The sequence below is a fragment of the Saccharothrix deserti genome (assembly GCF_009769385.1).
In the GTDB taxonomy this organism is placed as follows: Bacteria; Actinomycetota; Actinomycetes; order Mycobacteriales; family Pseudonocardiaceae; genus Actinosynnema; species Actinosynnema deserti.
Genome location: NZ_ML775960.1, coordinates 227,461 through 282,067, shown reverse-complemented (window position 1 = coordinate 282,067; position 54,607 = coordinate 227,461). Strand labels below are relative to the sequence as shown.

General features: G+C 65.9%; 63 protein-coding genes (1 of these 63 cut by a window edge). 22 read left to right on the top strand and 41 right to left on the bottom strand.

Features of this window, described 5'->3' with window-relative positions:
* Positions 1-236 precede the first annotated feature (236 nt).
* From FM051_RS03570 to FM051_RS03520, 11 genes are all read right to left on the bottom strand, one after another.
* Complete coding sequence (locus FM051_RS03570; protein WP_238412100.1) at positions 237-551, bottom strand: hypothetical protein; 315 nt, start codon at positions 549-551, stop codon at positions 237-239.
* Between the two features lie 109 nt (positions 552-660).
* Positions 661-1,599: an antirestriction protein ArdA gene (locus FM051_RS03565; RefSeq protein ID WP_158840580.1), complete on the bottom strand. Its 939-nt coding sequence runs from the start codon at positions 1,597-1,599 to the stop codon at positions 661-663.
* Positions 1,557-2,603 carry a DNA-methyltransferase gene (locus FM051_RS03560; RefSeq protein WP_158840578.1) on the bottom strand — a complete coding sequence of 349 codons (1,047 nt, stop codon included), beginning with the start codon at positions 2,601-2,603 and terminating at the stop codon, positions 1,557-1,559. Before FM051_RS03560 ends, FM051_RS03565 begins: the two co-directional genes overlap by 43 nt.
* Complete coding sequence (locus tag FM051_RS03555) at positions 2,600-3,415, bottom strand: replication-relaxation family protein (RefSeq protein ID WP_158840576.1); 816 nt, start codon at positions 3,413-3,415, stop codon at positions 2,600-2,602. Before FM051_RS03555 ends, FM051_RS03560 begins: the two co-directional genes overlap by 4 nt.
* Positions 3,416-3,527: 112 nt before the next feature.
* On the bottom strand, positions 3,528-5,699 hold the full coding sequence (locus FM051_RS03550; RefSeq protein WP_202918660.1) for a type IV secretory system conjugative DNA transfer family protein: 2,172 nt from the start codon (positions 5,697-5,699) through the stop codon (positions 3,528-3,530).
* A gap of 564 nt (positions 5,700-6,263) precedes the next feature.
* A complete protein-coding gene (locus FM051_RS03545) occupies positions 6,264-6,470 on the bottom strand; it encodes a hypothetical protein (RefSeq protein WP_158840575.1) in 207 nt (68 codons plus the stop codon).
* Positions 6,467-7,063 carry a hypothetical protein gene (locus FM051_RS03540; protein WP_158840573.1) on the bottom strand — a complete coding sequence of 199 codons (597 nt, stop codon included), beginning with the start codon at positions 7,061-7,063 and terminating at the stop codon, positions 6,467-6,469. The genes FM051_RS03545 and FM051_RS03540 overlap by 4 nt, the downstream gene beginning before the upstream one ends.
* Before the next feature lie 131 nt (positions 7,064-7,194).
* A complete protein-coding gene (locus tag FM051_RS03535) occupies positions 7,195-7,458 on the bottom strand; it encodes a hypothetical protein (protein WP_158840571.1) in 264 nt (87 codons plus the stop codon).
* A 17-nt stretch (positions 7,459-7,475) separates the two neighbouring features.
* Positions 7,476-8,267, bottom strand: coding sequence for a hypothetical protein (locus FM051_RS03530; protein WP_158840569.1), 792 nt, complete (start codon positions 8,265-8,267; stop codon positions 7,476-7,478).
* Between the two features lie 4 nt (positions 8,268-8,271).
* A complete protein-coding gene (locus FM051_RS03525) occupies positions 8,272-9,090 on the bottom strand; it encodes a hypothetical protein (RefSeq protein ID WP_158840567.1) in 819 nt (272 codons plus the stop codon).
* Positions 9,091-9,190: 100 nt separating this feature from the next.
* Complete coding sequence (locus tag FM051_RS03520; RefSeq protein ID WP_158840565.1) at positions 9,191-9,415, bottom strand: hypothetical protein; 225 nt, start codon at positions 9,413-9,415, stop codon at positions 9,191-9,193.
* A 340-nt stretch (positions 9,416-9,755) separates the two neighbouring features.
* Between FM051_RS03520 and FM051_RS03515 the strand changes: the two genes are divergently transcribed.
* On the top strand, positions 9,756-11,678 hold the full coding sequence (locus FM051_RS03515; protein WP_158840563.1) for a hypothetical protein: 1,923 nt from the start codon (positions 9,756-9,758) through the stop codon (positions 11,676-11,678).
* 153 nt (positions 11,679-11,831) lie between these two features.
* A complete protein-coding gene (locus FM051_RS03510) occupies positions 11,832-12,227 on the top strand; it encodes a hypothetical protein (protein ID WP_158840561.1) in 396 nt (131 codons plus the stop codon).
* A gap of 282 nt (positions 12,228-12,509) precedes the next feature.
* Here FM051_RS03510 and FM051_RS03505 read toward each other — a convergent pair whose 3' ends face one another.
* Positions 12,510-13,133: an IS5 family transposase gene (locus tag FM051_RS03505; protein ID WP_202918659.1), complete on the bottom strand. Its 624-nt coding sequence runs from the start codon at positions 13,131-13,133 to the stop codon at positions 12,510-12,512.
* 461 nt (positions 13,134-13,594) lie between these two features.
* Complete coding sequence (locus FM051_RS03500) at positions 13,595-13,861, bottom strand: hypothetical protein (RefSeq protein ID WP_158840559.1); 267 nt, start codon at positions 13,859-13,861, stop codon at positions 13,595-13,597.
* A gap of 173 nt (positions 13,862-14,034) precedes the next feature.
* Between FM051_RS03500 and FM051_RS03495 the strand changes: the two genes are divergently transcribed.
* The gene (locus tag FM051_RS03495; RefSeq protein WP_158840557.1) at positions 14,035-14,862 is read left to right on the top strand and encodes a hypothetical protein; all 828 of its coding nucleotides are present in this window, start codon (positions 14,035-14,037) and stop codon (positions 14,860-14,862) included.
* Here FM051_RS03495 and FM051_RS03490 read toward each other — a convergent pair.
* From FM051_RS03490 to FM051_RS03475, 5 genes are all read right to left on the bottom strand, one after another.
* Positions 14,843-16,054: a JmjC domain-containing protein gene (locus FM051_RS03490; protein WP_158840555.1), complete on the bottom strand. Its 1,212-nt coding sequence runs from the start codon at positions 16,052-16,054 to the stop codon at positions 14,843-14,845. The two genes, FM051_RS03495 and FM051_RS03490, sit on opposite strands and share 20 nt — an antisense overlap.
* Positions 16,055-16,161: 107 nt before the next feature.
* Positions 16,162-16,284, bottom strand: a complete 123-nt coding sequence (locus FM051_RS53015) for a hypothetical protein (protein ID WP_274383445.1) — start codon at positions 16,282-16,284, stop codon at positions 16,162-16,164.
* A gap of 58 nt (positions 16,285-16,342) precedes the next feature.
* Positions 16,343-16,684, bottom strand: coding sequence for a hypothetical protein (locus FM051_RS03485; protein WP_158840553.1), 342 nt, complete (start codon positions 16,682-16,684; stop codon positions 16,343-16,345).
* Positions 16,685-16,689: 5 nt separating this feature from the next.
* The gene (locus tag FM051_RS03480) at positions 16,690-17,076 is read right to left on the bottom strand and encodes a recombinase family protein (protein WP_158840551.1); all 387 of its coding nucleotides are present in this window, start codon (positions 17,074-17,076) and stop codon (positions 16,690-16,692) included.
* Between the two features lie 2 nt (positions 17,077-17,078).
* Positions 17,079-17,300: a hypothetical protein gene (locus FM051_RS03475; protein WP_158840549.1), complete on the bottom strand. Its 222-nt coding sequence runs from the start codon at positions 17,298-17,300 to the stop codon at positions 17,079-17,081.
* Positions 17,301-17,583: 283 nt separating this feature from the next.
* Between FM051_RS03475 and FM051_RS03470 the strand changes: the two genes are divergently transcribed.
* Positions 17,584-18,855, top strand: coding sequence for a helix-turn-helix domain-containing protein (locus FM051_RS03470; protein ID WP_158840547.1), 1,272 nt, complete (start codon positions 17,584-17,586; stop codon positions 18,853-18,855).
* Complete coding sequence (locus FM051_RS03465; RefSeq protein ID WP_158840545.1) at positions 18,855-19,769, top strand: phosphotransferase; 915 nt, start codon at positions 18,855-18,857, stop codon at positions 19,767-19,769. The genes FM051_RS03470 and FM051_RS03465 overlap by 1 nt, the downstream gene beginning before the upstream one ends.
* Positions 19,770-19,834: 65 nt before the next feature.
* On the opposite strand, the gene FM051_RS03460 is transcribed toward FM051_RS03465, so the two are convergent.
* Positions 19,835-20,839, bottom strand: coding sequence for a hypothetical protein (locus FM051_RS03460; RefSeq protein WP_158840543.1), 1,005 nt, complete (start codon positions 20,837-20,839; stop codon positions 19,835-19,837).
* Between the two features lie 343 nt (positions 20,840-21,182).
* On the opposite strand from FM051_RS03460, the gene FM051_RS03455 reads away from it, so the two are divergent.
* Entirely contained in the window at positions 21,183-21,809 is a 627-nt protein-coding gene (locus FM051_RS03455; RefSeq protein WP_158840541.1) for a NucA/NucB deoxyribonuclease domain-containing protein, read from the top strand.
* Positions 21,797-22,390, top strand: a complete 594-nt coding sequence (locus FM051_RS03450) for a DUF6461 domain-containing protein (protein WP_158840539.1) — start codon at positions 21,797-21,799, stop codon at positions 22,388-22,390. Before FM051_RS03455 ends, FM051_RS03450 begins: the two co-directional genes overlap by 13 nt.
* Positions 22,391-22,412: 22 nt before the next feature.
* Here FM051_RS03450 and FM051_RS03445 read toward each other — a convergent pair whose 3' ends face one another.
* Positions 22,413-22,661, bottom strand: coding sequence for a helix-turn-helix domain-containing protein (locus FM051_RS03445; RefSeq protein WP_158840537.1), 249 nt, complete (start codon positions 22,659-22,661; stop codon positions 22,413-22,415).
* Positions 22,662-22,901: 240 nt separating this feature from the next.
* Here FM051_RS03445 and FM051_RS03440 point away from each other — a divergent pair, with 240 nt between their 5' ends.
* The 4 genes from FM051_RS03440 to FM051_RS03425 all read left to right on the top strand — a co-directional run bounded on the left by FM051_RS03440 (position 22,902) and on the right by FM051_RS03425 (position 27,048).
* Positions 22,902-24,020, top strand: coding sequence for a hypothetical protein (locus FM051_RS03440; protein WP_158840535.1), 1,119 nt, complete (start codon positions 22,902-22,904; stop codon positions 24,018-24,020).
* Positions 24,021-24,077: 57 nt separating this feature from the next.
* Positions 24,078-24,962 carry an S-4TM family putative pore-forming effector gene (locus tag FM051_RS03435; RefSeq protein ID WP_158840533.1) on the top strand — a complete coding sequence of 295 codons (885 nt, stop codon included), beginning with the start codon at positions 24,078-24,080 and terminating at the stop codon, positions 24,960-24,962.
* 29 nt (positions 24,963-24,991) lie between these two features.
* Positions 24,992-25,870, top strand: coding sequence for an SMODS domain-containing nucleotidyltransferase (locus tag FM051_RS03430; protein WP_158840531.1), 879 nt, complete (start codon positions 24,992-24,994; stop codon positions 25,868-25,870).
* A gap of 215 nt (positions 25,871-26,085) precedes the next feature.
* Positions 26,086-27,048: a DNA-methyltransferase gene (locus FM051_RS03425; RefSeq protein WP_202918658.1), complete on the top strand. Its 963-nt coding sequence runs from the start codon at positions 26,086-26,088 to the stop codon at positions 27,046-27,048.
* On the opposite strand, the gene FM051_RS03420 is transcribed toward FM051_RS03425, so the two are convergent.
* Positions 27,045-27,971, bottom strand: a complete 927-nt coding sequence (locus FM051_RS03420) for a NotI family restriction endonuclease (RefSeq protein WP_158840527.1) — start codon at positions 27,969-27,971, stop codon at positions 27,045-27,047. The genes FM051_RS03425 and FM051_RS03420 overlap by 4 nt on opposite strands.
* A gap of 114 nt (positions 27,972-28,085) precedes the next feature.
* The gene (locus FM051_RS03415) at positions 28,086-28,523 is read right to left on the bottom strand and encodes a helix-turn-helix domain-containing protein (RefSeq protein ID WP_158840525.1); all 438 of its coding nucleotides are present in this window, start codon (positions 28,521-28,523) and stop codon (positions 28,086-28,088) included.
* 532 nt (positions 28,524-29,055) lie between these two features.
* Here FM051_RS03415 and FM051_RS03410 point away from each other — a divergent pair.
* Positions 29,056-29,457 (top strand): hypothetical protein, encoded by a 402-nt coding sequence (locus tag FM051_RS03410; protein WP_158840523.1) that lies wholly within the window; start codon positions 29,056-29,058, stop codon positions 29,455-29,457.
* A gap of 54 nt (positions 29,458-29,511) precedes the next feature.
* Here the strand turns inward: FM051_RS03410 and FM051_RS03405 are convergent, their stop codons facing one another.
* Positions 29,512-29,769: a helix-turn-helix domain-containing protein gene (locus FM051_RS03405; protein WP_158840521.1), complete on the bottom strand. Its 258-nt coding sequence runs from the start codon at positions 29,767-29,769 to the stop codon at positions 29,512-29,514.
* Positions 29,770-30,331: 562 nt separating this feature from the next.
* On the opposite strand from FM051_RS03405, the gene FM051_RS03400 reads away from it, so the two are divergent.
* Positions 30,332-30,601, top strand: a complete 270-nt coding sequence (locus tag FM051_RS03400; protein ID WP_158840519.1) for a hypothetical protein — start codon at positions 30,332-30,334, stop codon at positions 30,599-30,601.
* Positions 30,602-30,756: 155 nt separating this feature from the next.
* Here FM051_RS03400 and FM051_RS03395 read toward each other — a convergent pair whose 3' ends face one another.
* Together FM051_RS03395 and FM051_RS53635 are read right to left on the bottom strand one after the other, a co-directional pair.
* Positions 30,757-31,101, bottom strand: a complete 345-nt coding sequence (locus FM051_RS03395) for a hypothetical protein (protein WP_158840517.1) — start codon at positions 31,099-31,101, stop codon at positions 30,757-30,759.
* Between the two features lie 87 nt (positions 31,102-31,188).
* Positions 31,189-32,187: a TIGR04141 family sporadically distributed protein gene (locus tag FM051_RS53635; RefSeq protein ID WP_338019444.1), complete on the bottom strand. Its 999-nt coding sequence runs from the start codon at positions 32,185-32,187 to the stop codon at positions 31,189-31,191.
* 74 nt (positions 32,188-32,261) lie between these two features.
* On the opposite strand from FM051_RS53635, the gene FM051_RS03385 reads away from it, so the two are divergent.
* Both FM051_RS03385 and FM051_RS03380 read left to right on the top strand, forming a co-directional pair.
* Positions 32,262-32,552, top strand: a complete 291-nt coding sequence (locus FM051_RS03385; RefSeq protein ID WP_158840513.1) for a hypothetical protein — start codon at positions 32,262-32,264, stop codon at positions 32,550-32,552.
* 24 nt (positions 32,553-32,576) lie between these two features.
* On the top strand, positions 32,577-33,614 hold the full coding sequence (locus tag FM051_RS03380; RefSeq protein ID WP_158840511.1) for a saccharopine dehydrogenase family protein: 1,038 nt from the start codon (positions 32,577-32,579) through the stop codon (positions 33,612-33,614).
* A gap of 61 nt (positions 33,615-33,675) precedes the next feature.
* On the opposite strand, the gene lipA is transcribed toward FM051_RS03380, so the two are convergent.
* Genes lipA through FM051_RS03365 form a run of 3 tightly spaced genes read right to left on the bottom strand, consistent with a single transcriptional unit; the run spans position 33,676 to position 36,118 of the window.
* On the bottom strand, positions 33,676-34,680 hold the full coding sequence (lipA, locus tag FM051_RS03375) for a lipoyl synthase (protein ID WP_158840509.1): 1,005 nt from the start codon (positions 34,678-34,680) through the stop codon (positions 33,676-33,678).
* 15 nt (positions 34,681-34,695) lie between these two features.
* Positions 34,696-35,637 (bottom strand): oxidoreductase, encoded by a 942-nt coding sequence (locus FM051_RS03370; protein WP_158840507.1) that lies wholly within the window; start codon positions 35,635-35,637, stop codon positions 34,696-34,698.
* 19 nt (positions 35,638-35,656) lie between these two features.
* On the bottom strand, positions 35,657-36,118 hold the full coding sequence (locus FM051_RS03365; RefSeq protein WP_158840505.1) for a hypothetical protein: 462 nt from the start codon (positions 36,116-36,118) through the stop codon (positions 35,657-35,659).
* 129 nt (positions 36,119-36,247) lie between these two features.
* On the opposite strand from FM051_RS03365, the gene FM051_RS03360 reads away from it, so the two are divergent.
* Together FM051_RS03360 and FM051_RS03355 are read left to right on the top strand one after the other, a co-directional pair.
* Positions 36,248-36,892: a TetR/AcrR family transcriptional regulator gene (locus FM051_RS03360; RefSeq protein ID WP_158840503.1), complete on the top strand. Its 645-nt coding sequence runs from the start codon at positions 36,248-36,250 to the stop codon at positions 36,890-36,892.
* A gap of 57 nt (positions 36,893-36,949) precedes the next feature.
* On the top strand, positions 36,950-37,882 hold the full coding sequence (locus FM051_RS03355; protein WP_158840501.1) for an LLM class F420-dependent oxidoreductase: 933 nt from the start codon (positions 36,950-36,952) through the stop codon (positions 37,880-37,882).
* Here the strand turns inward: FM051_RS03355 and FM051_RS03350 are convergent.
* From FM051_RS03350 to lpdA, 7 genes are all read right to left on the bottom strand, one after another.
* Positions 37,867-38,355, bottom strand: a complete 489-nt coding sequence (locus FM051_RS03350; RefSeq protein WP_158840499.1) for an ArsR/SmtB family transcription factor — start codon at positions 38,353-38,355, stop codon at positions 37,867-37,869. The genes FM051_RS03355 and FM051_RS03350 overlap by 16 nt on opposite strands.
* Before the next feature lies 1 nt (position 38,356).
* Complete coding sequence (locus FM051_RS03345) at positions 38,357-39,364, bottom strand: serine hydrolase (RefSeq protein ID WP_158840497.1); 1,008 nt, start codon at positions 39,362-39,364, stop codon at positions 38,357-38,359.
* Positions 39,365-39,464: 100 nt separating this feature from the next.
* The gene (gene lipB, locus FM051_RS03340) at positions 39,465-40,208 is read right to left on the bottom strand and encodes a lipoyl(octanoyl) transferase LipB (protein WP_158840495.1); all 744 of its coding nucleotides are present in this window, start codon (positions 40,206-40,208) and stop codon (positions 39,465-39,467) included.
* Positions 40,195-40,791, bottom strand: coding sequence for a phosphatase PAP2 family protein (locus FM051_RS03335; protein WP_158840493.1), 597 nt, complete (start codon positions 40,789-40,791; stop codon positions 40,195-40,197). Before FM051_RS03335 ends, lipB begins: the two co-directional genes overlap by 14 nt.
* Entirely contained in the window at positions 40,791-41,675 is an 885-nt protein-coding gene (locus FM051_RS03330; protein ID WP_158840491.1) for a TIGR01777 family oxidoreductase, read from the bottom strand. The genes FM051_RS03335 and FM051_RS03330 overlap by 1 nt, the downstream gene beginning before the upstream one ends.
* A 204-nt stretch (positions 41,676-41,879) precedes the next feature.
* Positions 41,880-43,610, bottom strand: a complete 1,731-nt coding sequence (sucB, locus tag FM051_RS03325; protein ID WP_158840489.1) for a 2-oxoglutarate dehydrogenase, E2 component, dihydrolipoamide succinyltransferase — start codon at positions 43,608-43,610, stop codon at positions 41,880-41,882.
* A gap of 54 nt (positions 43,611-43,664) precedes the next feature.
* Complete coding sequence (gene lpdA / locus FM051_RS03320; RefSeq protein ID WP_158840487.1) at positions 43,665-45,038, bottom strand: dihydrolipoyl dehydrogenase; 1,374 nt, start codon at positions 45,036-45,038, stop codon at positions 43,665-43,667.
* A gap of 173 nt (positions 45,039-45,211) precedes the next feature.
* Between lpdA and FM051_RS03315 the strand changes: the two genes are divergently transcribed.
* Positions 45,212-45,529: an oxidoreductase gene (locus FM051_RS03315; RefSeq protein ID WP_158840485.1), complete on the top strand. Its 318-nt coding sequence runs from the start codon at positions 45,212-45,214 to the stop codon at positions 45,527-45,529.
* Here the strand turns inward: FM051_RS03315 and FM051_RS03310 are convergent.
* Together FM051_RS03310 and FM051_RS03305 are read right to left on the bottom strand one after the other, a co-directional pair.
* The gene (locus FM051_RS03310) at positions 45,526-46,089 is read right to left on the bottom strand and encodes a TetR/AcrR family transcriptional regulator (protein ID WP_158840483.1); all 564 of its coding nucleotides are present in this window, start codon (positions 46,087-46,089) and stop codon (positions 45,526-45,528) included. The two genes, FM051_RS03315 and FM051_RS03310, sit on opposite strands and share 4 nt — an antisense overlap.
* Positions 46,090-46,146: 57 nt before the next feature.
* Complete coding sequence (locus tag FM051_RS03305) at positions 46,147-47,643, bottom strand: leucyl aminopeptidase (RefSeq protein ID WP_158840481.1); 1,497 nt, start codon at positions 47,641-47,643, stop codon at positions 46,147-46,149.
* 195 nt (positions 47,644-47,838) lie between these two features.
* Here FM051_RS03305 and FM051_RS03300 point away from each other — a divergent pair, with 195 nt between their 5' ends.
* Together FM051_RS03300 and FM051_RS03295 are read left to right on the top strand one after the other, a co-directional pair.
* A complete protein-coding gene (locus tag FM051_RS03300; protein ID WP_158840479.1) occupies positions 47,839-49,044 on the top strand; it encodes an APC family permease in 1,206 nt (401 codons plus the stop codon).
* Positions 49,045-49,119: 75 nt separating this feature from the next.
* A complete protein-coding gene (locus FM051_RS03295; RefSeq protein ID WP_158840477.1) occupies positions 49,120-50,220 on the top strand; it encodes a branched-chain amino acid aminotransferase in 1,101 nt (366 codons plus the stop codon).
* 255 nt (positions 50,221-50,475) lie between these two features.
* On the opposite strand, the gene FM051_RS03290 is transcribed toward FM051_RS03295, so the two are convergent.
* From FM051_RS03290 to cobU, 3 genes are read right to left on the bottom strand one after another with little or no spacing between them, the layout of a single operon-like run.
* Entirely contained in the window at positions 50,476-51,213 is a 738-nt protein-coding gene (locus tag FM051_RS03290; RefSeq protein WP_158840475.1) for an adenosylcobinamide-GDP ribazoletransferase, read from the bottom strand.
* Complete coding sequence (gene cobT / locus FM051_RS03285) at positions 51,213-52,250, bottom strand: nicotinate-nucleotide--dimethylbenzimidazole phosphoribosyltransferase (RefSeq protein WP_158840473.1); 1,038 nt, start codon at positions 52,248-52,250, stop codon at positions 51,213-51,215. The genes FM051_RS03290 and cobT overlap by 1 nt, the downstream gene beginning before the upstream one ends.
* Positions 52,247-52,804, bottom strand: a complete 558-nt coding sequence (gene cobU / locus FM051_RS03280) for a bifunctional adenosylcobinamide kinase/adenosylcobinamide-phosphate guanylyltransferase (protein WP_158840471.1) — start codon at positions 52,802-52,804, stop codon at positions 52,247-52,249. The genes cobT and cobU overlap by 4 nt, the downstream gene beginning before the upstream one ends.
* 77 nt (positions 52,805-52,881) lie before the next feature.
* On the opposite strand from cobU, the gene FM051_RS03275 reads away from it, so the two are divergent.
* A complete protein-coding gene (locus FM051_RS03275) occupies positions 52,882-53,082 on the top strand; it encodes a hypothetical protein (protein ID WP_158840469.1) in 201 nt (66 codons plus the stop codon).
* 19 nt (positions 53,083-53,101) lie between these two features.
* On the opposite strand, the gene FM051_RS03270 is transcribed toward FM051_RS03275, so the two are convergent.
* Positions 53,102-54,091 (bottom strand): aldo/keto reductase family protein, encoded by a 990-nt coding sequence (locus FM051_RS03270; RefSeq protein WP_158840467.1) that lies wholly within the window; start codon positions 54,089-54,091, stop codon positions 53,102-53,104.
* Between the two features lie 147 nt (positions 54,092-54,238).
* Between FM051_RS03270 and FM051_RS03265 the strand changes: the two genes are divergently transcribed.
* A protein-coding gene (locus FM051_RS03265; protein WP_158840465.1) for a DUF4352 domain-containing protein crosses the window boundary here: on the top strand, positions 54,239-54,607 show its beginning. 402 nt of this gene lie beyond the right edge of the window; the window shows 369 of its 771 coding nt (coding positions 1-369); its start codon is at positions 54,239-54,241; its stop codon lies beyond the right edge, outside the window.

Sequence of the window (54,607 nt, the reverse complement as noted above, 5' to 3'; positions counted from 1 at the left end):
TGGTTATCAAAATTTTCGTTGTCGTCTGTAAAGTGCTGTCTATTGTCCATGTGGCTATTCCTCCAAATTCCTCCAATTGGATTTTCTCAATTTCGGTTGGAAGTGCCAAGAGAGGTAATCCTGTCCTCTCTTTGAAGTGCTGTTGTTTCTACAGTCGGTGATCTAGTTGTAGGGCGACAGGCAGCAGTTATGACTGCTGCCTGTCGCCGGTTTGAGGTGGAGCGGCAGAGCGATGCTCAGCCCTCCGTGCCGCCCTTGCGGCCTCGGGCGCTGCTGGGCTTAACTTCTGGTTGGGTGTCACCGAACAAGCCCTGGATTGCCGATCGCCGAGAAGCAGCCTCGCGCTCGATCTCCTCAAGCGCTGAGGCCGCCCTGGCGGCGAAGTCCGGCTCCGACCGCTTGAACGCGACGTACTGCTCGACGGCCCGCACCACGGCGTCACCCAGGTTCAGGTCATCGAGCTGGGCCACCAGTGCGAACTGGGCGTGCAGTTCGCCTGGGAGTCGGACGCCCAGCGTCTTGACGCCGCCCTTGCCGTTGGGATCGGTCATGACGATCTCCTTCCTCGATGTGGTGTGGCCGCCCACTGCTCGTGCGGGTGCTGAGCGTTGAGTGAGCGGCCACAGGCCACCGAGGAGTGGCCGATGGTCGCGGGACCGGTCATCGCAGGAAGACGTGGATGCGGCCGTCGTCTCCACGCAGCACATCCCAGCGCCTGACGGCTTCACCGAGGAACTTCTGGTAATCGATCGACACGTACGGCCGGATTTCAGGAGCCACTACCTCATCGAGATGCTCCCGCCAGCGAAGGTCGTCGGTGACCTCCTGCGCCCAGTCGACGAGGGTGTTGTAGCTGCCGACGTGAAAGTCGGAGAACTTGTCGAGCTGGGAACGGTCATCGATGCCCGCAAGCGACGCCCAGGCGGAGTAGGCAGCGCCATGCTGGCGCATCCCACGGCCGAGCTGGGAGACCAGGGCTGGATCGGTGACACCGACAACGTCGATCCCGGCGAAGCCTTGCGCTGCGCCGACCGCCCACCTCTCCGCACCAGGTGTTGGTGAGCTGTCGAGCATGGCGGCAATATCAGCTTTGAGGTCGGCCGGTGGTCGGTCAGCATCGATCCACAGGCCGTGATGGATGCGCCGCGCAAGACTCGCGAGATCGCTGATGAAGACGCGAGGAACGTAACTGCGAAGACGTTCGGCCACCTCTGGGCGCTCCGCAGCCTCTTCTTGCTGGCGCTGTCGTTCGAGCCAGTAGCCGCCAAGCCAGTCGATCCAACGTGTGTGCTGCTCGTTAGTAGTCGGATCGAGGCGCATGAGCCCCATCTCACGGAAGGCAGCTGGAAGCAGTTCGCCGTGTGATGCGAAGTGCTCCAGTGCCGGTCGATCCTCGTTCGCTAGCGCAGCCCCGATAACCCGCGCAGTGTGCTGGTCGATGACCAGATCGCCCCGTAGTGCAGCGGTGATACCAATCTCGATCCGTTCGTCGATCGTGAACTCGTGTCTGTCGGGGTGGTGTTCACCTCCCTCGTAGTGTGGTCTTGGTCGTTCCATCAGGAATCCTCCTTTCGCTTGGTTGGTTGCTTTGCCCTCCATTCGGTTAGGCGCTGCTCGGTGAGCGCGGCGTACGTTGGATTGAGCTCGATGCCGAGCCAGTCGCGATCGTGTGCTTCAGCCGCCAGGGCGACCGATCCCGCGCCCATGAACGGGTCAAGCACGCGGCCTGGGCGCCACCGGCTGTGGCCGCAAGTGGCCCGCAGCGGACCAAGCGCCAACCGTCGTCCGTTGATCACCTGGTCTGCCCGGAGCCAGGACTGTCCACAGTCCTGACACACCCGCTCGGGACAGGTGCTCAGCAGCGGTCGGCGCACCAACTCGACCGGGAAGGTGGCGAAGTGCGCGCCACGGAAGCTCGCCGTGCCCAGGTGCCAGACGTCACCACAATTCTTACCTAGTGGATGGCTTTCTTGTCCGCGTGCCTTCATCCCGGCGAGGCCCTGGTTGAGGTCGATACGCGGTGAGATGCCGCCGCCGAGCGAAGGCACCGCCTCCCGAGGTGGATACAGCGCACGGCCACGACGACCGGCATGAGGTGGTGTGACGGCTGGTACGCGGATGGCGTCCAGGTCGAAGTAGTAGTTCGGCTGGCGGGTGAAGAAGTAGAGGAACTCATGTGTGGTCGTCAGCCGGTCGCGCACGCTCGATGGCATCGGGTTCTTCTTCGCCCACACCACCTGGTTCCGAAGCAGCCAGCCAGCGCGGGTCAGCCGAAGTGCCACCCGCTGCGGTGCGAGTAGCAGGCTCTTCTTGGCTGAGCCATCCTGGGGATGCCTGGCGTAAGAGTCGCCAAGGTTGAGCCACAGCGCTCCTGTGGGCGTCAGCACCCGCGCCAGCTGCTCACCGATCGCGGCGATCTCGTCGGCCCAGCTGTCGACGTTGGGCTCACTGCCGATCTGCTGATCGTTGCCGTAGTCACGGAGTGCCCAGTAGGGCGGGCTGGTGATGATGCAGTCCACTGCGCCGTCAGGTAGTTCCGCCAACCGCTGACGGGCGTCGCCGACCAGGACGGTGTTGAGGGGTGGGAGTGCTGAAGTGGTCATGCGGCACCTCCTTCGGTAGCGGGAACTTGCGTGAGGGATGCGACCGCATCCGCGGTCAGACAGATGGCAAACAGCGCGCGGGCGTCGTGTGGCAGTTGCCTGATGGCTCTGGTGATGGCTTCTAGCCGGCCGTGAGTCGGCACCAGCCACCAGACCTTGGGGAACACCTCGTGGGCCCGTTGCTCGTCGCCGCTTTGCCAGTAGGCGGCGTAGACGTCGAGCTTCCGCCCGATTGTCGGCAGGCTCTCGGTGGCCATGTCCTGCTCGATGAAGGCTGCCAGCTCGTAGTCCTCGACGCCGAGCCTCAGGAAGGCATCCGGCTTGAGGGTGATCGCTTGACCGCCGAAGCCGGTGAAGCGACGCCAGGCGTCCGGCTCACCGACGAACTCCAGTAGCTCGTCCTCGCTCTGGCGGACGTGCTCAACGAGCCGGACGTACAGCTCGCTGATAGCCAGCAGGTGCGCCTGAAAGGCTGGCTTGGTCTCCACCACCCGCCGGTGTCGGCGGCCTCTGTCCTCGTCGAGGTCGAGCACGGCGTACCCCCAGCCGCTCAAGCCGATGACGAAGCCTTCGCTGCCCGCCCGCACGCCACCGACCCGACGTTCGAGGCGCACGATGATGTCCAGCTCGGCCAGGCGGCGCAGTGTTGCCCGCGTCTTCCTGGCTTGCGTAGTTGGATCGCCTGCCGCGAAGTGGAGGCGTCGCAGTTGTTGGCCGCTCAGCAGGCGCAGTCGGTCGAGGTCACGCAGGATGGCGAGATCGCGCTCGGAGAGTCGCTCACGCAGCCGAGCGGCGCGGCCCCGCGCACTCACCAGCCGCCTCCCAAGGGGGCGAAGTGTCGGCAACGCGAGAGTGATGTTTGTGGTGGCCAGGAGGTTGAGGAGTCGACACGATCGGTAGGGCGATAGGTAGGCAGTGGTCTGTTCATGATGACCTCCTTCTCTTCGTTCCAATGGCACCGGCAGCGCCGGATGCCCCGTTGTCTTGCCAGCGCTTGAGCAGCTGGGCGTCGATGTCTTCGGGCAGTACGCCGAAGCGCTCGGTGATCTCGTGCTGCGCTTCAGCGGGGTCATGGGTTGGCTCCGGTAGCGGCGGCGTCGACACGACGAACGGTTCACTGGTTGCGCCGTCGACGAGTACTTGAGCCGCCGCGTGGTAGGCAGGAAGCCGGAGCAACGTCTCAGCCGCGACGCTGTCGCCCAGTACGCCCGCCAGCTCCTTGGCATCAGCCTTTGCCGGTCGGTACACCAGGCGGGAGCGGGTATTGGCGAGGACGGCGGCTCTGAGGGTGGTACTGAGCTGAGCGAGGTGCTGATGCGCCAAGGTGAAGCCGGTGTTCATGCCGCGGGCAGTAGCCAGCATGTCGGCGAAGTCCATCCCGGCTGTGAAGGTCTGCCACTCATCGACCACTACGGACACCGGTCGTCGGTCGCCTGCAGGAACAGCAGCTTGCCGCTGCACCGTCTCGCGGAGTTGGCCGAGTAGCAGGCTGCCGAGTAGCCGCGAGGTTTCTGGTCCAACGATGCCCGCGTTCAGGTTGACCAGGACGATCAGCGGTTGCTGGTAGAGCTCGTCCAGCCGCAGCGTCGGAACGGCTTGGCCAAGCAACTGCCGCAGCGGGCCGCGTGCAGTCCAGGCACGCGTCTTGTTGAGGATCGGCATCACGACTCGTGAGCGCTCGATGTCGCTCAGCCCGTCGAACCAGGCCGCCCACGGCGCGATGGTCAGCGGGTCGCTCACCTGGCTGAGGACTCGGCGGCGAAAGCCGTTGTTGGTCAGGATGGCCGGAACATCGGTCAGCGTGCCGTCATCGAGCCGCGAGGCCATGATCAGGCTGTGGAGCAGCACGTCGGTGCTCCGTGGCCCGAGTGCACTGCCGAAGATGTCGCGGAAGAGACCAAGCAGTGAGTCCGCGCGGCGCTCGGCATCCGAAAGCGGCCCGGCAAGCGGGTTGAAGCCGATCGCTGGCCCTGACGTGCCGGGGTCGACGACACGGACCGACGAACGCTGGTCCGCTGGAAGCCGCGCCAGCACATCGGCAACAAGGTCCCCTTTCGGCTCGATCAGGAACACCGAGCGCCCCGCTTCGATGTCGCTGAGCAGCCAGCGGGCCAACGTCGTCGACTTCCCGGCACCGGTTGGCGCGATGACGTGTACGTGACTGGCCAGGCTGGTTTCTGGCACGCGGACCAGCGCATCGCGGCTCTGGGGATGGACGCTCGTACCGACGACCCGCTCTGTGGTGGCTGTAGCCGGTGACAGTCGCAGTGACCGCGGTGGCGGACGCATGGCGAAGTCATGACCCGGAACGGCGACGCCGTTGACCGGCCAGCCAAGGAGCGCCGCTAGCTCGGCGGCGTTGAGACTGCCGCTCCAACTGCGCCGCTTGCCAACGACGAGCAGCAGCAGCTTGGCGACCTGACGCGATTGCCAGGTGCCCTCAATCCGGGCATTGGGCCCGGAAGCCAGCGCCAGCGCACTGACGGCCGCACCGATCAGTTGGCCAGCTCGCTTCTGGTCGGCGGCCACCGCTCCGAGTCGGCCGCGGATGCCGAACAGCGGCTCGGTGATCTTGTCGCGCCAGGCCGCTTGCTCACCGGAGCGTGGGTTCGGGGTCGCCACTAGGCCCAGCGCTTCAAGTGGGGTGAACGCGGCTGGCGGTCTTGATCGGGCGTAGCTGGGACCAACGACCCATTGCAGGACAAGCACTTCGTCGCGGCCGAGGCGTCGTCGAAGGCCGAGGATCCCCGCGGCAACGTTGCCTGCCGTATCGAGGCGGAAGGGATAGGCGAAGCTTGAAGGCTGCAGGTCACGAGCTGTCGTTGGGAGCTGCCTGGGGGAGGAGTGGACTGACGTCAGCGAGAGATTCGGTAGCTGAACGGCCAGGTCTCCGAAGAAGTGTCGACCGAGTCGTTCGTCGCAGCCAATGAGCCACCGAGCGCCCTGCTTGTCGAGCCAGACTTCAAAAGTGACGACCGGTTGGGCTTGGCTGAGGCCCAAGCGCGGACGGCCAGCAAGCGTCCGCACTAGTCCCGTGAGATCCGCCAGGTCCATCCCTCTAGGCGGTACCGCCTCCCGCCAGATGAGCTCAGCCATCGTGGCGCTCCTGCGTGGGTGGTGCGGGCTGATGTGGTGCGCCGGGGGATGGTTCGGCGGTGCTCGCGGTCAGACTGCTTGCTTGCTGCAGCATGGCGAGTGAGATGCAGGCCCGCGCTAGCTTCCGGACAGCCGGATGCTGGTGCGCCTGCGCACTGATAATGACGTTAGGTTCTGGGGGCGATTCGGGCATAGGTTCCTCCTTTCGGTCCGCCCGAAACAAGGAAAATGCACGCACGAAACACACTTACTCTTGACCAATATCCTGGGTCTGTGAGTAAATAAGATATGTGCATCCTCGATTCCGGGGGTGCTGCTATTTAGGGCGAAGGGCGTGCTGCGCGGCAAGCTCGTGGAAGCGTCGGCCAGACTGTCTTTCCACGGGTTACCGCTGGTAGCGCGCCCCCGTCCAACTTTCATTATCTGATAATTAGCTGATTCAACAAGCCTTTTTTGTATATTCGACAACACCGACAGGCAGGTCACGACCGGTGACACGTGCCATTCGAACGTGCGGAGCACGGCATCAACGCGCTCGTGCCTGCCTGCCGATGGTCTTTTGACCTAGCGCCGCCGTCCGCCTCGGCTCACCAGGAGATACACGCCAACGATGCCGAGGAGCGGGACGGCGACATGTACCAGCTCCACCACAACCTGCAGTGCCAGCTTCACCGCGACGGTCAGGCAGACGATGCCAAGCCCGAGCCCGACGAGTCGTCCGGCAAGTGGCGGTCGGTCGGCACCCTCACTGCGCCGAAACAGCGGGCTCACGTCGCATGCTCCTCTTGAAGCCCAGTCAGCGGCACGACGCTGCTACCTGGACGGTGCTGCACCAGGCTGGCGAAGACTGCTCTCCCGACGGCGCCGGGCGGATCGTCCCGCATGACCGAGGACGTGACGATGCGCTCGTCCAGCGAGCCAATCATCAGGCCGCCGAGCACGATGGCGTGGACGTCACCTGGAAACCGAGCCAGCTCGTCGAGTGCCTGCTGCGTATCGGCGTCCAGCAGCATGAAGTCCGACAACACGGCCAGGGTGGCTTCGTGTCCAGGGTGAGCTTGCGCTAGGGCAATCGCCTGACCGAGGCCCGGCAGCAACTCGCTGGTTCCTGCCACCCCTCGGGGAAGCCGAAGCCCTCGATGCAGACGCCGAAGCCCGAAGCGCGTGAGCGGTGTCGGCCAGACGTCTGCACCAGTGGGCGTATCAAAGTGCAGGACGGCCCCCAACTCACGCCGCGAGCCACGCCGAGCCACCGCCTTGAAGGCGGCGCGCATCTCTCGGTAGCGCTGTGACAGCGGATCGGTCCCTGATGCGCCGGTGATCGAGCCGGAGTCGTCGCTGAGCGCTATCAGGAGCGTTGGCATTGGACTCGGCTCACCGACGTCGCCGAAGAAGAAGCGGTCCCCGGCTCGGAACCGCTGCTCCCGACCACCGACAACGTCGCCCTGCAGTCGAGCTGACAGGGCTCGGCTCGACAGCAACGCTGACGGCCGAATCACGATGTTCCTCCGCGGCGCACCCGCCAACCGATCGCTTCACCGTTCTCCCCAGGCGCGTAGCCGTGGCCGACCACGTGCGGGTTATTCCGCAGTACCCGCCAGCACAGCGACTCGATCTGCCTGGCTGCTGCAGCGCCGCGGTACGCCGCCTCGCGGCGAAGTGAGCTGGCGGTTTCTTCACTGGCTGCCTTGATCTTGAACGCCTGGGAGGCCGCCAGCTTCGTGTACCGCTTCTCTGCCGAACGCACGCGCTTCCGCATGGTGGCGAGCAGGTCTGCTACCTCGTCGGCTGCCGAGTAACAGAGCAGGCCCGATGCCACAGCAGTTCCAGCCGCCAACAAGCCGAAGGTGGTGCCGGTGATGCTGCCATCGACGCTGGCACGGAGTGTGAAGATGCCGATAGCGACGAGGCCGACAGCAGGCCGACCAGCTTGATCACGCGCGTGCCGGCCGTCGGCGCGGTGAACAACCGCCGGTAGAGCCGTTCGTCCTCCGTCAGCGTCTCCGGCTCACGTTGCCGTGTTAACGCCAGCCGCATGTCCTTGAGTTCCGTGCCGACGAGGCCAGCGCAGGCGGCGGCAAAACCGGCAGCGAGGGCTTGGCCGAAAGCGATGTACGGTACGTCCCCGTTCATGACGGCTGCTGCCCACACACCGGCTGTATCACCGCAAATTAGTACCAACCATCCCAGCCAGTAGCGGAGCTTGGTGCCAGGCTCCCGCCGTACATAGGACATCAGCAGACGAGCGGCGTGTTCGTATGCGGTCCGTGCAGCCTGCACCTCCCTACCGGCTTCAGCCAGCAAGAACTGGAGGGACGTCGTCTTGAGGCGCAGGCTGTGTGCCCGAGCATCGTGCGCTCGGGCTCGTTCCTCACCCCATGCAGCCCAAGCCTCTCGCTGTTCGTCCATCAAGGCCGCGTACTCGTGCTCGACGTACGTGCTGCCGATGGTCGAGGGACGTGGATGGGCGCCAGCATCGACGAGCCGCGGCAAGGTGATCGCATCAGCCTCGCGTGTCCGAGCGTCTACGGCAGTACCAAAGTGGGCACGCCGAACGTTGCTGATCACCGTCTCACCGCCCCTGCGGGGCGTAGTCCGAGACCGAGGTGCAGGCTGCGGCCTCGGTGCGCTGACAAAGCCGGTCGTAGTAGGCAACCAGGCCCTCGACGAGCGCCGAGGGCGGCGCCCCTTCAGCAACTCGACCGAGCCCGGCGACGACGACGGACGCGCCCGGGAGCTTCGGCACCATGACCTGATCCGCCAGCGCGGTGGCCTGCTCCTTCGTGAGCACCGTTGCGCCGAGGTCGACGCCGACGTTCTGCAGCCCGTCGGTGAACATCATCAGGTCGAGCCGGTAGCGGTCGCCGAGCTGCTGTTGCCACTCAGCGGCCAGTCGGTACTGCGCCGTGATATCTGAGCCGCCCTGGGGCAGCGCCTGTATTGCGGAGCTGTAACCGGTGCGCAGCTCGTTCACGGTCTGCGCGACGGCGTCCGGCACCTTCTTCAGCCGGGCGTTGTCGGTAGCTCCGTCTTGCTTGAGTGAGCCATCGAACAAGACCTTCGTCGCGGCGCTCGATGCCGAGAAGACCAGCACCCGGAGGTAGCCCGAGCAGACCGCTGTACGCCGAACAACGTCTTCGACTGCGATCATCCGCTCAGCCGCGATGGCGTCCGAAGTGCTGGAGCCGGTGCCATCAAATGCAATGAGCGATGCCGGGGGTGTGCCTGGGTCGCACGCGGCGAGGACCTGCTGATGCTTGCCGAGTTCACCGTGGCCGGAAGAACCTGCACCGCAGGCTGGCAGCACGAAAGCCGCCAGTGCGAGTGCCGCTAGCTTCGTGAGGCGGTCGTGGCGTCGGTCAGAAACCTTGTTCTTGATTGTGTGCGTCATGACGATCTCCTTGTCTCTGAGGTATGAACCCTCAGCCCTTGACTGAGGGCTTGGAAAACCGGGGAGCCGACATCGTCGGCTCCCCGGTTCTTACTGCCTACTAGGAGGACTGCTCGTTGCCGGATCGGAAGCGCGTCGGCTTATGCTTCTCGTTATGGGCGCGACGGATACCGCGCTGCAGCTTGTCCTCGTTCATCACCGGAAGGATCGGACCGTCTTCTCCGCGGTGGATCGAAGCTTCGAGCTTCTTCAAATCCTTTGCGCGACGCTCGATCTCCTTGCGCGCCTTGGCGTTAGCTTCGTGCGTGTACTTGTTACGTGACATGAGGTAGCTCCTTGTCTGTGAGTTGATCGGGTTTCGCATCCCATATGGGCATGCTGCTGACAAGGAGAACCGTATGTAAGCGAGAGGTGAACTCCTACGGGGTGTCGGTCAGTCATACGGTCAACTTTGACCGTATGACTGACCGACATGTTGACTGACATGCTCTTGCCGCGAAGAGTGTTTGCAGCTAATGCGCGCTTTCCCTTGGTCGTCTTAGCTGCGGTGTCCTTGTCATGCGTCCTTTAGTCACGACCTATGTGGCACTTGGCAGGGGCCGTATGCACATGGCCTACAAGGACAACTCGTTGTCGTTCACCGGTCCAGGCGACATACTTGCTCGGTGTCACAGGACAGATCACTGATCGACAGGATCACCGATGAACTACGCCGTTTGGCTGAACGTGGAATAGGCCAGACGTTTGAAGAGCGCGGGAAGAAGTGCTTGATCGACATTCCGAAGCTCTGTGAGTTGACCGAGAGGCACTTCTCGGATGAGTGGGAGCGGGACCAAGCTTTAGCACTTGAACTATTGGTACGGCAGGGCATCTCACAGCTGGGCGGACGATTTGGCGCGATCTCCTGCCAGGAGGCGGCACTGCGACTGTACAATCTCCAAAGTCTCTCAAGCGATTCGCATAGGGTGCTGCCGATCTATCCAGAAGAGGAGAAGCGCTACCCTGCTATTCGGGGAAAACTTGAGGAAGAGGCGCGCGTCTTCCATGGAGGCTCGACACTGCAACGGCGAATTAAAGCACTTCGGCGCAGTTTGGCCACCATTCTCGCTCATCCGGATTTCGCCTTCAATCGACCGTCGAGTGCTAGTGTCGCCAGCGCCGAGGCATCGCAACCTTCTTATTTGAGTGAGCGGGTCGAATTCAGCCTTAAACAGTGGCCGATCTGTGACCGTGAAGTTCCGTACGTGCGACGGGCCGAGTATCACGACGCGTTCGACGCAGCTTTGAATAACGGTGCAAAGATCGTTACATTCGTTGGACCACCTGGTTCAGGTAAGACTCGCTTGGTAAGTGAGATTGTTGCAGAAAAGATCCAGGCGGGCGAAGGCTTCCATTTTCTAGAGTCAAACGATGAGCATCTTCTTGCACTGAATGCTGCAAGGATACTTGCGGGTATCGGAATTGAAGTTGCTCGGATGAACGATGAGCAAGTCGTCCGGGCGTTTCTGAGCACGTTACATTCGCAGGCGGCAGCACCCTTCACGATCTTCCACGGGTTGCATGACGAGAGCATTCTGTATCGGTTGAACGTGGCAAAGCTGGAAACCGTAGTTATAGTTATTCGAAGCGTTTACTTGCCTGAAGGCATGCAAGCTACATGCGTGCCGGTTCAGCCTTTCGGTACACAAGAAGCGCTCAAACTAAGCGAGCATATATTTCCTGATGAAGACGAGGCGCAGCGTAAGCGGCTCATATTTACGGTCGGTTCGTCGCCTGACATTCTTATACGTACCAAGTCTTTCATCTCGCGTATTCAGGGACACACGTCTATTGATGATTTCTGTCGATCTTTCCCGAGAAATGCTTCACTGATCCTGAGGAGTACGTCCAGCGATCTGATTTCGACCTATAGATATGTCATTGATCGACTCGATAAAAGTAATCAAGACGCTGCGGAAACTTTACAACACATTGTCTTTTTGACTGATCTGTTCCCGATAGATCTGCTGGTCGCTGCTACAGCGATCAAACACCGATCGCACATAGATGATCGCGGAATAGTTGAAGGCGTCGTTCTGTTTGCACTCGACGTACTCAAGCGACACTCACTAATCGACTATGACGGCGGCATAGAGGTCAAGCTGAACAGGCTCGCTCAAGCTGTATTGCGTGATCTAATGCGAGTTCATAACGGGCAGGAAGTGGCCGCGCGACTGCGTGCTGCAATAATCGAACAATTTCGCCTGCGGCTTGAACGTGATTGGTCGTCGAGACCTCAGTCGATTAGGCAGTTCATGATGACCGCGCGACTGTACCTTGATCAGCTTTTCCACCTCGAGCGAACTGAGTTGTCTAGCGCATCCGAGGATGCTGCACGTGAAGTTGCAAGAGTCATACAGGAACTCGGTGGCGTTTTTCCGTTAGGTCAACTCCAGACTATTGAACCTGTAGACGAGAGCGATCACCCGCTAATTTATCAATTAACTTTCAGGCTGGATCGAACTCGAGTTAGCGGGAATGTCGATAATCTGCGTCTTCGTTCCTCAAACGACTTGAATAGCGCTGACCCGGCGAAAAGAACTGACTAATTGTAAACTTGACCGTGTGCATGATTATTGCTAAATTGATAGATGATTCCGCATTTTGATTTAGATTGCCAAGTTGGTCGGATGCCGAAGGTGCGTCCATCAGGTTCCTGGTGGACGCACGGAAGATATCGGACCGATCAAAAGGAGGCGTGCATGGCGCGCCGAGCAGAGTCAATGATAATGGCGCGCTGGTGGGCAGATCAGCTGCGCAACCAGAGCTGGTTGAAGTACGAGGATTCAAAATATCGGTCGCGCTTTAAGAAAGATTTCCGGGTTGCGGCACTTGGCGAACACATGCTTCGAGATTTCGAAGAGCAATTAGCTGTTGTATTCGACCGACTATTGTCGGACCTAGGCCCTAAGCCTTGGACGTTGATCGGATCTCGGCTGCCCGGTCACTTTGACCCTGTGATTCTCGAGGCGGCAGCAAAGACGCGCATTCATTTAACTGAGTACTTGTTCCCCAGTGGTGCATGTACTGCTATCCAAGATGGTGTTGTTCTTGCTTGGAGTGCAAATACCGATAAGGTGGTTTTGCGCGGAAAATAACGCTGATCGATTCGATAATGTTCGCCCCTATTTTGCAACACAAAACGCCCCCTTTGGCGTGTTGCAAAATGGGGGCATTTTGTAAGTAGCTGTTTCCGGGCTATTGGGTTGGGTGAGTCGGCGGCTGGTGATGCGAATCATAGGCCATCGGACCATGGCCTCGTGGTGGTGGCGTAGTCGTTCGTAGTCGCGGACGCAGCGGCGATGCCCGCTGATCTACGCCAAAGTCCGCTCTACCACCCAACGCCTGGGCAGTACGGTGAAGTACGGCAGTTGCGGGCGTTAGACGATCTCCACCAGCAAGCCGAGGGTTGCGCGGGCCCAGTCGTGCAGAGGGCCGGTGTAGCCGCCGTCGGTCCACACCAACCTCACCCGCCCACCGGCGGTGGCGTGCATCCGCCGCAACAGGCTGCGCGCGGCGACCCGGTCCTGCGTCGAGGCCGGGGTCGCCAGCACCGCCAACAGCAACCCCATGGTGTCCACGACGATGTGCCGCTTGCGGCCCGCGACCTTTTTCCCACCGTCCCACCCCTGCGTGGCTCGGCTCACGGTCTCCGCGGCGCGCACCGACTGCGAGTCCATGACCGCCGCCGACGGAGCCGCCACCCGCCCTTCCACAAGCCGGGCCCGGTCGCGCAGCCTGTCGAGCAACCGCTGCGACGCACCGACCTTCTCCCAGGCGGCGAAACGCTTGTAGACCGTCTGCCACGGCGGGAAGTCCGCTGGCAGGGCGGGCCACTTGATGCCGTTGTCGACCAAGTACAGGATCGCGTCCACGATCACCCGACGACAGTACTTCTCCCACCTCCCACCCCGACCGGCCAGACACACCGGATCGGGCAACAGCGGGTCCAACTCGTCCCACTGGGCATCGGTGACATCGGTGGGATACCGCGCCGTCCGCACGGTGGACCGGTGGGAGGCCGCCAGGCGGCAACAGAGAGAACCCGCGGTGGAGCTACCTGCGGGGATCGGGCACGATAACAACGGAACTCCTGGCAGAGCGGCGCTTCGACAACGTCCGATCTACTAGGAGTTCCCTCGTCTTCGCACCAAACGCCCTCCACCCGACCAAGGTCGGAAATAAGCACTAAAGCTGTTAATTTGGCAACTGATTTGAATCGTCGTCTGAGTCAGTGGGATGAGCTGGTTTACTCGGTTCGTCTGCATTTTTTTCAGCGCTTGCGCTTATCTTGAAAAGGTCTACCTGGCCTTCAACGACCATGTGGGTAGGAATTGTGTCGATAGGCTTCTCCGATGACTCAGGTGTTAAGCGGAACCGGAATGATCTTACGCCGAAACCCTCGCTAACCGGCGTTTGCTCTACGAGTTCGGGGCTACGGTTCTTGAGGCGCCACCGCATGCCTTCACCTCGCATCCTTGAGTAGGTCGAACAAATCTCCGATACTAAATGCGACTAGGTCGTACTCCCCGTCTTCGAGCTGCTTTACTATTGCCGGAAGACCGCCAGCAATGATCCCCGTGTTTATTTTCTCATGGAGAATTAGAAATGCTCGCTCCCATTCGTCGCGAGTTCGACTGGGGTATCTTTTTGCGTAAGTATCAACAACCTTATCGAAGCTTTTTCTTAATGCTAGGTCGTTTGGTCGAGCCAAGTCCGGTTCACTCCTCATGAGTCCTTTTTGTAGCGTGCTATTTTTATGGACACCATACCATTTTATAGGTACGGTCACAATAGGCTATTCGGCTGATTTTGTTTGATGTCGAGCTCTTGTATTGCATATTTTTACTCTTGTTTGATCGTGGGCACTATTTGGAGTCGGCATGGTTGGGATATTATGCTCATATGTCGCCCGACCTTCGGAAGACTCCCGCCGACACCACCGTCGCTCGTGTGCAGAAGAGCTTTGCCACGGATTTCAACCTCCGGTCTGCAGTCCACAAACGTCGCTCCCTCGGCTACGCCACCACCCGCAACACCTGGGTCCGCATCGAAGTCCGTGACCTCGCCCGCGTAGACGGCCAGGGCTGGGGCCTCGAAGCCGCCGCCGTCCTGGACGGCGTCGCCATGCCCGCCTGGCTGCAAGGCGTCTCCTGGATCGACCACGAGCTTGGCGTCATGTGGCGTGCCGACGAAACCGAGCGTGTTGAAGACAAGGCCATCAAGGCCGGGGGCATCCTGACCGTTGACCCTGGCCTGTCCGAGTCGTGGTGGGAGACGTTCTCGACATCCATGAACGCCCTCGCTGCCCACACCACGACCCGGACTGCCACTCCTCACCTCCAGCCCATCACTCAGGAGCGCTTCAGCACGACCGTTCACAAGGTGTTCCCCGAGATGGACACCACGATCAGTGAGTGGCGAGCTGCTCACGCCGATCTCGCTTGGGGCAACCTGACGGCTCCGGGCTGCACCTTCCTCGATTGGGAAGACTGGGGCATGGCGCCGCGCGGTTGGGACGCTGCTTCGTTGTGGAGCGCGTCGTTCGCCGTCCCGACCTTGGCGGAGCGGGTGTACCGCGAACGCCAGGACGACCTCGAAAGCACCACCGGCAAGTTGGTGCAGCTTTACCACTGCGCCGAGATCCTGGCGTTCCCGCCTGGCTACGCCGACGAGCTGGTGCCGCTCGCGAAGCAGAACGCCGAGCGCCTGCTCAGCGAGCTACGCCCGTAAGTAGACCCTGGTAGCCCGCCGCCAGGTCCGGCGTTACCTCGGCGCAGATGTCTTCGGCGATCAGGAGGCCGGCAAGGGCGTGGGCATTGACGCCAGTCACTGCGGTCAACTGGTCCAAGTTCACCGGCTGTCCGCCGAGTAGCGGTCGCAGTGCGGGCAGGGCCTTAACTGGGAAGGTCATCCGTCGCGCTGCGGCCGACACACTCACCGTGCCATCCAACTCCTCAATGTGCGGCGGGAACTCGGTGACGCAGACGACCTCGCGCGGCGAGCCGAACAAGCCATGCGTGACGACGTGCCGTGCCGCGGGCAACTCCTGTTCGCGTCCGGCCAGGTAGTCGTCGACCGACGATGTGGCAGCTAGCTTCACCGCCGCGTCGGTGAAGGCGAGCTGCTGTTCGCCGCGCAGACGCACCGAATCCCAGCGAGCGATGTCGTGACGGAGAACTTCGTCGCGGCGGGATTGGTCAGCCAGCCAGGTCAGGTAGTCCACCCCGGTGCGCTGGGGGAAGCCGAACGTCAGATGCAGGCTGTAGCCGTCACCGTGGTCCTCCCGGGTCGCCTGGTGCCAGTAGCCACGTGGGATGTGCATGACGTCGCCCGGCTGCATAGTGCCCTGCCAGACGATCTCCTCCGGCGGCGTCTGGTTAGGCTCGGCGTCGCGGTACATCGGCACGGGGCGAGCCAGGCCGCGCACCTCCCACGACTTCTGCCCGGCCACCTGCACGATGATCACGTCGTGGTCGTCCCAGTGGAGCTGGAAGCCAGCTGCACTCCCCGTGGTCAGGTACGTGTTGACCTGCACCAGTTCACGCGCCCACCACTGGAGAGCACGGCAGGCAACTTCGAGTGTGGCGTCGTAGGTGTTGACCGCGTCCAGCACCAGCGTGGCACCCTCTTTGAGCAGCCGACCAAGCCTGGCCATGTCGACCATCTGTACGGCCTCGGCCCGGCGCATCGCTTTGGTCATCAGGTATGCCTGCGGGTGTACGTCCGAGCCGTCTTGCAGGCAACGCAGCCGAGCCGAGGTCATGCTCCGGCGCATGATGAGGTCGAGCAAGCGGACGGGAGTCAGTAGCCGTTCGCCCAGTGAGACCTCAGGCAGTGTGCCGCGGGCGAACTCTCGGCCGAGTAGCCCCGGGCCGAGCCAACCCAGGGCATCTTCGATGCCACGCACAAGTCGGTGATCCATTTGTGTTCTCCGTTAGGTGAGGGCACGAAGGGCTCCGCGCTGTACTCGTGCGCGGAGCCCTTCGTGGTCATGCGGGTGGGCACTGAACAGTGAGGTGAGCCCGGCCCTTACGGGTCGCGGTTCTCGCCCCAGTCACCAGAGCCACCATCAGATGCCTGCACCTCGGCGCGGTCGTGCACAACTGCCGTGTGCGTCACCTGCACCGAGGCGAGCAGCTCGGATTCGTCCATGTCTTCACCTCCCTCCAGTCGATCGGTGTTCCACCGCGCCCGACGGGCGCGGTGCGGCTTAGGCGCCGCTGGCGTCGCTCGGAGGCCAGGCAGGCACGTTCGACGGGCACTGACTGACAGGTAGCAACAGCTGTGCGGCCACCTCGGCAAGCGCGCCCTGGTCACGGGCCAGCGCGGCAGGCGGCGCGAACGGCGCGTTCACGCTGAAGCTGTTGATGAGCTGGGCGCGGACCGTGTGGAAGCCGGAGGTCGAGTCCCGAATCTGGACGACATCGAGCACCCCGCCGGGCAGGAAGCGGTGAAGGTGGAGCCCAACGACGCGTGCGTCAGTGTCGAGGAGCGGCACAGTGCGGAAACCGGCCTCGGCACGCAGGCGGCGTACCAGCTCGTCCTCGTGCATGGGCGCTACCACCACACCGACGTGTCGTCCGTGTGCTGGCTCATGACCACGATCTGCGCCTGCGTCTGTGAGATCCGGAGCGCCAGGACGATGAGTGCATGCCTCGAGCGCGACAAGTGGTCTTCGCTTGGCACCACGAAGCCGAAGGTCTCGGGCATCGCCAGCACGTCGAGCAGACCTGCAAGGCCAGGCCGCTGCACAGTGTCGCCGAGCTGGCCGCGGTCGACGAAGATATTGGCCAGCACGAGGCCGTGGGTGCGGCAGAAGTGCCGGATCTCCCGCTGCCAGGCCACGATCTCCAGCTCGTCCGGCTCCTCGGCCAGCAAGTAGCCGTAGACCACCTTGGACGTGTCCATGGAGAGGAGGGGCTGCTGCTTCTTCGCGGGTTGCATGGCTAGAACGCCTCCCGCAGCCGGTAGGCCAGGCGGAGGTGGTCGCAGGGCCAGACTTCGCGGCAGCGTGGGCAGCTGCCATCGACGTTGGTGTGCAACAAGAAGGCGATGACCGTCAGGTAGTACAGCGTCGCCGGTTCGGGAACATCGGCGTCTGGGGCCGTGACGTTCTCGGCGAGAACGTCACGGCCGCTCAGCGGAATGACAGCCGCCAGGTTGGTCATGAGAGATCGCCACCTGCTCCTGTTCGGCGTTGATCGTGGTGGGTGGCATCCAGCGCCGGGGAGCGGGGCCGTACCGGCTTATCGAGGGGAGAGATGGGCCGGTAGGGCTTCCTGTCGGGGTGGTCACCCGACGCCGGATGCCTAGTAAGAAGCGAACCGCGATGAACGCCGGACCAACAGCGCATGAGGCGCGCATAGACCGCGCATTGACCGCGCACGGCACCATCTACCTGGTCAAACGCGTGTCCGCTACGGTGGACGCAGGTACCGGGAGGTCGGTGTGGTGGCATCAAAACGCGCACGGTTCGCCAGCGCCCGTCGCGCGGCGGGGTACACCCAGGAACGGCTCGCCGGAGTCCTCGGCGTCGACCCGTCCACGGTGCGCCGCTGGGAGGCGGGCGACAGCGAGCCGCTGCCTCACGTGCGGCGGAAGCTAGCGGAACTGCTCACTGTGTCGCCGGACGAACTGGCGTTTCTGCTGGAGCAGGCCGTGCCGGTCGGCATCATGTCGATTGTCCCGCGCTCCGGTGCTCACGATGCTCTCACCAAGCTGCCGGTTCACGGCGTGAGTGTCCCGACCAAGCCCACGCTCATGAGCGTGCTCGACCAGACTCGGCTGTTGGTTGATCAGACGCTCTCCGCCGGGCTGGCGTCAGCCACGCGCCTGACCCTGATCGAGGAACGGGTCGCCAGCCACGTTACGAGCTACACGCGTACGGCACCGGTGGCGGTGCTCCAGGGAGTGGTGCCGGACCTTATCGAGGTACAGACGCTCGCGGCCGAACGGCAGCCGGCAGGCATCCAGGCCCGGTTGTCGGAAGCCACTGCGGTACTTGGGCTGCTGAGTGCCGACGCCTTGATGAAGCTGGGGGAGATCAGCCGCGCGCGGTACTGGTACGGCACAGCCAGGCTGGCCGCTGACGACACGGCCAACCCTCGCCTCCAAGCTCAGGTGCGCGCCCAGGAAGCGATGCTGCCCTACTACTACGGCCGCGTGGAGCAGACCGTGGTCCTAGCTCAAGCCGCGCAGGCCTTACTGCCACAGACGATTTGTAGCGCCGTCGCCCTGGCCGCTGCTGCCGAAGGTCGGGCGTTGGCGCGTCTTGGCAACCGCGAAGGTGCCGAACAAGCGATGCACCGAGCGCAGCAGATGGTCGACCAGCTCAACGAGCCAACGACCGACGCGGCGTTCCAGTTCAACGACAAGCGGCTGCTGCTCTACTTGTCCGGCACGCTGACGTACCTGGGTGAGACCACTCGTGCCCGCCAGGTCCAAGCTCAGGCTTTGGAGCGGTACCGCGCTGATCCAGCCATAGCGATCGATCCGGCACTGATCCGGCTCGACCAGGCGGTCGGTGAAGCCAGCCGCGGTGACGCTGAAGGTGCCTGCGAGCTGGCGGTGAGGACCCTTGAACAGCTGCCACCCGAACACCGCACCCGCATCGTGCTTACCCGCGCCCTTGACGTCGTCGCCGCCATCCCGGCGGCTGAGCAGCAGCGGCCCGCTGCTTGTGAGCTGCGCGAACTGGTCACCGCACAGGAGAACAACCACTAATGGCGCTTGCTGGTCGTAGTCTTCCCCGGCTCACCGAAGCCACCTTTACACCCGAGCGCACTCGGTTGGTGCTTGAAGCCATCTGCGAGCAAGCCGGGCTTGATAGCACCGGGGCCGAACTACTCCGACACCAGACCAACGCCGTGTTCCGACTCGCTGTAGAGCCGGTCATCGTCAAGGTGGCGCGGCCGAACATCCAGCACACCGCAGCGGTGGTGTCGCTGGTCGAGTGGGTGAGCCAGCACGAGGTGCCGTCGGTGCGGCTGCTGTCCGGCATCCAGCAGCCGCTCGAAGTAGCGGGTTGCGGCGTGACCTTGTGGCGCTACCTGCCACCGACCCGCGTGGTTGCGGCTGGTGACATCGCCGGACCGCTGCGCGCCCTGCACGACGTGCCGCCTCCGCCGTTGCCGCTGCCGGAGTTGGATGCGCTTGGCGCCATCCACCGCTCGATCCAGGCGAGCACGATCATCTCGGCGTATGAGCGCGGTGTCCTGCTGCGGCGCTGGAGCCAGCTGGTCGACGCGGTGCCTGGTCTTCGCTTCGACGGCCCGTCCCGTCTGATCCATGGCGACCCGCAGCACCGGAACACCTTGTGGGACAAGGCGAACGACAGGGCGGTGCTGTGTGACTGGGACAGCGCGGCAATCGGGCCGGTGGAGTGGGACCTGGTGACCATCGAGGTGCACTGTCGTCGCTTCGGCTTCCCCGAGCAGGAGTACGAAGACTTTTGCGCCCGCTACGGGCGGGACATCCGTGAGTGGGAGGGCTTCGCCGTCATGCGCGACCTGCGTGAGCTGAGGATGGTGACGACGAACGCCCGGAAGTCGGCTGCTGGGTCGCCGCAGGCCGCGGAGGTACAGCGGCGGATCGCGGCGCTGGAGGCAGGGGAGGGACTGCGGTGGTCAATTTTGTAGGTGCTGCACCGCCTCGAGGGAGTACTGGGTACGTGTGCATTGTTACCATCGGCAGGTGGCGCATCTCACCTACATGACGGTGTAGCGCCCAACAGTACGCATCTAACCATGCCCTCGCCGCTGGTTGTCCGGAAAGGCGTGCCATGGTTGTCAACTGTCAAAACTCCTGTCCTGCCGTTCGATGACCAGTGGAACTTTGCTTCCCAGGTGCAGTCGCATGTATCGGTACTCGCCTCGACCGCAAAGGTTTCACTTGTTTGGGCCGCGACCTCGTATGGGAAGGCCACGGGCTCGATGCGCCAACCGTTCTCTCTTGCTTCTTCGATGGTGTCCCCGCTCAACTCGCGACCAACCACGCGTGGGTGATCCACGTCGAGATCAACGTCCACCCAACGGTATGCGAGCGGACCGCCACACGGGCGGGCGATTACCGTGCCGTTAAGCGGTGCCTTACGATCCAGTACGACAATCTCGAGTCCGGTGATGACCACGCTTGAGGGGCCCACTCCTTGTGCTGTCATGAGGATCTTGCTGCTATCTGCTGGTGCACCGTCGGAGATCGGCTCATAATCTTCCCAACTCTCCAGTGCCTGTAGATCTTCGTTCAATCTTGAAATCTCGTCCGGCCTCTTTGGTGTTACCCAGTCAGAATCGCAGGAGTGCGTCTGCGGATCGACTGCGACAACAAGGGGCTCAGCAACTTGTTGCTCCGACGTGGGCACTGCACTCAGTGCGCCAGCACTTCTTTCGGCCTCTGTGGCCACTTTTGGCCACAAGGTATATGACAACACGAAGGTCGCCACGCTCAAGATTGCAATAATCCCCGAAATCAGGGTGTAGCGGTCCCGTCGCGACTTCTTGGAAAGAATGATCACAACCGCAGTCAATAGAATTAGGAAACTGGCCACGCGCACGATGGGGCCGATGCCGGAAGTCAGCCAGCTCTCGAGTTGGGCGAGGTCTGCAACAAGGCCGATTACTCCGGCCACTCCGAGGAGTGATGCGGCGATAACAGCAGCCCATACGCTTTTTGCAGAGTCGAAGAGTCGGTTCTCTCGTGTCATCAGCATCCCACGCGTGCACCATGAGTCTTTGCGGGAAGTGCACGCCGCTTCCCGTGCGCCGATACGCCTGCCTTAGCCACAGCTGGCAAGATCGGGGGTTGTTGAGTTGAGCCAAGTGGCTGTCCAGGAGCATACGGCGTCAGGCGGGCGAAGCGACGCCTGTCGTTGACCTATTCGGGTGAAGTAGTTCGCGCCAGGTGTACTGAGTCGTTGGGCCTGACGTTACGCCACGCTGGTACAGGCCGGACGTAACGGCGAACGGGTGATCGAGCCTCGAACTCCAGCATGCACGCTTGGCGCTCCGTCACGCTGGCCTTCGATCTGTTAGTGCCGTTCTTGGGAGCCTCACGTGGCCAAGACCCGCTCCACCGGCCTGTTACCCGTCCTCGTCCTCGGCGCCGTCGTCATCCTCTTCGGCCCCACGCTGCTCGACAACGTGCAGGATGCCGTCTCCGAACTCGGCAGCTCGGTCGAGCCGAGTTACGTCGTCGCCCCGGCCGTCAAGCCGCGTACCGACCGGTGCACCGCGGACCAGCTGCTGAAGGAGCGGCAGTGCGACGACCTCAAGGTCGTGCTGCTCAGCGCAGAGAAGATGCCCTACATCACGCGCAACATCCAGCTCGCCTGGGCCGAGGGCAAGCCAGCCATCCTGCACAAGGACGCCCCCGGCACCGACCAAACGAAGCGCAACACCGTCTGCGGCTCGGGCGTGTTCACCAAGACCTTCCCGGACGGCAGCTGCGACGAGTACGCCTTCGCCTCCACTGTCGAGGGCGGCTCCTTCGCCACCGTTCGCACCGAGGAAGTCCCCCTCCGGGAGCAGAACTGCCAAGGCGGCACCCTGCGCCAGGAGTACCGTCGGGCCAACATCGCCCAAGGTGACGCCTTCATCGTCGTCATCACCAACCCCGGGAAGATTGCCACCAGCGCCTACGCCGGAAGCGACACCGCCGAGGACCAGTCATGCACCAGCTGATCGATGCCTACGACTGGATTGAGCACCAGGACGTGGTGCTCACATTCGCCGTCATTCAGGACTCCACGACGGAGGACGTCGTGTACGTCTACGGCGGCGACCCGGCCCGGAGCCAGCTCATGACCACCATCGAGGCCGAAGACGCTGCCCTCGATGACCCTGGCTTCTTCTACATCCAGGTGTTCGAACACCAAGAGCACATCATCGCCCTGGAGAACAACGGCTGGAGCGGCACCGTCCCGGAGATTGCCCGCCGTGCCTCTGCGGGCGACTCCACCTTCTTCTCGGTGCACTGGAACGTCAACGGCCTGTTCCGCGTAACCGCGGCCGAGGGTGGCAAGGTGACCGCATCGTTCGACCCGATGCGCGTCGACGCCGATGATCCGGGTGACCTCGTCCCTAGGTGGGCCGCCGACGGGCCCTTCGAGATCGGCAAGTTGCGGGCGGCCTCGCTGGCTGTCGCCGAGCGGCGGACCGGCGTGGCCTTCGACCAAGCCTGGACCGTGGCCAAGCTGCCGACCTACCGCATCCCCGACCCTGATGTCCTGCTGGAAGGCGTTGAGAGCGCACGCACGCCGTGACGGTTGGAGATTCCAGCGTCTACTAGGAAGGTTCGTCGGTTTGATCGAGCCGTGCGACAACCTCGGCCAGTGTGGTGCCGAGCGCCTCCGCGATGTGCCGCGTCTCGATGACGTCCAACCGTCGCTCGCCCGACTCGTACTTGCTGACGAACGACTGCGGCTCGTCCAGGCGCTCGGCCACCTCGACTTGCGTCAGTCCCGCATCCAAGCGCAGCTGCCTCAGTAGCTCGCGAAAGCGGCGGTACTCGTCGGAGGTGATGCTCCTGTCCACCGGCAAAGGTCACTTGGCCACTTGCCAATATCCCAAAATCGGATATCTTGGCGTGGCGTCCGCTCGGGCGCCACGCCAAGATCATCAGGAGGGGGTGGTTCGCATGCGCTTGGTCATCAGCGGTGGCGGGGGCGGCACCTGATCTGCCCCGAAGTAGTGCGAAAGCCCTGGACGTCAGTAGCGTCCAGGGCTTTCGTTACTATTCAACACTAAGACAAAACTTGCTACAATGTGTAGTGAATGAAACATCCGCTCGACCAGCTCTACGCCACCAAACTGCAGCTCATCGCGGTACTCGCCGTCGTGCTTGGTACGACGTTGCTGCTCCTGGCTCACTGGTCGAGCACCTGGGGCTCTCTGATGCCAGAGTGGCTCATCGCCCTGCCACTTGGTGAGGTCGGCTCCACGATCTTCAGTACCGGACTCTTGGCCGTCTTCTTCGAGTACGTCGACCGCAAGCACGGCGACCAGCGAGCCGCCGAGCGGGTACGTGAAGCAATCCGCCACGAAGCGCCAGCCATCCGTGATGCTGTGCTCGGCAGCTTCGCCTTCGACGCCGAGACCTTGAAGGGCGTCGCCTCGGACGAGACCCTCGACCGCATCGCGACCAACGCTCTCGGCCTCCGGGTCCATAGCCAGGCGCTCGCACAAGACCTCTACGCCGACGTACGAGACCAAGTCGTCCAGGCCACGGAGCGTTGGCACGACGTCAAGGTGTCTGTCTCTCTCGCCCCTTGGAGTGCAGGACCGGTCTCTGGTGAGCGCTCGATGTTCGTCGCCACCATCCGCTGGGAGTACCGCGTCCGACCTGCCAGCTCCAGCCTGCGCTTCGCCTGCGTGGCGGATATTAGGGAGTACAAAGAGATGCTGCGGGACCAGGCTGTCACCTCGGTGTGGCACTTCGATCGGTCTAGCGGCCTGGGCGCCAGTGATCCCGAGGTCTTCCAGCTGCTCAGCTTCACCGTGGACGGCAAGGATAGGAAGATCCGCCGGACTGAGCGGACCGGTGCTCAGGTCTACGCGGTCAGCCTCGGTGCTGCGGCGGACGACGAGGTGACGCTGGCCTACACCTACCGCACCCTCGTGCAGCGGCACGGCCACGTGCTTTACCTAGACCTGCCGCGCCCTACCAAGGGTCTGCATGTCCAGCTTGACTACACCGGTGCGGGCATCCGCCGAGTGAACACTCTCGACTACTTCGCCAGCAGCCGCCAGGCGCGCGTCGAGGAGGCCGCTCGGACGGCTGACGCCAAGACGGTGAACGTCAGCTTCGACGGCTGGGTCTTCCCGCGGTCGGGCGTGGCGTTCGTGTGGGTGCTGGAGGAGGAGTTGCAGAATGTCCGCAGCTCGCGAGTGTGACTCACGTAACATCATGCGATCGTGCGGCGATGCCGAAGTCAACGACATGGAGGCTGGATGACCATCGCTGATCGACAGGACGACGATCGAGGTCTTCGGCTTCTCCGGGCAGCGAGCGCAGCAAACCAAGGCGCAGCTCGCGTGGAAGCAGCCCGTGGGCTTGCGTCGCTCGTCCTCGTCGTGGTCGCCGTCATCTTCGCCATCCTGGGGAAGCCTCAACCAGTCCTTGCGGCGGTCGGGTTCGCGTGGACCTTGATGTCGACCCTCCTGCTGGTGCCGGTATCAAAGCGCTTGAGCGTGGAGGCTGCGACCGTGCAGGAGCACTTCGACACCTATGTCTTCACGCTGCCATGGAACAAGCTGCGCGCTACCAAGCTCGACCCTGAGCGTTTGCACGAACTCGCAACGCGTTACCGAAGTGGCGATGATCGTATCCGCAGGTGGTACCCAGATACTGATCAAGTGAGCTGGCCGTTTAACGTGCTTATCTGTCAGCGCGCAAATCTCATGTACGACGTCGGCCTTCGTGAGCGATGGGCGCGTATTGTGGAAGCACTGCTCGCGTGCTGGGTCGGCACCGGCGTGCTTATTGGCTGTCTTGCAGGTATGACCGTATGGAACCTGCTACTGGCCTGGTTCATCCCATCTTCTGCTGCCATTCTGCTCGGGTTCGAGATTATCCGCGCACAACGTCAGACGGTCAGTGAACGGAAAATAGCCCTGGCCACCGTCACTGCTGAGCTTGACCATCTTCACGATGATCACGATGCCGATGACCGTGATGCGGTAGCTATGAAGTGTCGCGAGATCCAGGACGCCATCTTTGAAACCCGTAAGCAGCCGAACCGCGTACCTGGGTGGTTGTACAGGCTTTTGCGGACGAAAAACGAGGCCAAAATGAAGGTGGCGGCTGAAGAGTTGGGATCGGCACCCGATGCGTAGTGGGAACACGACCTCAACGAGGAGGCGTTATGGCTAGCACAACCGCCAAGGCGTTCGATGAATTCAACGAACTCGTAACGCCAGGAACTTCTCTGCGAGAAAAGGTTGATCAACGAAAAGCTGCCGTGATTGGTGTACTGAAGGCGGCGTTCCCGTCAACGGCAGACATTCAGCACCAGTCGACAAAGGTTATTGGCTCGTTTGGTCGCAACACGGCAAGTTTGCCAGTCGATGACATCGACCTTATGGCTCACCTTCATGTGGACAGCGACCTCTGGTCGAAGAGTTACTCTACTAACTCGGCCGACTTTCTCTATCGGGTTCGCAGCAGCTTGAGCAATGCTTCAACAGTTCGGAAGATCGGTGCCCGCGGTCAGGCGGTTCGAATCTTTTACGCCGATGGCCTGATCGTCGATGTTGCTGCCGTCGTGAAGTACACCACAGGCGGCTATGGCATCCCCGACGGTTCGGGCGGGTGGCTAACAACCGATCCGGTGCAGCACGAGTCGTATCTAAACGAGCGGAACTCTGCCGTCTCAGGTAACTTGAAGAAGTTCATCCGCATAGTGAAGCAGTGGAACAAGGCGCACAGCGGCTACCTGGCATCGTTTCACCTTGAGATGTTGGCGGCAAGAACCTTCAACACCCTAGGCAACAACACGAGGGAGGCGTTGAAAACCTTTTTCGACTACAATCATTACAACTTGAGCGTTTCTGACCCCGCCGGATACAGTGGGGATCTTTCTACGTATCTAACACAGTCTGCACGAGACTCGGTAAACAGGAACATCAAGGCTGCTTTTGACCGTGCCGCTCTTGCCCTGGATGCCGAAAATCGAGGTGACCATGCCGAAGCCATGAGGCAATGGCGGATCGTGCTAGGAAGCAGCTTTCCGGCTTACGGATAGCACGCGAACATCCATGAGCGCTGGCGCGCGTATGTCTAAACCGACGACCTGACGTAGGTGTCACGATCCGCAATATGAAGCGATCTGGTCTTCGTCGTGAACGTCGTTCCGCTGCTGGTACACTACCCCGCGGCGCGCGGAACGTCTGAAATATCGGTCTATCGGGGCGGAAGATGGAAATCTCTCAGAAAGTTATCCCTCCTGTCGAGGACCGTATGGCAGAGGTGCACGAAGGGGACGCCTATGACCTGATGGCGAAACTTCCTGTCGAGTCGGTCGACCTGATTATCACGTCGCCACCCTATTGGGGCCTGCGTACTTACGGCTTGGAGCACAATGAAGATATCCTGCAAGAATGGATAGCCGAAGGCAATGATAAGGAACAGGCTCCGTCCTACGATTGGTACCGTCTGCATGGCGGATGCCTTGGTATGGAACCCTTGCCTGAGTGGTATGTCAGCAACCTTGTTGAAATCTTTCAGCGCGGAGCGCATGCGCTTAAGCCTGGTGGCAGCATGTGGATCAACATCGGTGACACTTACTTCGCGCGCTGGTCGAGTATCCGCTTCGACGGACGTCAAGGTCTCGGAGATAACCCTCGGATGCGCCGCAAGACGCCAATGGGCGGTTTTCGTCAGGAGAAGCAGTTGCTGCTGATTCCGGCGCGCTTCGCCATAGCTATGCAGGATAAGCGGTGGATTCTCCGTAACGACTTGATCTGGGAGAAGCGCAACGTTCCACCGAGGCCGGAGAAAGATCGCTTGCGTCTCGCCCACGAGCACTTTTACCACTTCGTCAAGCGCCCTAAGGAGGGGCGTCCCAAGTACTACTACGACATTTCAGCAGTGGAGGAAGGTGCTCGTGATGTGGTGACGGTGAATGTGGCATCCGGCTCCGATGGGCACTCCGCCACATTCCCTGTTCGACTGATTGAGCCTCGTATTGTTAGCTCGTGTCCGCCCGGTGGTCTGGTGCTTGATCCCTTCTGTGGCACCGGGAGGTCGCTTGCTGTGGCGGTGAAAAACGGGCGTCGAGCTATGGGGTTTGAGATTACGTCAAATTTTTCGACTTCAGCCCGCGTAAATATTGGGAGCCCAGGGTTCGTGACCGCCCTTGCTGACGCTGTTGACCAAGGCGAGGTCTCTGTGGAGGATGGGCCACAGTCAAGCTTGTTTTAAAGTTCTGGAAACAAGCTGGCCTGGCTGGAAGACGTCTTGAGCTTCTTCTGAACTTTGGCTACGAACTCGTCGTACAGTGCACTTCCCTCGCCGCTTGAAGTCATGGCCTCTACGTAGCTCGCCAGTGTCGTACGGACAACCTCTGCGCGTTCAAGCTTCAGTTGACCGTTGGGCTCCTGGGCGCCGGTGTACTCGAAGCCGGCGAATGTGATGTCCCATTGATCGCCGTCTTGGATCGGCGTGAAGTTTACTCGACTGCGGAGCTGCTGAAGGATGCTTTGCTGCATTACGACGTACAGCGGTACTTCGATCTGCTTAAGGTACTCGCCCTTGACGGCAACCTGGGTACCGAGTCGCTTGTAGACATTTCCGGTATTCACACCGTAGTCAATGGTGTCCTTACGGCCTTTGCGTGCGGCTTCTTCCGTGAAGTAAGAGCGCCAGTTGGCTACGTCGCCAGCTTCCCACGCCCTCCACGCTGGACCAACGCCTCCGCCGCGGAGGTCAATCGCCTGAGTCTCGATCGCGATGTACTTCTTCGTAGCCTGTGAGCCCTCCGCAAATGCGACAAAGTCAATATTGAGCTTGGGACTATCTGTCACCGTCACTTCAGGGACCAGCGTCGCTTCCGCATCACCGAAGTAGTCGTGGGCTGCCCACTTCACAGGTGGGCCGTCAAGGCGATGGTCGCAAACGGCGTAGGTGTTTTGCACCTGGTTGTTCCACTTGGCTGCGTAGGTAACAGAGCAGTAGCCGAATCCATACTGGCGCTGCTTCTCGCAGGTACCACCTGCGAACGGGCAAGCCTGTGCTTCCCAGGTCTTAAGGGCTTCAGGTGATGTGCTGTCATATGGAAAGCCGTAGGCTTCCACAATAGGAAAGACAGTTCCTCTGGGGGAGCGCTTGCCGTTGCCGTTCGTCACTCAAGCAGCGTAGCCATGTGCTGCCTCGGGTGGGAGTCAATCGGTAATCTTTGAGGTAGAGCTGCCGCGGCGGGCAGACGCCTCGCAGCTCAGCCGTACCGCACAGGTGGTTCATCACTGCAAAGAGCGTGCAGGTCTGCCCTTCGGACGAAGCACGACTCCGGCGTTGAGCAGGTGCTGACGCACGGTCTCGTTGCCGACCTCGAACTTGTCGGCGAGTTGGAGGATGGAGTAGCCGGAGTGGTAGAGGCGGGCTGCTACTTGGACGTCGTCGGGACTGAGAGCACGGCGGGTGGTGTCGATGCCACGGGCCCGGAGGTGTTGGCCGATGGTGCTGCGGTGCTGGCCGAACTGGGCGGCTAGCTCGCGCACGGTGGCGCCGGCTTTGTGGGCAGCAACCAACTCGTCGATCTGGTGTGGTCGCAAGGGCTGAGCGGTGCGGTAGGTGGTGAGGGTTCTGGTGGTTGGGCCGTCCGCTGGCCAGGACTTTCCTAGGGCGAGCAGGCGTCGGGTGGCTCTACGGGGGTTTGCAAGGGCCTCAACGATGCCCACCAAGATATTATGATTTTCATGTTCAATTGAACATTTCCCAGAGGTCAGCACGAATAAGTGCTGACCTTTTTGGGTCTATCGGTACAGTAGAAGAGCTGTGAGTTTGTCGACGGGCTACCCCTTATAGGGGTGGTTTGAGCTCAACTAGCTCACTTGATTTATGGCATCGGTACGTGTATATAGCCTATTTGTCACCCCTGTGGGATGTACCGATGGTGTTGTGTTGGGCACAGCAATAGAGCTCCCTGTCTTAGGGAGCTCTATTGGTTTATGCATTATTGAGTAAGAACTCAATAATCAGACGGAGTAGCCAAAAGATGACTTTACTTCCGCGTGGTTTTTTATGTCCAGACATAATTTGTGTCCTGAACCTGCCCGCGTCATGCTAATTCTACCATTGTCCAGTCTTTTGTTCAATAGAGATCGACGCGGCTCGATCGCGCACGGCAAACGACCATGATTTGCATTAACAGCGGGGGGGGGGGTAAACTAGTAGTAGTCTATGCCTCGTCTAACAAACTACGACTACATAGTGACGCATCATGTGCTGGCCACTTACTGGCAGCGACATGAGTTTGTTTTTGCGACTCTGACGCCAAACGAGCAGTGGGCACTGCATGGCTACTTTGTGCCGTATCGGCAAGGGTTATCTGTAGAAGAATTATTAGAGCATCGTCGTGTCATCACCAAGCAGCAGCCTGCTTTGCCGCAGCGAGCTGGACGAGCATTGAGTCAGTTCCGGCAAAACGATAATGCACTCGCTGCGCGGAGTGCTTCTGGCGTGAAGGCTGGCACGGGCGTGGCGATACCAACTGGCGGAGACCATGGTCTGCCGACTGTCTACGCATTGGTGAACCCGGAGATTGATGTGCAGAAGGTGGCGCGGGCGTTGATCGCTATGGTGGAGTGGGAGAGGAAGCGGAAGAAGGGATAGGGCCTTTGCTTGAAACCCCCTCTTTTGCTGACCGTCCGTAGAGTGCATGGGTTATCACCGCAAAGAGCGTGCAGGTCTGCCCTTCGGGCGTAGTGCGACTCCGGCGTTGAGCAGGTGTTGGCGCATGGTCTCGTTGCCGACCTTGAACTTGTCGGCGAGTTGGAGAATGGAGTAGCCAGAGTGGTAGAGGCGGGCTGCTACTTGGACGTCGTCGGGGGTGAGGGCGCGTCGGGTGGTGTCGATGCCACGGGCCCGGAGGTGTTGGCCGGTGGTGCTGCGGTGCTGGCCGAACTGGGCGGCTAGCTCGTGCACGGTGGTGCCGGCCTGATGGGCGGCGACCAGTTCGTCGATCTGGTGAGGTCGTAGTGGCTGGGCAGTGCGGTAGGTCGTCGGCGTTCTGGTGGTTGGGGTGTTCGCTGACCAGGACTTTCCTAGGGCGAGCAGGCGTCGAGTGGCTCTACGGGGGTTTGCAAGGGCCTCAACGATGCCCACTGTGCCTTGCGGGGGTGCAACCCCCGCGCCCCGCCCGGCGGGCTCCGCCCCCGGACCCCCGCGGGGTCTCGCGCCCCTGGCCCCCGCCCGGCGGGCTCCGCTGCGGCGCTGTCGCGCTCGCGCTCCGCCCGACCACCTCCGTGCTCGGGCTGCCCGGTCGCCTGTCCAACCAGCCGGCTTCCTCGTCGGGCGCAACCGCCGCACCTTTCGGCAAGGGGTTGAAAGGGCCTTGGCCACGCCCACCGCTGTGTCCACCGGGCCCCAGTCCGCCCGGTATTGATCGCCTGGGCGCAGAAGTCTGGGCGAAATCTCCGCGCCCACGTCGTGTACGCCTGGTGAGTACGCACAGCCGCAAAACGTCGCTCGCGCCGCGAAGGTCACCGTGACCGTCGTCAACGGCACCGACGAGCCGTTCGACGCCGGACTGCTCTCGTTCGGTGGCGACGCGCAGTTCGACGGCAGGAACGCGGAGACCGTGTTCGACTCGAACGGTCCGTGTGGGAGCGGCGGATTCGAGAACGCCACGGTGCTTCCCGGTAAGACCTACACCTGTGAAATGGCCGTCGTCGTCGGTGCGCAGCCCGGAGAACTCCAGATCACGCTGCAGCCCGATTTCGGCTCCGACAAGGCCGTGTTCGTGGGCCAGGCGTAAACGCACGTGGATCGGTAGCGCGGTGCGAAAGACCGCGTGCGGAAGGCGCCACTCCGGCGACGAGGGCTGGTTGCCGAACAAGAAGTACGCCGGAGTCGGCACCTAGCCCGGTGACCACCAACGTTCACCGGGTTCGCCAACTGCCGGTGGTGGCATCAGCCGGAGAACCTCTTCGCGACGTCCCGGAGCCGTTCCACGGCCTCGGCCACCTGGTTGCCGGTGATGTTCGTGCCAGGTATCGGGCCTGGGTGCCCCAGGCGCTCGACCTGGTCGGCGAAGCGCAGGTACTCCCGGTGAGCGTGTTCCCGGCAGGCGAGGCAGGTGACGCTTTCCGGACGGGGCGAGGTCATCGCGTAGGGCACCTGGAGTCCGCAACCGGTGGTGACGACGCTCGGTGCGTCGGTCACGCGGCCCAGCATCGACGAGATCAGGTTGCGGACAGCGGGGCCGGCCTCCAGCACCTTCTGCTCGACGTGGATGTGCGGATCCGTCTCGCTCATCTGCGGCCGCGCCTCCGTCCGAGTAGTGCGGAAACCAGGCTACAGCCCGGCGAGTCGCCGACCCGGTGAACGTATGTGGCCACCGCACTAGCCCGGGTGACAGGCCGGGCGCTTGCGGTACGAGCGCTCTTCGTCGGTCGCCCGCGATGCCGGGAAGGTCGGGGAACTGCGGCGCGCCATCAGGTCGATGACCTCGGCGCGCATGCCCTCGACCACGTGCCAGCGGCCCTCGCACAGGAGGTGGACGCGGCCGTTGATCGTGGTCTCGAAGGTGAGCCAGTGGTCCATCGGGATGGGAGCGGTGAGCAGGTGCTCCCGGGCCTGGTCGGCGCACGGGATCAGGCGTGACTGCCTCAGTTCGTCTGTCCGGGCGTACTCGGGGATGCGGGCGAAGCGGGCGGTGATCACGGTGACGTCGAGCGTCGGGTCCAGCGGCAGCGGGCCGTACCCGCCGACGTCGTTGGTGCGGAACGACACCGTGTCGCCCGCCCGGCTCACGGCGGCGTCGGGCCAGCGCAGGCCCAGCGAGCCGAACCGGGTGTTGCCGCCCAGCGCGACCGCCAACCGGGTTTCCAGCACGGGCACCAGCGGGTCGTCCTCGGCCAGCGTGTCCTTGATGCCCTGCCCGGCGAGGTGGTGAATGGTTTTCACGTCGGTTCGGAGCTCCTTCGATGTGTATAGCCGAAAAGTATTCGGAAAGGTCCGTCTCAGTTGGTTGAAATAATGGCACACCAAAGAGTGAAAAGGGTCACGTGGCGTGGGTCGGTCGGTGAGCGGCGCGGGGGCGGGCCCCGTGGCGGAACCGCCACTCGTGGCCGGTGAGGTGCGGTGATGCGGTCGGGCGGCACGTTCGCCCACGCTGAGGTGCACGGCTGGTCGAATCGGGTGGAAGCGCACAACCGGATGCCACTCGGTCGGGTGATGAACGTGTGTCAATCGGTGACCGCGCGAGTCGGAATAGTGGATTCGTACCGCGTCGGCCCGGTTATCGGTCTCGGTGAATGGCTTGACTGGTCGCTTTGCGGGGACGCGGGACCGTTCGGCGCACCAGGACGTCCGCTCGCCCTGGTGGGCCGGATGGCTCATTAGGGGTTGCTAACCGAGTCCCCCTATGTGACATCCCCCTATGCCGGAGCCTTCCGAGGAAGTAACTTCCTCGCATGTCGCCCAGGGCCGTCACCGCGGTGGTCGGTGTTGCGTTCTTCCTGGCCGGGTTGCTGATCATGTTGTCGCCCCTGTCCACGGACTCGCCGTCGGGTTTGTCGATCCCCTGCGGCAACAGCGTGGGGATGGGGTACGACGAGCTCGCCGTCGAGGCCGAGGGCGACGCTTTCGTCGAGATCTGCAGTCGGCTGCGCATGGAGCGGTTGGCGTGGGCCGCTCCTGTCGCTGTGTTGGGTGTTCTGCTCGTGACCGGGAGCATCGTGGTGCGGCGGCGGTCGGCGACGTAGCTACCTACGAGTAGCTTCTACCGCATGACGTGGATGGTCTACGGAGCCAACGGGTTCACCGGCACGCTGGTAGCGGAGCTGGCGGTGCGGCGCGGGCTGCGGCCGGTACTGGCCGGCCGCTCCGCGGAGAAGGTGCGCCCGCTGGCCGAACGGCTGGGGCTGGAGCACCGGGTTTTCGACCTTGAGAACGCCGTGGACACCGTGGGCGCACTGGAGGGCATCGACGCGGTCGCCCACTGCGCCGGCCCGTTCTCGGCCACCTCGGGGCCGATGGTCGACGCCTGCCTCAAGACCGGCACGCACTACCTCGACATCACCGGCGAGATCGACGTCTTCGAGGCCGTCAGCCGACGGGACGGGGAGGCCGAGGCCGCGGGCGTGGTGCTGCTGCCGGGCGCCGGGTTCGACGTCGTGCCGACCGACTGCCTCGCGGCGATGCTGCACCAAGCGCTGCCCACGGCCACCCACCTCGACCTGGCGTTCGTGGTCCAGGGCGGCGCGAGCGCGGGCACGGCCCGGACCGCCGTGGAGGGCTCGGGTGGCGGGGGACGGGCGCGCGTCGACGGCGAGATCCGCGGCGTGAAGCTCGGTCACCGCCGCCGCACCGCCCACTTCCGCGACCGGCCCCGTGACGTCGGCGCGATCCCGTGGGGCGACGTGAGCACGGCCTACCGGTCCACCGGCATCCCGAACATCACCACGTTCACCACGTTCCCCGGCGTCCTGAGCAGCCTCCAGCCGCTCACCGCGCCGCTCCTGCGCACCGGCCTGGCCCAACGGCTCGGCAAGGCGGTGGCCAGGCGCATCGGCGGGCCGAACGACTCCACCAGGAGCAAGACCCGCTGCGAGGTGTTCGGGGAGGTCTGGGACGAGCAGGGGAACCGGGTCCGGGCCGCGCTCACCGGCCCGAACGCCTACGACCTCACCGCGGACTCGGTGGTCACGGCGGTCCAACGCCTCGGCGACGCCACCCCCGGCGCGCACACGCCGTCCAGCGCCTTCGGAGCGGACTACGTCCGGGCGCTGGACGGCGTGGTGGTCAGCGAGCCGACCTCAGCGTGACGGCCATAGCGTGACGAACCGAGCGTGACGGCCACAGCGTGACGGCCTCAGCGTGACGGCCTCAGCGAGCCGACAGCAGTGAGGTGATCTCCTGCGCCGCGCCACCGGCCTCGAGCAGGTGGTGCAGGCCCTCCGGCAGCACGTCGCCGCGCTTCTGCACGGCCTGCGCGTACAGCCGGCCGGCGCGGTAGGACGAGCGGACCAGGGGACCGGCCATGACACCGGAGAACCCGATGCCCTCGGCGGTCTCCTTGTGCGTCACGAACTCCTCCGGCTTCACCCAGCGCTCCACCGGGTGGTGCCGGGGCGAGGGCCGCAGGTACTGCGTGATGGTGATGATCTCGCAGCCCGCGTCGTGCAGGTCGCTCAACGCCTCGGTGACCTCGTCCGGCGTCTCGCCCATGCCCAGGATCAGGTTGGACTTCGTCACCAGACCGGCCTCGCGGGCCGCGGTGATGACCTCCAGCGACCGCTCGTAGCGGAACGCCGGGCGGATGCGCTTGAAGATGCGCGGCACGGTCTCCAGGTTGTGCGCCAACACCTCGGGGCGCGACGAGAACACCTCGGCCAGCTGCTCCGGCACCGCGTTGAAGTCCGGGATCAGCAGCTCGACGCCGGTGCCGGGGTTCATCGCGTGGATCTGGCGGACGGTCTCGGCGTACAGCCACGCGCCGCCGTCCTCCAGGTCGTCGCGCGCCACACCGGTCACGGTCGAGTAGCGCAGACCCATGGCCTGCACGGATTCCGCGACCCGCCGCGGTTCATCGCGGTCGAGGTCGGCGGGCTTGCCGGTGTCGATCTGGCAGAAGTCGCAGCGACGGGTGCACTGCTCGCCACCGATCAGGAAGGTGGCCTCCCGGTCTTCCCAGCACTCGTAGATGTTGGGACAACCGGCCTCTTCGCACACCGTGTGCAAGCCCTCGCGTTTGACCAGGCCCTTGAGCTCCCGGTACTCGGGGCCCATCTTCGCCTTGGTCTTGATCCACGAGGGCTTCTTCTCGATGGGCGTTTGGCTGTTGCGGACTTCCAGCCGCAGCAGCTTCCGACCTTCAGGTACGACGGTCACGACTTCAACCCTACGTCACGAGGGGTCGGGTGTGACGCCCGTGAGCTTGGCCGTCAAGTCCCACAACCGGCTCGCCGCGAGCTCGTCCTGAGCCGCTGTCGAGGACGCCGCGGGGGCGGGGTGGCCGCGCATCTCGCGGAACCCGTCCGGCCCGTAGTAGGCGCCCGCCCGCACGTCAGGCGATGTCGCCGCGTAGAGCTGCGGCAACACCCCCGTCTCGACGGACTGCGAGAAGAAGTCGGTGACCCTGGCGCCCAGCCCGAGCAACGGGTTGCCCTGGGCACGGGCCATGGTGGCGCTCAGCTCGGTGGAGGTGAGGCCGGGGTGGGCAGCGACGGACGTCACGTCCACGCCCGCGGTCCGGGTGCGCCGGTCCAGCTCCCGCGCGAACAGCAGGTTCGCCAGTTTCGACTGCCCGTAGGCGCCCCACGCCGTGTACCGGCGCACCTCGAAGTTCGGGTCGGCCAGGTCGATGCGGCCCGCCTGGTGGGCCAGGCTGGACACGGTGACCACGCGCGCGCCCGGCCGGGTGCGCAGCGCGGGCATCAGCAGCCACGTCAGCGCGGCGTGGCCGAGGTGGTTGGTGCCGAACTGGCGCTCGAAGCCGTCGGCGGTGCGCCCCAACGGCACGGCCATCACGCCCGCGTTGTTGACCAGCACGTCCAGCGCGTCACCGGTGCGCTCGCGGACGGTGTCGGCGGCCGTGCGGACCGAGGACAGGTCGGCCAGGTCCAGGGACACCAGCTCGGCGTTGCCGCCGGTCGCGAGCACCCGCTCCAGCGCGCGCTGCCCGCGTTCGGCGGACCGGCAGGCCAGCAGGACGCGCGCGCCCTTGCCCGCCAACACCTCGGCGGTGCGCAGACCGAGGCCCGAGTTGGCCCCGGTCACCAGCGCGGTGCGCCCGCTCTGGTCGGGGATGTCCGCGCTGTCCCATTTCCTGGGAGTCCACTTCGGCATTCCTAATACCTACAGGTGATCAGGCGCTCTTGGCGAGCCCGCGGTGCCTGCCGGGCACGACGGCGGCGGTGCCGCCGCGGATCAGGTTGGCGAACGCCGCGCCGACGCGGGACACGTCCGCGCTCGGCTCGGACAGTTCCGCGAGGCCCGCGGTGAGCGCCAACATCCGCTGCTCGCGCTCGATCGCGTCGGTCGAGGTGAGGTGCGCGTCGAGCACCGCGCGCAGCACCGGCTGCTCGGCGGCCAGCTCGCGCCACGTGCGCGTGACGATCTCCACGCGGTCGTCGTCGCTGTCCTCCAGCGCCGTGCCGAGCCGCCCGGTGAGCTGCTGCATCCAGCGGTAGTGCAACGCCAGGAGCAGTTCGTCCTCGGTGGCGAAGATCTCGCGGTCGAACGTCAGGGGTGCCGCGGGATCCCCCGCCGCGGCGCGGAGCACGGCGTCCAGAGCGTCACGTCGTCGGTAGAAGTCGGTCCAACTCATGATCACGCCTCCTCTCGTGGTGACCGGCGTCATACCTCAGGTCTTTGGCATACCGTCGGTATGGCCGATGAGGCGAACATACCACGAGTACGTACCGTCGGTATGTCGTAGGTTGTGAGGGTGGTGACAGTGCGATCAAGGCGGTTGGAGTACTCGGAGTCGACGAGGCAGGCCCTCGTGGACAGCGCCGTCGAGCTGTTCACCAAACGCGGGTACGCGGGCACGTCGCTGGACGAGGTGGCCAAGCGGGCGCGGCTCACCAAAGGCGCGCTCTACCACCACTTCAGCGGCAAGCAGGCGTTGTTCGAGGCCGCCTTCGACTCGGTCGAGAACACGTTCATGCGCAAGCTCGGCGAGATCGTCAGCGCGCCCGGCAACCCGTGGGAGACGGCCATCGCGGGCCTGCGCGCGTACGTCCGGGTCTGCCTGGAGCCCTCCTACCAGCGGATCGTGATCCACGAGGCGCCGGTGGTGATGGGCTGGGAGCGCTGGCGGGAGGCCGAGGAGCACTTCAGCTACGGCCTGCTGCGCTCCACCATCGAGGTGCTGGTGACCTCGGGCGAGTTGGAACAGCTGCCGGTGGAGACGATGAGCAGGCTCCTGTTCGGCGCGCTGTCGGCGGGCGCGAGCACGATCGCGAGCGCGAGTGATCCGCGCAAGGCCAGCGCCGAGGTGGAGCGCACCATCGTCCGTGTGGTGGAAGGGCTTCGGGTGCGCACGGACGCGGTCGCCGCGCCACCGGAGGAGAAGCGGTCGCGTTCCCGTCGCCGGTAGTGGCGTTCAAGACGCTGGGGTCGAGGCGCCGGGGCCGGGCCGACTAGCGTGAAGGCGGTGGAACTCCGCATCTTCACCGAGCCCCAACAAGGGGCCTCCTACGACGATCTGCTGGCGGTGGCGCGCGCTGCCGAGGCCGCGGGCTACGGCGCGTTCTTCCGCTCCGACCACTACCTCAAGATGGGCGGCGTCGACGGTCTGCCCGGACCGACCGACGCCTGGATCACGCTCGCCGGTCTGGCCCGCGACACCGAGACGATCAGGCTCGGCACGCTGATGACCGCCGCGACGTTCCGCCACCCCGGCCCGCTGGCCATCAGCGTCGCGCAGGTGGACCGGATGTCCGGCGGCCGGGTCGAGTTCGGCCTGGGCGCGGGCTGGTACGAGGCCGAGCACACCGCGTACGGCCTGCCGTTCCCGTCCACTGTGGAGCGTTTCGAGCGGTACGAGGAGCAGCTGGAGATCGTCACCGGGCTGTGGAACACCCCGGTCGGCGAGACGTACGACTTCGAGGGCAAGCACTACCGGCTGGCCGACTCGCCCGCGCTGCCCAAGCCCGTGGACAAGATCCCGGTCCTGGTCGGCGGCACGGGCCGCAAGCGCACGCCCGCGCTCGCGGCGAAGTTCGCCGACGAGTTCAACCTGCCGTTCCAGGGCGTGGACACCGCCGTCGAGCTGCTCGCCAGGGTCGACGCGGCGTGCGACGAGATCGGCCGCGACCCGGCCGAGATCACCCGTTCCGCGGCCCTCGTGGTGTGCGTGGGACGTGACGACGCCGAGGTGGCACGCCGGGCCGCCGTCATCGGCCGCGAGGTGGACGAGCTGCGGCAGAACGGCCTCACCGGCACGCCCGCCGAGGTCGTGGACAAGCTCGGCACGTGGCGCGACAAGACCGCCATCAGCCGGGTCTACCTCCAGCTGCTCGACCTGGCCGACCTGGACCACGTGGACCTGATCGCGGAGGCGGTCGCGCCTCAGCTGCGCAGCTGACCGGCCACGTCCGACGCGGCGGTGAGCAGGACGAGCACGGGGATGGTGGCCGCCGGCCGCAGCCGGTAGCTCCCGCGCTTGTCCTGCTCCACCACGCCGGACGCGGTCAACGCCTTGAGGTGGTGGTACAGCTGGCCGGTCGACCCGAGCTTGGCCGCCTCCTGCAACGCCGTCGCGGGCTGGCCGCCGTGCGCGAGCAGCGTGCGGACGATCTCCACCCGCACCGGGTGCGCCAACGCGGACAGCACCTCGATCCGGGGCCGGTCCGCCAACGACAGCGCGCGCTCCGGGGTCACGTCGATCCGCCACGTGACCCGGCCGTCCCCGAGCGCCACCCGGCCGCCGTAGCCGAACTCGCCGCCTCCGTCCTCGGCTTCGGGCAGCGCGATCGTCTCCCGGTCGTCGTCGCCCTCCAGCGCGGCCACGCGCTGTTCCAGCTCGGCAAGTCGCTGCACCAGGTCCACCGTTGCCATCCTAGGAGAGGGTGACCTGGAATCGCCGCAGGACAGCGGGCTCCAGCAGGGCGTTCCGCGTCAACTCGACCAGTTCCGCGGCCGTGCCGAACCGCTGCTCGTCGACCTCCTTCGTCAACACCGCCGCGCTGCCGACCCGGCCGTCCGCCCAGCGCACGCTGAAGCCGACCGTGATGATCCCCGGCAGCGACCCGCCCTTGAACCCGATGCCCGCCACGCCCGGCGGCAGTGCGTGACCGTGTTCGAGGTGCGTGCGGGCGACGGGCACGTCGGTCATCGCCCGGTGCGCCCGGTTGAGCGCCGCCGCCGTGCCCGACCACGTGCCGCGCGCCCACGGCCGTTGGCCCTCGTAGGTCGTCGGGATGTCGGGGAACTTCCCGATCACCTCCAGCTGCAGCCGCGGGTCGCGCAGGTACTGCCGCACGCTCACCCGGCGGCCGAGCACGAAGTGCAGCACCTCGGCCAGGATCTCCGGGACCTGCAAGGTCGGCCACCTGGCCGCGGTGGCGTTGATCAGGCCCTCGCCCAACCGGTACCGCAGGAAGTCGGTGGCGGCGTTGTCGCTGTACCGGATCATCACCGCGGCCAGGTCGTCCAGCGTGACGAACCGGCGCGGGTCGTCGGCCGTGACGCCGTTGGAGAACGGGATGCCCAGGGACCGCAGGGACGCCTGGTGCGCGCCGCCGTCCAGGCCCAGGTAGTACTGCTCCCACTCGCCGACGCGCACCTTCTCGTCCGGCCGCACCACACCGGTCTCCACGGCCTTCGCGTACGCGGCCAGGTGCACGACCTTCACCGCCGACGCCAGCGGTTGGCGTTCGTGCGCCCGGTGCGATACCCGACCGCCCCGGCCGTCGTCCAACGCCACGGCGACGTGCTGCCGGTTGGCCCGGAACCAGGCCAACCAGTCGTCCGGCTGGGCGGTGGCCGTGGCGGGTGCGGCCGGTAGCAGTGCCGCGGCACCGGCCGCCCCGCAGGTGAGGAACAGGCGTCGTCGAGTCAGGAGCACGACGAATCTCCCCTCTGGTAGTCCGTAATTCCGGAATACTAGAGGGGAAGAGTCGTGGTTGTCAGCCGGTTCCGGTGGTCAACCCGTCAGCGTCAGCCCGTCAGCCCGTCTGCACGGCGAAAGTCACGCCCGCAGCGACCGGCCGCTCGCGGACCAGCGTGCGGTCGGTCAACGGCAGGTCGCCGTTCAACGCGTCGATGACCGCCTGGCGGGCCAGCGGCAGCACCTCCGCCACCGTCACGTCCCGGTCCAGCTCGTGCGACAGCGACGCCACCCCGGCGTCCCGGATGCCGCACGGGATGATGTCGCCGAACGCGGCCAGGTCGGCGTTGCAGTTGATCTCGAACCCGTGCATGGTGACGCCGCGCTGCACCCTGATCCCGATCGCGGCGACCTTGCGCTCGACGCCCTTGTCGTCGGCCGGGATCCACACGCCGCTGCGGCCCTCGACGCGTCCGGTGTGCACGCCGAGCTGATCGCACACGTGGATCAGTGCCTGCTCCAGGCGGCGGACGTACTGGACGACGTCCAGCGGCTCGTCCAGCGCCACGATCGGGTAGCCGACCAGCTGGCCCGGTCCGTGCCAGGTGATCTTGCCGCCCCGGTCGACGTCGATGACCGGGATGTCGCCGCCCTCGGGGCGTTCCTCGGGCTGGGTGCGCCGGCCGCACGTGTAGACGGGCGGGTGTTCCAGCAGCAGCACCGTGTCGCCGATCGCGCCGTTCGCGCGTGCCTCCGCGAGTTCACGTTGCAGGTCCCACGCGGCCAGGTAGTCGATGGTGCCCAGTTCGCGCACCTCGATCGGGTCCGTCGAGGTGCGGCAGGAAAGGTCAGGACTGCTCACGTCTCGACATTACGCCCACGGGTAGCAGCCCCAGGGCACGGGCGACGACCAGCCCGACCCCGACCACGGCCAGCACCGCGCCGACCGTGTCGGTGAACCAGTGCATCTCCAGCACGACCCGACTGGCCGCCGTGACCACGACCGCCGCGCAGGCCAGTGCGATGGCGTGCTTGAGATACCGCCGTGCCAGCCACGCGCACAACACCACACCCGTGAACGCGACCGAGGTGACCGCGGTGACGTGCCCGCTCGGGTAGGCCCACTTCGGGTACTCGATCGGCCGCAGCCGCTGGTAGCCGTAGCGGGCGAGCAGCGTGCACCAGCAGGCCGCGAGCAGCACGGCGGCACGCAGCAGCAGCAAGTCCTTGGCGAGCAGCGCCCGCAACCCCAACGCCAGCAACGCGATCGTGGCCAACCCCGGGCTGAGCACGAAGCTCACCACGGCCGCCGAGTGCGCGAAAGCCGGTCCCAGGTCCAGCGCGACCAGGTGCAACCCCTGGTCCAGCGCGGGCGGCTCGTCGCGGACCGAGAGCCCGAGGACCATCGAGGCCAGCGCCAGAACGACGCCGACCAGCGCGCCCATCACCCTTCGACGGCCGCCGCCACGGCGGCCCCGAGGGCGGGGTGCAGGAACTGGAAGCCGCGTTGTTCGAGCACCCGCGGTATCGCCCGTTGACCGGCCAGGAGCCCTTCCTCGGCGATGTCGCCGAGCACGGCCTTCAGCGCGAACGCGGGCGCGACCCACGGGGTCGGCCGGTGCAGCGCGTGCCCGATGGTGCGGGTGAACTCGGCGTTGGTGACCGGGCTGGGTGCGGTGATGTTCACCGGGCCGGAGACGTCGTGCTCGATCACGAACCGGATGGCCGCGATGGCGTCGTCGAACGAGATCCACGGCATGTACTGGCGGCCGTCGCCGACGCGTCCGCCGAGGAAGAAGGAGAACAGCGGCTTGATCTTGCCGAACAGGCCGCCGGACGGGCCGATGATCAGGCCCGTGCGCAGTCTGACGACGCGGGCGTGCTGTTCCGCGGGCGCGGTGGCCGCCTCCCACTGGCGGCAGAGCCCGGCCAGGAACCCGGTGCCCGACGGCCGCGACTCGTCGACGACCTCGTCACCGGTGTTGCCGTAGTAGCCGATGGCGCTCGCGTTGACCAGCACCGGGACGCCGTGCTCGGCGACGGCCGCGGCCAGCACCTCGGTCGGCACCGTGCGGCTGTCCAGCAGCACCTGCTTGCGCGCGTCGCTCCACCGCTTGTCGGCGATACCCGTGCCGCAGAGGTTGACCACCACGTCCACGCCGTCCAACGCGCCCGCGTCGATCCGCCCGGCAGGCGGGTCCCAGCCGCGCTCGTCCGGCGCACTCGGCCGTCGCCGGACCAACCGCAGAACCTCGTGCTCGGCACCGCGCAACGCGGCGACCAGACTGGTGCCGATGAAGCCCGATGATCCCGCGATCACAACCCGCATGGGTTGATCGTCTCGCAGCAGGGGGCCTGTTGCACAGCGGTCGAGGTGTCACCATCGCCACCCAGCGCGCGACCGATCGAGGGAGCGGACCCGGACGGTCAGCCCTTCCGGGCTGCTCACGTGCACCGCCGCTTGAGGCGCGGACGCCGAAGGCCGCCCCCTGGCGAACCGGGGAGCGGCCTTCGGCGGGACGAACTCGAAACGTCAGAGACCCAGGTCGGCCTCGAACGCGCCCTCTTCCAGGCGGTTCTTGACGGTGGTGAGGAAACGGCCCGCGTCGGCGCCGTCCACCAGTCGGTGGTCGTAGGTCAGCGCCAGGTAGGCCATGGACCGGATGGCGATGGTGTCGCCGTTCTCGTCCGTGATCACCACCGGGCGCTTCTTGACCACGCCCACACCCAGGATGCCGACCTGCGGCTGCTGGATGATCGGCGTGTCGAACAGCGCGCCGTTGCTGCCCAGGTTGGTCAGCGAGAACGTGCCGCCGGTCAGCTCGTCGGGCGTGAGCTTGTTGGCCCGCGCCCGCGCCGCCAGGTCGCCGATCTTGTGCGACAGGCCGGCCAGGTTCAGGTCGCCCGCGTTCGCGATGACCGCGTTCAGCAGGCCCCGCTCGGTGTCGATCGCGATACCCAGGTGCTCGGCACCGTGGTACACGACCTCCTTCTTCTCCTCGTCGATCGACGCGTTCAGCACCGGGTGCTGCTTGAGCGCCTCGACCGCCGCCTTGGCGAAGAACGGCAGGAACGTCAGCTTCGTGCCCTCGCGCTGCTCGAACGCCGTCTTGGCCTTGGCCCGCAGCCGGGCGATCTTGGTGACGTCCACCTCGAACACCTGGGTCAGCTGCGCCGAGACCTGCAACGACTCACGCGTGCGCTGGGCGACGATCTGCCGCAGCCGGGGCAGCTTCTGCACCGTGCCGCGCTTGCCGCTGGTGTCCGCGGCCGGTGCGGCGACCCGCTGGGCGGGCGCGGACGCGGCGGCCGGCTTGGGCGCCTCCGGCTTCGGGGCCTTGGCCGCCTCGACCGCGGCCATCACGTCCTGCTTGCGGATCCGGCCACCGACGCCGGTGCCCTTCAACGTGGCCAGGTCGATGCCGTTCTCCGACGCCAGCTTGCGCACCAGCGGCGTCACGTACGGCGCGCCGTTGGCCGACTCCTCGGCCGGGGCCTCCTGCTTCGGCGCTTCCTGCTTCGGGGCAGCCGGAGCCGGAGCAGGCGCGGCGGCCGGAGCAGGCGTGGGAGCGGCGGGGGCCGGAGCGGCGGGAGCCGGGGCGGGCGCGGGCTTGGGGGCCTCCTGCGCGGCGGGCGCGGGCGAACCCGAGCCGATCACCGCGAGCTGACCGCCGACCTCGACGGTCTCGTCCTCACCCGCGCTGATCTCCAGCAGGGTGCCGGCCACCGGCGACGGGATCTCGGTGTCGACCTTGTCGGTGGACACCTCCAGCAGCGGCTCGTCGACCTCGACCGAGTCGCCGACGGCCTTGAGCCAGCGGGTCACGGTGCCCTCGGTGACGCTCTCGCCCAACGCGGGCATGGTCACCGGGGTGCCCTCGGCCGGACCACCGGACGGGGCCGGGGCCTCGGCCGGAGCGGCCTCGGCCTGCGGGGCAGGGGCAGCGGCCGGTTCGGGCGCGGCCTCGGGCGTCGGCGCGGGCGCCGACTCCTGGACCGGAGCCGAGTCGGAGGCCCCGGAGTCCGAGCCGTCGCCGATGACGGCCAGCTCGGCGCCGACCTCGACGGTCTCGTCCTCCTGGGCGACGATCTTCTGGAGCACACCCGCCGCGGGGGACGGGATCTCGGTGTCGACCTTGTCGGTGGAGACCTCCAGCAAGGGCTCGTCGACCTCGACGCGGTCACCCTCCTGCTTCAACCAGCGGGTGACCGTGCCCTCGGTGACGCTCTCGCCGAGTGCGGGCATTTGGACGGAGAAGGCCATCGTTCGCTGACTCCTCGTGCGTGGGTCGGGGATCGGCTGACTGGGGTGCGACGGTCAGCCGTGCACGTGCAGCGGCTTGCCGGCCAAGGCGAGGAAAGCCTCGCCGAGGGCTTCTGTCTGGGTCGGGTGGGCGTGGATCAGCGGAGCCACGTCCTCGGGGTACGCCTCCCAGCTGTAGATGAGCTGTGCCTCACCGATCAGCTCGCCGACCCGCTCGCCGACCATGGTGACACCGACCACCGGGCCGTCGGGCGCCTTGACGAGCTTCACACCGCCGGCGGTCTTCAGGATCTGGCTCTTGCCGTTGCCCGCGAGGTCGTAGACGAACGTCTCCACGGCGGAGCCGTACTTCTCCTTGGCCGCTGCCTCGGACAGGCCGACCGAGGCGACCTCGGGCTTGCAGTAGGTGACGCGCGGGATGCCCGCCTCGTCGATGACCTTCGGGTTCTGCCCGGCGATGTCCTCGGCGACGAAGATGCCCTGCTGGAAGCCGCGGTGCGCGAGCTGGAGGCCGGGCACGATGTCGCCGACGGCGTACACGTTCGGGAGGTTGGTGCGCAGCCGCTCGTCGGTGATGACGAAGCCGCGGTCGATCTTGACGCCGGCCTGCTCGTAGCCGTGGCCCGAGGTGTTGGGGCCGCGGCCGACGGCCACCAGCAGCAGGTCGGCGTCGAGCACGTCGCCGGACTCCAGGGTGACCGACACGCCGGTCCCGCTCTGGGTGGCGCCGGTGAACTTCACGCCGGTCTTGAACTTGATGCCGCGCCGGCGGAACGCGCGCTCCAGCTGCTTGGACGCGTACTCGTCCTCGGCGGGGACCAGGCGGGGCAGCGCCTCCACGATGGTCACGTCCGCGCCGAAGGAGGCCCACACGCTGGCGAACTCGACGCCGATGACGCCGCCGCCGAGCACGACGACCTTCTCCGGGATGAAGTCCAGGCTGAGCGCCTGGTCGCTGGTGATGATCCGGCCGCCGATCTCCAGGCCGGGCAGGCTGCGGGCGTACGAACCGGTGGCCAGGACGACGTTCTTGCCGGTGTACCGCTGACCGTCCACCTCGACGGTGTTCGGGCCGACGAACGTGCCCGTGCCCTCCACCAGGGTTACCTTGTTGGCCTTGACCAAGCCCTGGAGGCCCTTGTAGAGACGGCTGACGATGCCGTCCTTGTAGGAGTTGACGCCCGCGATGTCGATGCCCTCCAGCGAGGACTTCACGCCGAACTGGTCACCCTCGCGAGCGTTGTCCGCGACCTCCGCCGCGTGCAGCAGCGCCTTGGTGGGGATGCAGCCGCGGTGCAGGCAGGTGCCCCCCAGCTTGTCCTTCTCGACCAGGATGACGGACAGGCCGAGCTCGGCCGCGCGGAACGCGCAGGCGTAGCCGCCCGAGCCGCCACCGAGGATCACAAGGTCGGCGGAGGTGTCGGTCACGGAATCTCCCTGGAGAGCTTGATGCCTTACTCCGCGCGGGTGCGCGCGTAGTTGCCATCTTGTCACTACCGCGCGAACGGCGGCGACGCGGTGTCCTGTTGGGAGGATTTGGCCCCGCCTTCACACCCGCGCCGGCACCATGGTCGGCAGTTGTCCCGGCAGGAGGTGGCCCGGTGGGCCTGTTCGACCGTTTTCGCAGGAAGCAGCGCCCCGGCGTGCTGCGTTCGGCCTCGTCCACGGACACCGGCCACCTGGAGCAGTGGGCCGCCGCCCGTCGGGGTGTGGAGGCGTACGTCGAGCCGAAGACGACCGTGACCGAGACCACGGTCGTGCTCGTCGCGCACGACGGTGAGTGGACGCGCCGCCGGATCGACGGCACGGACGGCGCGAAGCGGCTGGCGAAGAAGCTGGCGATCCCGATCTACGACGCGGGCATCGTCGGCTACCCGAAGCGGATGCGCGAGTACTCCCGCCGCAAGAACCAGGCCTAGCCGAGCCCGTTCCACAGCGTCGCGACCAGGGCTTCCGGATCGGTCCGCGAGTCGGTGAAGAAGCCGAGGAACGCGTGGTAGTGGCACGCGCCCAGGAGCAGGTCCGCGGCCGACCGCGCGTCGACGCCGGCCGGTAGCCGGCCCAGCGCCCGCTCCGCCTCCAGGTACCGCGCGAGCGTCTGCGGCACGACCTGCGGCCCGGTTTCGTGCGCTTTCAGCGCCTCGCGGTGGGCGGCCAGCAACGCCGGTTCGGAGAAGATCGACGCGGCGATCGGGAACGTCTCGCGGTAGAACGCCGTCGCGGCGCGCACGATCCCGACCAACGTCTCGCGCACGTCACCGCGCCCGGCTTCCAGCTCGTCCAACAGGTTCCGCAGATCGCTCGGCGCGCGTTCCTTCAGCACGGCCAGGAACAGGTCGGTCTTGTCCGCGAAGTGCTTGTACAGCGCCGCTTCCGAGAAGCCCGCCGCCTTGGCGATCTCCTTGGTGGTCGCGCGGGCGAGCCCTCTGGTGCGCATGACGTGGGCCGCCGCGTCGAGCATGCGGTCACGCGTGGTCATGTGGCGACCGTAGTGGTTGGTGAACGCTCACCAACCACTACGGTCACGGCGTCCCGACTAGCCGTTGGCCGCGATGTCGGCCAGCACCGCCGCGAGAGTGCGCACCGGGACACCGGTGCCACCCTTGGACGTGTACCCGTACGGGGCGCCGGTGTGGAACGACGGCCCGGCGATGTCGATGTGCGCCCAGGTCTGGCCCTCGGCCACGAACTCGCGCAGGAACAAGCCCGCGGCGAGCATCCCGCCGAACCGGTGCCCGGCCACGTTCGCGATGTCGGCCACCCGCGAGTCCAGGTCGCCGCGCAGCTCCTCCGGCAACGGCATGGCCCACGCCTGCTCGCCCACCGCACGCCCCAGCGCGGCGACGCGGTCGCGGAACTCCTCGGTGCCCATGACACCGGCGGTCCGCTTGCCGAGCGACACGACCTGCGCGCCGGTCAGCGTGGACGTCTCGATCAGGTAGTCCGGCTGGTCCTCGCAGGCCCGCGCGATCACGTCGGACAGGATCAGCCTGCCCTCGGCGTCGGTGTTGAGCACCTCGACGGTCTTGCCGCCGTACATGGTGAGCACGTCACCGGGCCGGTAGGCGGTGCCGGACGGCATGTTCTCCGCCATCGGCGCCCACGCGGTCACCTCCAGCGGGTACTTCAGCTTCGCGGCCAGCACGACGGTGGCGATCACGGCCGCCGCGCCGCTCATGTCCGAGGTCATCTCGTCCATGCCGGCGGCGGGCTTGATGGAGATGCCGCCGGTGTCGAAGGTGATGCCCTTGCCGATCAGCGCGATCTTCTTGCCCGCCTTCGGGCCGCGGTAGGTGATGCGGACCAGGCGCGGGGGACGGCTGGAGCCGCCGCCGACGCCGAGGATGCCGCCGAAGCCCTGCTTGCGCAGCGCCTTCTCGTCCAGCACCTCGACCTCGAGCCCTTCGGCCTTGGCCAGGGCGGCGGCGCGGTCCGCGAACGACGCCGGGAACAGGTCGTTCGGCGGGGTGTTGACGAAGTCGCGGGTCGCGGTGACGGCCTCGGCGATCGCGGTGGACGCCTTGAGCGTCGCCCGGTGCGCCCGGACGTTGCCCTCGGCCGGCGCGACGAGGTCGACGCGCGCGACCGGGCCGTTGCCCTTGTCCGACTTGTACTCGGTGAACGAGTACGCGCCCAGCACGGTGCCCTCGACGGCCGGGCCGAGGTGCAGCGCGGACAGCGTGCTGACGGCGCGCTTCTTGCCGCCCAGCGCGCGGGCTGCGGCGCCGGACGCGCGGCGCACCTGGTCCTCGGTGACGGTGCCGTCGTCGGCGGGCTTGCCGAGGCCGACGGCGAGCACGACGCGCGCGCCCAGCTTGCCCAACGTGGGCACGGTGACGACCTCTTCGGCCTTGCCGGTCGCGCCGACGGCTTCGAGGACGTCCAGCAGCGCGCCGTCGAACGCGGCGTTCACCGCTTCGGACGTGCCGGCGAGGGCGAGGCCGTCCGGGCCCTGGAGTGTGCCCACCACCACGGCGTCGGCGGCGGTGCTGCTCAGGTCACTGTCGGTGATGGCCAGTTTCGGCGCGGTCACTGCGGCTCCTTGACGTGGTCCTCCCGGCGCTTCCTGGTCTTGCGGCGGGATCGGGGTGGATCGTGACGAATGCTAAAGGTGCCGTTCACACACAGGACGGCCGCACCTTCGATTGCAATGAGTAACAATTAACACGAACGGGGGTCGACCGCCCGCACGCTCGGATTCACCCAGTCGATATGCGAGTCTGTACCGGTGATAGTCACGTCCCGTGTCGGGGCCGTGGTGCTCGCCCTCGGCGCGACGTTGGGCGCCGGTGTGTTCACCGGCTTCGCCCCCGCCGCCGCCGTCGCGGGCCCCTGGTTCCTCCCCGGGCTCGCCTTGGCCGCGGTGACCGCGTTGTGCTGCGCGTTCTCCACCGCCGACCAGCACCGCGCCTACCCCGACGCCCCCGGCGGCTACGCCTACATCCGCAACCAGCTCGGCCCGTGGCCCGCGCGCATCGGCGCGAGCGCCCACCTGGTCGGCAGAGCGGGCGTGGCCGCCGCGCTGGCCGGGATGTTCGGCGCGTACGTGGTCCCCGAACACCGGGTGGCGGCGGCGTTGGGCCTGATCGTGGTGACGGCGGCGCTCGGTGCGGCGGGCGTCAGGTGGAACACCCGAATGAGTGTCGCGGCTACGGCCGTGGTGTTGGGCGTACTCGCGTTGGTCGTGCTGGTGTGTTTCTCGGTCGCGCCACCGGACAACCCGATCGTGGTAGGCGACGGGCCGGGTTTCGACGGCGTGATGGGTGCGTCCCTGCTGTTGTTCGTCGCGTTCGTCGGCTTCGAACGGGTCACCGCGCCGCAACGCGGTGACCAGGTGTTCTCCGCCAGGGTGCTGCACTTCGCGGTGCCCGTGGTGATCGGTGTCGTGCTGCTGGTGTGCCTCGGGGTCGGCGCGGCGTTGCTGCGTCAGCTCGGCTCGGCCCGCCTGGCGCTCTCGCCCGCGCCGCTGCGGGACGCGCTGATCGTCGCCGACGGCCGCTGGCTGCTGCCCGTGCTCGGGTTCGGCGCGGCGGTGGCGGCGGTGTCGTCGCTGTTCTTCGTGCTGGCGTCGGCCCGGCGCACGCTCGTCGGCATGACCGAGACCGGCGACCTCCCGGCGATCCGCGCGGGCTGGCCGCTGGAGGTGGTGAGCGCGGCGCTGGCCGTCCTCGGCGCGGTGGCGCTGCCGCCGTCGACCGCGCTCGCGGTGGGCGCGTGCGGCACGGCGTTCTACTACGGCTTCACGAACGCCTCGGCGCGCGTTCTGCTGCAAGAGGACCGGACGTGGCCGATGCGGACCGCGTGCCTGGGGCTGGGCCTGTCGATCCTGCTGGCCATGAGTGCCCCCGCGGACGCCCTGGTGATCACCGGTGTCGCGCTCGCGCTGGGTACCGGGCTGCTCGCGCTGGGTCGAGTGCGGCAGGCCGTCGGATAGCGCGACGGGATGCTCGGATGTCCGAGCATCGGGACAACGATTTTCCGACGTCCCAGTGGCGGCTATCGTGCTGCCATGACGACAGCGTTGCCTTTCACCCGGACCCCCAACCCGCAGCCGGCGACCCCGGAGCGCGTTGCGGAGGTACTCGCCAAGCCGGGCTTCGGGCAGCACTTCACCGACCACATGGTGACGATCCGCTGGAACCAGGAACAGGGCTGGCACGACGCCGTTGTCGAGCCCTACCACTCGCTGGAGCTGGACCCGGCGGCCATGGTGCTGCACTACGGCCAGGCGATCTTCGAAGGGCTCAAGGCGTACCGCCAGCCCGACGGCGCGATCGCGTCCTTCCGCCCCGAGGCGAACGCCGAGCGCTTCCGCGCGTCGGCCCGCCGCATCGCGATGCCCGAACTGCCCGACGAGCTGTTCCTGGGTTCGATCCGGGAACTGCTGGCCGTCGACGAGCGGTGGGTGCCGTCGATCCCCGAGGAGTCGCTGTACCTGCGGCCGTTCATGTACGCCACCGAGAAGGGCCTGGGCGTGCGGCCGGCGAAGGAGTACGTGTACGTGCTCATCGCCTCGCCCGCCGGGTCGTACTTCTCCGGCGGGTTGAAGCCGGTGACGGTGTGGCTGTCGACGGAGTACGTGCGCGCGGCGCCCGGCGGCACGGGTGCGGCGAAGTTCGCGGGCAACTACGCGGCGTCCCTGGTGGCGCAGGCGCAGGCCGCCGACGAGGGCTGCGACCAGGTCGTGTGGCTGGACGCGGTGGAGCGCCGGTGGGTCGAGGAGATGGGCGGGATGAACCTGTTCTTCGTCCTCGGCTCCGGTGACGACGCGCGCGTGGTGACGCCGGAGCTGTCCGGCGCGCTGCTGCCGGGCATCACCCGCGACTCGCTGCTGCGGCTGGCGTCGGACTTCGGCTACGCGGTCGAGGAGCGCCGGATCTCCACCGAGGAGTGGGAGAAGAAGGCCGAGTCCGGCGAGCTGACCGAGGTGTTCGCCTGCGGCACGGCCGCGGTGATCACGCCGGTCGGGCACGTGAAGCACGCGGGCGGCGAGTTCAGCGTCTCCGGCGGCCGCACGGGCGACGTGACGATGAAGCTGCGCAACCACCTCACGAGCATCCAACAGGGCCTGGTCGAGGACCCGCACAACTGGATGACCAAGATCAACTAACCCGAGAGTCCTACGTTCAGAGCCCGAGAGTCCTACGTTCAGGACGCGAGAGTCCTACATTCAGAGCTCGAGAGTCCTACGTTCGCGTACCCCGAATTCAACGCTCAGGACGGCCAGGCCTGTTCTGAGCGTTGAATTCAGGTGTTCTGAACGTAGGACTCTCGCTACGCGAACGTAGGACTCTCGCTACGCGAACGTAGGACTCTCGCTACGCGAACGTAGGACTCTCGAGCGCTGGGGGTTCGACTCTCGCGGTTAGAGGGCGCAGATCGCGAGGACGGTGAGGGTGGCGGTTTCGCAGGCCGCGCCCAGCACGTCGCCGGTGATCCCGCCGAACCGCTTGCGCGTGTGCCGGATCAGCAGCAGCACCAAGCCCGCCGCGAGCAGGACCGCGAGCGGGCCGTGCCACGGGTGCACGAAGAACCCCGCCACGGCGAGGCCCACCCACCACAACGCCGCCACCCACACCGGCTGGCTGCCCGCCACCAACGCGCCCAACCCCTCGGGACGTGCGGCGGGCACGCCTTCCACGCAGCACAACACGAACGCGGCCCGCCCGGCCGTCAGCGCCAGCAGCACCGCTCCCCAGTGGACGGTCGGGAACGCGGCGGCCTCCGCGCCCAGCACCACGATCAGCGCCACCACCGCGAACGGCCCCGCGCCACCGTCCTTCATGACGGCCAGCGCACGCTCCGGAGGCCCGTAGCACCCCAAGCCGTCGGCGGTGTCGGCCAAGCCGTCCAGGTGCATCCCGCGCGTCGCCAACGCCAGGAACCCGACGACCAGGAACCCCGCCAGAAGATCGGGCGGGGCCAGATCCGGCGGTGTCACGTCCGGCAGGCTCAACAGCGCCAGCAGCCCGACGACCGCCCCGCCCAGCAACAACCCCACCAATGGCGCGAACGCGATGGCCCGCCGTGCCGCCCGCGCGTCGACCTCGCCGGAACCGACGCGGACGGGCAGCACCGTCAGCCACGACAACGCCAACCGCATCAGGCGGGTCCGGAAACGCCCGCGCTGTCGAAGGTCGCCATCTCGGCCAGGATCCGGGTCGCCATCACCACCAGCGGCAGCGCCGCCACCGCGCCGGAACCCTCACCGAGCCGCATGTCGAACTCCAGCAACGGTTCCAGGCTCAGGTGACCCAGCGCCAACGAGTGCGCGGGCTCCACGGACCGGTGCCCGGCCACCCACCACTCACGCGCGCCCGGCGCCAACTCCTCGGCCACCACGGCCGCCGCGCCGACCACCACGCCGTCCAGGATCACCGGCGTCTTGCGCACCGCCGCCTGCGCCAGGAACCCGGCCATCGCGGCGATGTCCGCACCGGACGCGGAGGCCAGCAACGCCACCGGGTCGTTGATCACCGGCCGGGCACGGCGCAACGCGTCCCGGATCGCGGCGGTCTTGCGCATCCAGCCCTGGTCGTCGATACCCGTGCCGCGGCCGACCACGGCGACCGGCTCGGAACCCGTCAACGCGGCGATCAGCACCGCCGCCGGCGTCGTGTTGCCGATGCCCATGTCGCCGGCGATGAGCAGGTCCGCGCCGCCGTCGACCTCGTCGTCCACCAGCTTGCGGCCGATCCCGATCGCCTTCTCGGTCTCTTCGAGCGTCAACGCGTCCTCGCGGTCGATGGACCCGGAACCGCGCCGCACCTTGAAATCGCCGACCGAGGTCTCGGAGTCGACCGCCAGGTCGACCACGCGCACGGTCGCGCCGGCCACGTTCGCCAGCACGTTCACCGCCGCGCCGCCCGCGAGGAAGTTCGCCACCATCTGGCCGGTGACCTCGCTCGGGTACGCCGACACGCCGTGCTGCGCCACCCCGTGGTCACCCGCGAACACCACCACGCGGGGCCGGGTGAACGGCCGGGGCGGGCACTGGCCCTGGCACGCCGCCACCCAGACACCGAGCTCCTCCAGCTTGCCCAGCGATCCCGCGGGCTTGGTGAGCACGCCGTGCCGGGCGATCGCCTGGCCGCGCACGTCCTCATCGGGCGGCTCGACGGACGGGAACTCGATCGTCACCGACTACCTCCGGGTTCGCGCAATCGCAGTGGGATTCCGGCGACGACCAGCAGCACTTCGTCGCACACCTCGGCCAGCCGCGCGTTGAGCGAACCGAGGTGATCGCGGAAGAGCCTGCCAGAGTGGGTGCTGGGCACGACGCCGAGGCCGACCTCCGCCGACACCAGGACCAGCCGGCTGCGCGTCCGCGCGACCGCCCGGACCAGCAACGCGCACTCGTCCTCGACCTGCCCGATGCCGTGGCCCTCCCACGCGCCGGCGTCGTCCAACACGCCGTTGAGCCAGGTGGCCACGTCGTCCACCAGGATCGGCGGGTCGGTCTCGCGGCTCTTGGTGAGCAGGGAGATCAGGTCGTTCGGCGCGGGCGCCTCGACCGTGGTCCACGTGCTGGGACGACGGGCCACGTGCTGGGCGATCCGCAGCTCCCAGTCCGCGTCGTCCGGGTAGCGCCTGGCGGTGGCGACGTAGGTCACGACGTCGTCCGCGAGCAACCCCTCGGCGTGCGCCGACTTGCCCGAACGCGCGCCGCCCAGCACCAGTGTCCGACGCGTCACACCGCACTCCATCTGTTCCGGGAGGACATAGCCTGACCGGGAACGTTACCCGGCGGACACGTCGTGAGGAGGTCGCCATGGAGTACCGGTGGCGCTACCAGGACGAGCAGGGCCGAGAGGTCGACGGCCCGCGCATCGCGTTCGACGACCAGACCGCGGCCGAGGACTGGTTCGGTTCGGCGTGGGTCGAGCTGCGGGAGGCGGGTGTCGCGCAGGTGACGCTGCTGCGCAGCGAATCCGAGGTCTACGGCCCGATGTCCCTCGCCCCGGCCGAGTAGACCGGGGCGAGGCACGCCGTCACGGGGTGACGGTCAAGCGCGGGTCGGTCTCCACGACGCCCTCGAGCACGTCGTCGATCTTCTTCATCAGGTCCGCGTCCAGCGTCACGCCGGCGGCCTTCGCGTTCTCGTGCACCTGCTCGGGGCGGGACGCGCCGATGATCGCGCTCGCCACGTTCGGGTTCTGCAGCGTCCACGCGACCGCGAGCTGCGCGAGCGACAGACCGGCCTCGTCCGCCAGCGGCTTGAGCCGCTGGACCTTCTCCAGCACGTCGTCGCGCAGGAAGCGCTGGATGAACTTCGCGCCGCCGTTCTCGTCGGTCGCCCGCGAGCCCTCCGGCACCGGCTGACCCGGCAGGTACTTGCCGGTCAGCACGCCCTGCGCGATGGGGGACCAGACGATCTGGCTGATGCCCTCGCGCTCCGAGGTCGGCACGACCTGCGACTCGATCACGCGCCACAGCATCGAGTACTGCGGCTGGTTGGAGATGAACGGCACGTTCAGCTCACGCGCGAGCGCCGCGCCGCGGGCGATCTGGTCGGAGTTCCACTCGGAGACGCCGATGTAGAGCACCTTGCCCTGCCGCACGAGGTCGGCGAAGGCGAGCATCGTCTCCTCCAGCGGCACCGACTTGTCGAACCGGTGCGCCTGGTAGAGGTCGACGTAGTCGGTCTGGAGGCGCTTGAGCGAGCCGTTGATCGACTCCATGATGTGCTTGCGGCCGAGGCCCTTGTCGTTCGGGCCGCCGGGGCCGGTCGGCCAGAAGACCTTGGTGAAGATCTCCAGCGACTCGCGGCGCTGACCGGCCAGGGCCCGGCCCAGCACGGACTCGGCCTTGGTGTTGGCGTAAACGTCGGCGGTGTCGAACGTCGTGATCCCGGCGTCGAGCGCCGCGTGGACGCAGGCCGTCGCCTGGTCCTCCTCGACCTGGGACCCGTGGGTGATCCAGTTGCCGTACGAGATCTCGCTGATGTTGAGGCCACTGCGGCCGAGGCGTCGGAACTCCATGTCGCGGAGTCTAGTGACGACTCGTTCGGCAAGCTAATGAACTGCGGGTAACCGGGCGCGAGCTAACGGCCACTCGCCGAGCGCGATTACTCCGATGAGACCGCCGCCACCACGACCGGTCCGGCGGGGCCTGTGTTTGGAGTCGCCATGTCCGGTGGAAGCCCCGCGTTCAGGTCCGCGGTCGTCGCGGTCCTCACCCCGGTGATCGGCACCGCCGTCGCCGTCGCGATCAACTTCGCCACCGCCGTGCCGGACAGCGTGACGCTCTGGCTGGTCGTCGGCGGGCTCACGGTGGTCGCCGCGGTCCTGACCGCGACCACCGCGACCGACACCCCGTCTCCACGGCACGCCGGGCCACCGACCGGGGCGCCTTTCGGGGCGCCGAACCGGGCCTCCGGGTGGCCGCCGCCGAACCAGCCCCGGCAGCGGTCGTCCGGCCGGGGGCGGGCGGCGTTGATCGGTCTCGCGGTGTGCGCCGTGGTGGTCGCGATCGTCGTGCCGGGCGCCCGGTTCGCC

What these genes read in the sequence shown, in the direction of transcription:
- FM051_RS03570 (WP_238412100.1), bottom strand. Translation starts at nt 551, where the DNA reads ATGACCGATCCCAACGGCAAGGGCGGCGTCAAGACGCTGGGCGTCCGA.
- FM051_RS03565 (WP_158840580.1), bottom strand. Translation starts at nt 1,599, where the DNA reads ATGGAGGGCAAAGCAACCAACCAAGCGAAAGGAGGATTCCTGATGGAA.
- FM051_RS03560 (WP_158840578.1), bottom strand. Translation starts at nt 2,603, where the DNA reads ATGACCACTTCAGCACTCCCACCCCTCAACACCGTCCTGGTCGGCGAC.
- FM051_RS03550 (WP_202918660.1), bottom strand. Translation starts at nt 5,699, where the DNA reads ATGGCTGAGCTCATCTGGCGGGAGGCGGTACCGCCTAGAGGGATGGAC.
- FM051_RS03540 (WP_158840573.1), bottom strand. Translation starts at nt 7,063, where the DNA reads ATGCCAACGCTCCTGATAGCGCTCAGCGACGACTCCGGCTCGATCACC.
- FM051_RS03535 (WP_158840571.1), bottom strand. Translation starts at nt 7,458, where the DNA reads ATGCGGAAGCGCGTGCGTTCGGCAGAGAAGCGGTACACGAAGCTGGCG.
- FM051_RS03525 (WP_158840567.1), bottom strand. Translation starts at nt 9,090, where the DNA reads ATGACGCACACAATCAAGAACAAGGTTTCTGACCGACGCCACGACCGC.
- FM051_RS03520 (WP_158840565.1), bottom strand. Translation starts at nt 9,415, where the DNA reads ATGTCACGTAACAAGTACACGCACGAAGCTAACGCCAAGGCGCGCAAG.
- FM051_RS03510 (WP_158840561.1), top strand. Translation starts at nt 11,832, where the DNA reads ATGGCGCGCCGAGCAGAGTCAATGATAATGGCGCGCTGGTGGGCAGAT.
- FM051_RS03500 (WP_158840559.1), bottom strand. Translation starts at nt 13,861, where the DNA reads ATGAGGAGTGAACCGGACTTGGCTCGACCAAACGACCTAGCATTAAGA.
- FM051_RS03495 (WP_158840557.1), top strand. Translation starts at nt 14,035, where the DNA reads ATGTCGCCCGACCTTCGGAAGACTCCCGCCGACACCACCGTCGCTCGT.
- FM051_RS03490 (WP_158840555.1), bottom strand. Translation starts at nt 16,054, where the DNA reads ATGGATCACCGACTTGTGCGTGGCATCGAAGATGCCCTGGGTTGGCTC.
- FM051_RS53015 (WP_274383445.1), bottom strand. Translation starts at nt 16,284, where the DNA reads ATGGACGAATCCGAGCTGCTCGCCTCGGTGCAGGTGACGCACACGGCA.
- FM051_RS03485 (WP_158840553.1), bottom strand. Translation starts at nt 16,684, where the DNA reads ATGCACGAGGACGAGCTGGTACGCCGCCTGCGTGCCGAGGCCGGTTTC.
- FM051_RS03480 (WP_158840551.1), bottom strand. Translation starts at nt 17,076, where the DNA reads ATGCAACCCGCGAAGAAGCAGCAGCCCCTCCTCTCCATGGACACGTCC.
- FM051_RS03475 (WP_158840549.1), bottom strand. Translation starts at nt 17,300, where the DNA reads ATGACCAACCTGGCGGCTGTCATTCCGCTGAGCGGCCGTGACGTTCTC.
- FM051_RS03465 (WP_158840545.1), top strand. Translation starts at nt 18,855, where the DNA reads ATGGCGCTTGCTGGTCGTAGTCTTCCCCGGCTCACCGAAGCCACCTTT.
- FM051_RS03460 (WP_158840543.1), bottom strand. Translation starts at nt 20,839, where the DNA reads ATGCTGATGACACGAGAGAACCGACTCTTCGACTCTGCAAAAAGCGTA.
- FM051_RS03450 (WP_158840539.1), top strand. Translation starts at nt 21,797, where the DNA reads ATGCACCAGCTGATCGATGCCTACGACTGGATTGAGCACCAGGACGTG.
- FM051_RS03440 (WP_158840535.1), top strand. Translation starts at nt 22,902, where the DNA reads ATGAAACATCCGCTCGACCAGCTCTACGCCACCAAACTGCAGCTCATC.
- FM051_RS03435 (WP_158840533.1), top strand. Translation starts at nt 24,078, where the DNA reads ATGACCATCGCTGATCGACAGGACGACGATCGAGGTCTTCGGCTTCTC.
- FM051_RS03430 (WP_158840531.1), top strand. Translation starts at nt 24,992, where the DNA reads ATGGCTAGCACAACCGCCAAGGCGTTCGATGAATTCAACGAACTCGTA.
- FM051_RS03425 (WP_202918658.1), top strand. Translation starts at nt 26,086, where the DNA reads ATGGCAGAGGTGCACGAAGGGGACGCCTATGACCTGATGGCGAAACTT.
- FM051_RS03395 (WP_158840517.1), bottom strand. Translation starts at nt 31,101, where the DNA reads ATGAGCGAGACGGATCCGCACATCCACGTCGAGCAGAAGGTGCTGGAG.
- FM051_RS53635 (WP_338019444.1), bottom strand. Translation starts at nt 32,187, where the DNA reads ATGAGCCATCCGGCCCACCAGGGCGAGCGGACGTCCTGGTGCGCCGAA.
- FM051_RS03385 (WP_158840513.1), top strand. Translation starts at nt 32,262, where the DNA reads ATGTCGCCCAGGGCCGTCACCGCGGTGGTCGGTGTTGCGTTCTTCCTG.
- FM051_RS03380 (WP_158840511.1), top strand. Translation starts at nt 32,577, where the DNA reads ATGACGTGGATGGTCTACGGAGCCAACGGGTTCACCGGCACGCTGGTA.
- FM051_RS03370 (WP_158840507.1), bottom strand. Translation starts at nt 35,637, where the DNA reads ATGCCGAAGTGGACTCCCAGGAAATGGGACAGCGCGGACATCCCCGAC.
- FM051_RS03365 (WP_158840505.1), bottom strand. Translation starts at nt 36,118, where the DNA reads ATGAGTTGGACCGACTTCTACCGACGACGTGACGCTCTGGACGCCGTG.
- FM051_RS03350 (WP_158840499.1), bottom strand. Translation starts at nt 38,355, where the DNA reads ATGGCAACGGTGGACCTGGTGCAGCGACTTGCCGAGCTGGAACAGCGC.
- FM051_RS03335 (WP_158840493.1), bottom strand. Translation starts at nt 40,791, where the DNA reads ATGGGCGCGCTGGTCGGCGTCGTTCTGGCGCTGGCCTCGATGGTCCTC.
- FM051_RS03330 (WP_158840491.1), bottom strand. Translation starts at nt 41,675, where the DNA reads ATGCGGGTTGTGATCGCGGGATCATCGGGCTTCATCGGCACCAGTCTG.
- sucB (WP_158840489.1), bottom strand. Translation starts at nt 43,610, where the DNA reads ATGGCCTTCTCCGTCCAAATGCCCGCACTCGGCGAGAGCGTCACCGAG.
- FM051_RS03310 (WP_158840483.1), bottom strand. Translation starts at nt 46,089, where the DNA reads ATGACCACGCGTGACCGCATGCTCGACGCGGCGGCCCACGTCATGCGC.
- FM051_RS03295 (WP_158840477.1), top strand. Translation starts at nt 49,120, where the DNA reads ATGACGACAGCGTTGCCTTTCACCCGGACCCCCAACCCGCAGCCGGCG.
- FM051_RS03290 (WP_158840475.1), bottom strand. Translation starts at nt 51,213, where the DNA reads ATGCGGTTGGCGTTGTCGTGGCTGACGGTGCTGCCCGTCCGCGTCGGT.
- FM051_RS03275 (WP_158840469.1), top strand. Translation starts at nt 52,882, where the DNA reads ATGGAGTACCGGTGGCGCTACCAGGACGAGCAGGGCCGAGAGGTCGAC.
- FM051_RS03270 (WP_158840467.1), bottom strand. Translation starts at nt 54,091, where the DNA reads ATGGAGTTCCGACGCCTCGGCCGCAGTGGCCTCAACATCAGCGAGATC.